The following is a 52,515-nucleotide window of genomic DNA, read 5'->3' on the forward strand; positions in this document are numbered from 1 at the left end:
CTCCCTCGGTAACTGTTGCCAGGCTTTAACGTGACCTAAAACAAGGCCGTGGGCCAAGATAACGCCGCGACGATTTGCCTCGGCTCGATTCTCGGTTGCCCACCGCCCCGTCAGGAGCGCACGGGAGTCGGACACTCCCCTGATCGCAGCCGCACGGTCAGGGATTGGGTCGGTAGCCCAGCAGGTCGAGTAGGGCGTCGAGTTGAAGTTCGAAGAGCTCGGCGCGGTCGGCGAAGGTTTCGGCGCCGTACATGTCGAAGACGTCGGCGCTTACCGCGCCGAAGAGGCTGGCCCAGAACGTGACTCCGCGGATGATGAGCCAGTCGGGGATGTCGAGGTGCAGGTCGTTGCGGATTTGGGCGAAATCCGTTGTGAGAGGCGATGTTAGGCTCGGGATCGACGCGGGGACGTGCAGCAGGTTTGACCGGTAGGCGCGGGCGAAGAGGGATTGCAGGGCGATGATCACTCGGGTGCCGGGGGCCATGGTTTGGTCGGCGGGGGCGTCGTAGCCGGGGACCGGGGTGCCGAAAAGCAGGCCGTAGCGGGCGGGTTCGGCGAGGGCCCAGCGGCGGATGGTGCGGGCGAGGATGCGGATTTGTTCGATCGGGTCGTCGGGTGCTTCGGCGAGTGCGGCGTCGACCTCGTCGCCGAGGGCGTTGTAGCCGTCGACGACGAGCAGGGTGAGTAGTTCGTCGCGGCTGCTGACGTAGCGGTAAACGGCCGAGGAGACGACGCCGAGATCACGGGCGACCGCGCGCAGCGAGAGGGCCGCGGCACCGTCGGTGGCCAGATGCTCGCGGCCGATGCGGACAATGTCGGTCATGGTCTGGGCCCTTGCTCGGGCGCGCGGCGTCGTCGGCATGCGTTCACGGTGCAATATTCAGAGAGCGTTGTCAACAACAGAGAGCACTGCTCTTGAAGAAGGTTCTCGCCGCCGAATCAGAACGCTGCCGTCGGCGGGTGCGAACGGCAGTCCTGAGCACGGAAATTCGGGCGACACCGGCACAAGAACGCGTCACCTGCCCTGGTTCGGCGCACAACCTACTGAGTAGTAGTGTTACTCGAGTCACTGGCGACCTATCGAGGAGTTTCCTATGGACCAGAGAGCAACGGATTTCGACGTTCTCATCGTCGGTTCCGGGTTCGGTGGCAGCGTCACCGCGCTGCGTTTGGTCGAGAAGGGCTACAAGGTAGGCGTCCTCGAGGCGGGCCAGCGGTTCGCCGACGACGAACTGCCCAAGACCAGCTGGGAGCTGAAGAAGTTCCTCTGGGCCCCCAAGCTCGGCTGCTACGGCATCCAGCGCATCCACCTGCTGCGCGATGTCCTCATCCTCGGCGGCGCCGGTGTCGGCGGCGGATCGCTGAACTACGCGAACACGCTGTATGTGCCGCCGGAGCCGTTCTTCCGCGACGCGCAGTGGCGCGACATCACCGACTGGCAGACCGAGCTCGCGCCGTACTACGAGCGCGCCCAGAAGATGCTCGGCGTGGTGCGCAACCCGCACATGACCCCGGCCGACGAGGTGTTCAAGCAGGTCGCCGACGACCTCGGTGTCGGCGACACCTTCGTGCAGACCCCGGTCGGCGTGTTCTTCGGTGAACCGGGAAAGACGGTGGCGGACCCGTACTTCGGCGGCGTCGGGCCCGAGCGCACCGGCTGCGTCGAATGCGGTGACTGCATGGTCGGCTGCAAGTTCGGCGCCAAGAACACGCTCGTGAAGAACTACCTCTACCTCGCGGAAAAGGCCGGGGCGCAAGTCATTCCGATGACGACGGTCACCGATCTGCGTCCGCATCCGGACGGCACCTGGGATGTGTCCACCGCGCGCACCGGCGCCTGGGTGCGCAAGCAGCCCAAGACGTATACCGCAGCGAACGTCGTGCTCGCGGCGGGCACCCGGGGCACTCAGCAACTGCTGTTCGCCATGAAAGACAAGGGCGCGCTGCCGGAGCTCTCCGAGCGCCTCGGCCAGCTGACCCGCACCAACTCCGAGTCGATCGTCGGTGCCGCGACCAAAAAGGTCACGCCCGGTGTCGATTTCACCAAGGGCGTGGCGATCACCTCGTCCATCCACCCCACCCCGGACACCCACATCGAGCCGGTCCGCTACGGCAAGGGCTCCAACGCCATGGGCCTGTTGCAGACGCTGATGGTCGACGGCGGCGGTCGCATTCCGCGCTGGCTGCGTTTCCTCGGCCTCGTGCTGCGCCATCCGATGAACCTGTTCAGCTTCCTGAGCACCAAGGACTGGAGCGAGCGCACCATCATCTCGCTGGTCATGCAGCACCTGGACAATTCGATCACCACCTACACCAAGCGCGGACTGTTCGGCCGCAAGCTGACCAGCAAACAGGGCCACGGCGAACCGAATCCGACCTGGATCCCGGTCGGCAACGACGTCACCCGGCGGGTGGCCGCCAAGATCGGCGGCATCTCAGGCGGCAGTTGGGGCGAGATCTTCAACATCCCACTCACCGCCCACTTCCTCGGCGGCGCGGTCATCGGTTCCGATCCTGAGCACGGTGTAATCGACGGCTACCACCGGGTTTTCGGCTATCCGACGCTCAGCGTCGTCGACGGCGCGGCCGTCTCGGCCAACCTCGGCGTGAACCCGTCACTCACCATCACCGCCCAGGCCGAACGCGCCGCCGCCTACTGGCCGAACAAGGGCGAGGTCGACACCCGGCCCCCACTCGGCGCCGCGTACCAGCAGATCGCCCCGGTCGCACCGGTCACCCCCGTGGTGCCCGCAAATGCGCCTGCCGCACTGGTGCTTCCGATCGTGCAGATCACGAAGACGCCCGCCGCAGGCTGACCGTCGCCCATCGGTTCTGCACAGTTCACTGAAGCCCCGACGATCCGGCGGCTAGCATGCCGGGCAGCGGGACGGTCCCGTGCGGGTGACGGAGGGCGAGGCATGGCGGAGGTCGACCTGAGGTGGCAAGTCGCCGAACGGTTTCGCGAGGTCAACGGTGCTCATTCGATGACGGATGCCGACGATGCCTATGTCAGCGCGCAGTTCGTGACGCTCGATGAACTGTGTGCGGCCAAGGGCATCGACGCCGACGAGACCCGCCGGCTGATGCTGGCCCGGCGCTTGCCGCTGCCGGGCTACCTGCGCTCTGATGGTGCCGAGATGGTGCCGCGTGACCTGTTCGCCTTGGTCGACGCGGCGGGCGGCATCGACAGGCTCGAAGCGTGGTTCACCGCCCGCTGGGAAGATCCGGATGCCGGTGCGCGGGAATGGGATTCGTACCTCAGCGGCCAGTACGTCTGCCTCCACGAGGTCAGGCCGACCACGATCCAACGCAAGGATTACCTGACCTCCGCGATCAGCGCGGCACCCAGCGAACCAGACGCCGGTTCGTCGCACTGGCACGAACGCCTGCACGCACTGATCGACGAACTCGACGTCCTGGAACCCGCCTTCACCGCCTACGACCGCCTGCGCTTCCACGGCCCCACATCCCGCGACACCTACATCGACGAGATGCGCACCCGCTTCCCACGCCTCGACCCCTAGGTCGGCTCAACTTGCGGCAGGCAAGATTTCGACCGCGCCCGACGTCATCCCTACCGCAAAGTCTGAACAATGCACGGCTGCGGGCACTTTCGACCCGCAACGCAGGATCCAGCGACCGCCGGCTAGGCGTCGGCCGGGTTGAGTACCCGGAACACCAGGCCTGCCGCGGCGGCGGCCAGTAGCTCGACGATCAGGTAGAGCAGGGTTGATGTGCCGAAGAGGCCCATTGCCATGCCGCCGAGGAGTACGGCCGGGTTGAACGCGCCGCCGGAGATGCCGCCGACCGCGATGGCTCCGGCAGCGACGGTGAAGCCGATGGCCAGGCCGTAGAACGAGTTGTTCGGGTGGTCGGCGCTCGTTGCCACGTTGAGGACGACGTAGGCGAGGGCGAAGGTGAAGACGAGTTCGGCCACGAGGGCGTCGGCCAGGAGGTGGCCCGACGGACTCAGTGCCGGGCCCGATGGCACGCCGACGACGATGCGGACGACCACTGCCGCTACCAGTCCGGCGGCTAGCTGGGTGAGCCAATAGCCAACGGCGGCAAGTGGTTTGATTCGACCACGGACCAGTGCCGCCAATGTCACCGCGGGGTTGTAGTGCGCGCCGGAGATGTGGCCACCCGCATAGACCATGACCATGAGCACCGCGCCGATCGCCAGTGGTGCGAGCGAACTTCCGCTGTGCACCGCCGCGCCGACGGTGAAGACGAGGAAGAACGTGCCGATACCTTCGACGATGAGGTTGCGTGCGATATTCCAACCGGGTGTGTCGAGGGCCTTGGGTGCAGCCGTCTTATCCGGGGTTGAGGTAGTCATACTTCTGTCTCCATTTCCCAACCAGCGATTGCTGTTGTTCAGCAACTACTTGCTCGTGTCGGCGGTGGCCGAGCGCAATTCCCGGGCGCGCACGCGCGCGGCGAACTGGTCGTGTCGGCGCAGCCGCGCATCGGGATCCAGGCAGATCTGCTCGCAGTAGTCCGAGAGGCCCTGCGTCACCATCGGCAATGGACGTCCGCACACCCAGAAGGCGCGGGCTTCGGCGTCGTAGGCGAGGGGAAAACGACAAACGCACTGGGTGTCCGATGCCATGGCTGATCCGATCATGGTCCGCACACGGTGTCGGCAGACACCGCCTAAAGGTTGAAACGTATTGCCCGCCAGGATGGTTCAGCCTGGAACGGTATTCGCGCAACAGTTGCCGACACCGCCGGAATCCGCGACAGCGAGGGCGTTCCGCTACCCGGAACAGCCCGCATCCGGCGGCGCGGACGCTTGTATCGTTGGTAGTAAGCTGTCCACCCTTGGGGAGGGTTTACGATGCGCAATCACTCCGTTTCCGACGACGGTTCGACCACTGGCGATCAGGCGTTCTTCGATCCGGTGGTGTACGGCAACGGCCCGGACGACAACGTCACCGACACCGCCGAAAGCGCGGCCGTCACCCATCACACGATCACCATCGACGGCAACGAGATCCCCTACACGGCGACGGCCGGTCACCTCGTCACGGTCGATCCGAGCAGCTCGCAGCCGAACGCGAAGATGTTCTATGTCGCGTTCACCAAAGACGCACAGCAAGAGGAGACGCGACCGGTCACGTTCTTCTACAACGGCGGTCCTGGTTCCTCGGCGGTGTTCGTGCTGCTCGGTTCGTTCGCGCCACGGCGGATCAAGACCAAGATGCCCGACTTCACCCCGCCCGCACCGTATTCCATGGAGGACAACCCCGACAGCCTCATCGACACCAGCGATTTGGTGTTCGTCAATCCGGTCGGCACGGGCTACTCGGCAGCCGTTGCGCCACACAAGAACCGGGAGTTCTGGGGCGTCGATCAGGACGCGGAGTCGCTGAAGCAGTTCATCAAGCGCTACTTGACGAAGAACAATCGCTGGAACTCGCCGAAATTCCTGTTCGGCGAATCGTATGGCACCGCACGCAGTTGCGTCCTCGCCTATCGGCTGCACGAGGACGGCGTCGATCTGAACGGCATCACCCTGCTGTCGTCGATCCTCGACTACCGGCAGTCGGGCAACCCGATCGGTCTATTGCCGACAGCCGCCGCCGACGCCTGGTACCACAAACGGCTCGGGATCACCCCACCACCGGCCGACCTGGCCGCCTTCCTGGCCGAGGTAGAGCAGTTCGCCACCGGCGACTATCTCACTGCGCTGCAAGCGTTTCCGAAATTCGATCCGGCCGCGCTCGACAAGCTCGCGGCATACACCGGCATCGACAAGATCGTGCTGACCTCGTGGAGCCTCTACATCGGCTGGCCCTTCTTGACGACCCTGCTGCAGGACCGCAACCGCGCGCTCGGCGCGTACGACGGCCGGGTCACCGGGATCGATTCCGGTATCGCGGGCAAGGTCGACCCGAACTCCGGCGGTAACGATCCGACCATGGCGGCCGTCTCCGGCGTCTACACCGCGATGTGGAATTGGTATCTGGAAGAACAGTTGAAGTTCACGTCGGACTCGGCCTTCACCGACCTGAATGATCAGGTGTTCCTCAGCTGGGATTTCAGCCACGTCGACCCGACCGGCGCGAAGCAGGGGCCCGACGCTTTCTACACGGCAGGCGATTTGGCCGCGTTGATGGCGATCAACGTCGACCTGAAGGTCCTGTCGGCCAACGGCTACTACGACTTCGTCACGCCGCAGTTTCAGACGGTCCTCGACTTGCAGCAGATGCCGCTCGACGATCCGACGGTCCGGCAGAACCTGTCCATCCGCTTCTACCAGTCAGGTCACATGGTGTACCTGGACGGAAATTCGCGCACCGCGCTCAAACAGGACCTCGTCAAGCTGTACGACATCGTGACCAGCGACCGTGCGGCGATGAGCCGCATCCTCACCCTGTGGAAGAGCAAGGGCTGAGCTCACACCGCGGCCGCCACCGAGTGATACAGCCGCCGGTGCTCCTCCCAGGGCTCGCGCTGCTCCTCGAGACTCATCGCGAGCAGCCGTCGTAGTTGTGCCCACTGGCTTTCGTCGGTCGGAGTGTAGATCTGCACCCAGGCGCCGGCGACAACAGGCAGGGACATGCTGGTGATGAACATTTCCAGCTCGCCGATGGCCAGGTGGCGGATCTGCTTGATCCGGTTCGACGGGACCGCAACGTCGTTGCGTGCCCACAGCGCGGCGAAGTCGGTGCTCTCGGAGCACATTTCCTCGATGAAATCCTGCCAGCTCGGGTCGTCGAGGTTCTTCGCGTACGCGCCGCGCAGGTAGGCGACCATGCGGCGCAGATCGTCCCAGCTGCTGCGGTAGGTGTTGCAGCAGGGCGGCGTGAGGAACACTCGCCGCGCCACATTGCGCTCGCCTGCCAGGAAGCCCGGGCACAGGGCCGCATAGGAGTCGTTGAACGCCAACACGTCATACCGCGCGCTCAACACCGCCGCGGGCAGTGGCGCCAAATGATCGAGGATGGTCTGCATCTCCTCGGGCAGGGCGCTGCTCGAATGCGGGCTCGGCACGGTCGGCACCTCGGCGAGCCGATAGAGATGACTGCGCTCGGCATCGTCGAGCGCGAGCGTCCTGGCCACCGCCTCGAGCACCTGCACGCTGACGTTGATCTGGCGGCCTTGCTCGAGCCAGGTGTACCAGGTGACCCCGATGCCGGACAGCTGCGCGACCTCCTCGCGTCGCAGCCCGGGCGTGCGGCGGCGCGGGCCGGGTGGCAGCCCGACGTCGTCCGGCGAGATCTTCGCCCGCCGCGACTTCAGGAAGGTTCCCAGCTCCGCGCGACGCGCTTTGCGCACCGCTCGGACGTCCAGCACATCGGTCATCCCCTGATCGTGCCCGAAATCACTAGCGGTATCCAGGTGCTGCTAGTACCCGTTTTACGGCGTCGATCCAGTATCCGAACGCGACCCGAACCTTCGGGGCGTGCCCCGGCTCGAGTTATTCGGTAAGTTGATCACTTGTGCCCAAGTCCCGGATGTTGGAGTTTCCACGCTCGGGCCCAACGCTTTTCATACTGGCCGCAAGTGCCGCTCTGGCGGTGATCCTGCTGTTCACCACGGTCGACCCGTGGCTGGACCGGGCAGGCATCCTGGACGGCGGGCTGGACGTGCACGTGTATCGGGACGGCGCCTGGCGCATCCTGCACGGACAGCCGCTCTATACCGAGCCGACCATCGCTGGGCTCCTGTATACCTACACCCCCTTCTCGACGATCGCCTTCATACCTATCGTGGCGATTCCGTGGCGGTGGGTCGCCGACATCTGGCTGGTGTTGAACCTGCTGGTGCTCTGCGGCTGTGTGTTGTTGAGCTGGCGCATCCTCGGGTACCGCATCAACGCCCAACTCACCGCGGTCAGCGCGTTGCTGGCGATCACCTGCGCGTTCATCGAGCCCGTCCGCACCACGCTGTTCTACGGGCAGATCAATCTGATGCTGATGTTCCTGGTGCTGTGGGACTTCTCCCGCTCCGATCGCAGCACTTTGCGCGGCATCGGCGTCGGACTGGCCGCTGGTATCAAACTCGTTCCGGCCTACTTTGTCGTGCAGTTCCTGGTGTTGCGCCAATGGCGGTCTGCTTGCACCGCGGTGGCGACCTTCGTGGCGTCGATTGTGCTCGCCTGGGTCGTGCTGCCCGCCGACTCCAAGCAGTACTGGACTTCGACGTTCTTCCAGTCCAATCGGATCGCCGACGACATGCATCCGTCCAACCAATCGATCCGCGGTGCGATCGCGCACCTCACCCACCATCCCGCGCCGGTGTGGCTGTGGTTGCTCATCGCGGGTTCGGTCACGCTGGTGAGCCTGGCGATCACCGCGGGTCTGTTCCGGCGCGGCGAACGGCTGCTTGCGGTGACGCTCGCAGGTCTGACCGCGTGCGCGGTGTCTCCGTTTTCCTGGGACCACCACTGGGTGTGGTTCGTTCCGCTGTTCGTTTACCTGGTGCACAAGGCGCAATCCCAGTGGGGTTGGTGGCTCGTCGCCGCAGCACTTTTCGCCTCGATCGGCGCGTGGACGTGGGAGTACGACCCGAACTATGTGGTCGTCGGACTGTTCCTGTTCCCGCCGTGGTGGCCGGGTGCGCAGATTCTGATCAACAGCTTCGTCATCGTGTACGCCATCGTGCTCATCAGCTCAGGCCTGGTCCTGCTTCGACTCCACCGCCACGATGCCGAGACCCGCGACGAGGTGTGCGCACCGGCATGACCATGCCGCCGGAAGCCATGCTCGAGACGGCAGCGGCGAAACGGGCAGATCGTGCCCGTCTCGCCGCTGCTGTTGTCCTGCTGAGGAAATCAGAGCAGGTGTAGCAGTTCCAGGTCGCTGACGTACTTGTCGATCAGCGCCTCCGTCAAATGCGGAATGTCCTTGTCCGCGCCGATGTTCGCGGCCTGCACGGCCGCCTGGAACCTCTTGGCGGGCAGGACGGAGCCGCGGATGGCGGGGCGTTGGCTGCGGTAGGCATCGAGTAGCGGCAAGACCGAGGCCTGGCGCTGTTTTTCGGGCAGGCCGCGGATGGCGGTCTCGAAACGGGTGAACCAGTCGTCGTAGTCGGCGACGCGCTGGATCGGCCTGCCGGATTCGATGAGCCAGTCGACGAACTCGTCCAGGGAGATGCCGTCGTCGTGCGGGTTGAGCACGTCGTAGGTTTGAAAGCCGCCGGTGGCCTGGGTGCCGAGGGTGGTGATCGCCTCGGCGGTGAAATCGGCGGGGAGACCGTCGTAGTGGGCCCGCTGGCGTTTTCCGTCGGCATCGGTTCGGTAGAACGAATACGGTGCGATGCCGGTGGCGACGAGGCTGAGGATCAGCCGGGTGAACACGTCGGGCACGTTGAGCTGGCCGGCGTAACGGCGGTCGGCGAGGATCATGTCCGAACGGAACACCGCGACCGGCAGGCCGCACAGATCGTGCGCTTCCCGCAGCAGGACCTCGCCCGCCCACTTGCTGTTGCCGTAGCCGTTGGCGTAACCCTCGCGCACGGCCCGCACCGCACTCATCTCGCGGATGTCGGCGTCCTCCTGGAACGCCGCGAGCTCGACCTGATCGGCCACCGCGACGGTGGACAGGTAGGTGACGGGCTTGCGCCGCGAGGTGATCGCCAGGCGGATGATTTCGGCGGTACCAACGACATTCGGGCCGAACATCTGACGGTACGGCAGCACGTGATTGACCAGCGCGGCCGGATGGATGATCAGGTCGACGGTGTCGGCCAGCCGCTGCCAGGTCGGTTCGTCCAGACCGAGATCCGGGTCGCCGATGTCGCCGGCGAGCACCTCGAGGTTCCGGGCGGCCAGTTCTTGATAGTGCGTGACGAGTTTCGGATCGCCGCTGTCGAAGGCCGCGTCGAGCCGTTTCCGGGCCGCCGCCGCGTCACTGCCGCGCACGATGCAGATCAGCTTGCCGCCCGACTTGTCCAGTCGCTCCAGCCATTCCAGGCACAGGAAGCGACCGAGGTAACCGTTCGCGCCGGTCAACAGGACCGTCTGGGCGGGAACCGGTGCATGCGGAAGCGTGTCGGCGGCCGCCAGGGTTCGGGCATCGATGAACTTGTCCAGCGTGAGATCGGCGGCCAGGATCTCCGGCCCACCACCGTGCACCGAGGCGAACGTGGGCCGCTTCGCGCCCGAATCACGTTCCGTCTCGATATATTTCGCGATCTCCCGGAGGTTGTTCGCCGGGCTGATGATGACACCGACCGGCACCTCGACGCCGAAGGTCTCGTTGAGCAGGTTCGAAAACGACAGCGCCGACAGCGAATCGCCGCCCAGATCGGTGAAGTGCGCGTCGGGGCGCAACTCGGTGGCGGCGATGCCGAGCAAGGCTCGGGCCGCATGGCCGACCGTCTCGAGCACCGGCCGTCGACCGGCTTCCCGGCGCAGCTCCAGCATCTCGTCGCTCTGCCGCGCCTCGTGATCGGTGTAGATCTGCTCGAGCCGCTCCCCGTAGCGTTCCTTCAGCTTGGGGCGCAACAGCTTCGCGATGCCGGAGAGCAGGCCGTTCTCCATCGTGAACTGCTCGGTCTCGATGAGGAATTCGCGGGGCACCTCGTAGGACTGCAGATCGGCGTCCTTGGCCAGCTGCTGAATCGACTCCGCCAGTGCCGATTTCAAGGCGTCGGCGGCGTAGTCGCGCAGCGCGGCGTCGGTGGGCACGATCACCGCGACCAGGTAGGCGCGTTCGCTGCTGCCGTAGATGTAGATCTGCCGAATCAACGGGCTGGTGGCGTACACCGCCTCGAGGTGGGCGACGGTCACGAACTCGCCCTGCGACAGTTTGAGCACGTTGTTGCGGCGATCGACGTACACCAGCTCATCGGGCCCGAGCTCGGCCACGATGTCGCCGGTCTTGTAGAAGCCGTCCTCGTCGAAGATCTCGGCGGTGACCTCGGGGCGCTTGTAATACCCCGGAATCTGGGTCGACGCCTTGACCAGCAGCTCACCCCGCGGATGCGGCTGATCGGTACCGAAGTAGCCGAGCTCGGGCACGTCGACGAGCTTGTAATCGGTGATCGGCGGCCGCTGGATCCGGTTGTCCATGATGATGCCCGCACCTGCCTCGGTCGAGCCGTACCCATCGTGCAGTTGCAGGTCGAGCACCGACTCCATGAAGGCCCGCATCTCCGCGGACAGCGGCGCGCTGCCGACGATCGCGCCGAACAGGCGTCCGCCCAGGAAGTCCTGCCGCAGTTCGGTTTTCACCTCGTCATCGAGCGCAGCGGTGTCCACCCCGGCCACCGAGCGCCGGTCCATCTCGCTGCGATAGCGCTGAAAGATCATGTCGCACAAGCGCGGCACGAAGAATATCTCGGTCGGCCGGACCAGCGCGATGTCCTCGAACAGCGTCGACATGTCGCTCTTCGCCGCGAAATACGCGGTGCCGCCGCGGGCGAGCACGCCGATCATCGACAGGCGGCCTGCGATGTGACTCATCGGCATGTAGTTGAGGTTGATCCCGACCCCGACGGCCAAGCCCTGCCACATCACCCGGGTCAGCCGCTCGGTGTACATCGCGCCTTTCGGCGTGCCCGTGCTGCCCGAGGTGTAGATGAGCAGTGCGAGCGGGTCGTCCTCGTCGGCGGGGACGAACAGCGGCGCTTGCGGCTGTGCGCTGCCGCGCTCGAGTAGGTCGTCGAGCGTTTCGACGATCACCGAACTGTCCGCGTCGGCCAGACGCCGCCGGGCATCGTCGAATGCGGCGCGCTGCGCGTGGTCTCCGGGGTGGTAGTCGAACACGAGTAGTCGCTCCGGCGAGGTGCCCGCGAGCAGACAGTCGACGGCCGTCGCGAGGTAGTCCGGTGTCGCGGCCAGCAGCCGGGGCGCGGTTTCGGTGAGGATCGCGGTCAGCTGGGATACCGCCGCGCTGGCCTGCAACGGCACGGTGACCGCGCCGAGGTGGACGGTGGCCAGATCGAGCGTCGTGTAGTCGATGCTGGTGAAGCCGAGCAGGGCGATGAAATCACCAGGTTGCAAAGGCTTTTCGGGATCGCGCTGCCACGCCGTGGAGACCGCGCCGACCCGCTGCCACAGTTCGCCGTAGGTGATGGTCTCGAGTCTGGGCAGCAGCCGCACCACCCTGGCGCCGGTCGCGTCATCGGTAGCCAGTTCGAAGGCCCGCTGACCGAGGGCGGGACGGTCGGCATAGCCCCGCATCACCGTGTCGACGACCTGCGCCACCCGCAACCCGGGTTCGCGCGCCGCCGCGGAGACCGCGTCCAGCGGCCGCGCCGCCTTGACCTGTTCATCGTCGGCGAACAACTGCGCGATTCGGCTCTTCAGCCGCTCGTCCCGTGTACCTACCGCCATGGCAAATCTCCCTCGCTGAGAAAGTTAGAAACGCCCTGCAACATTTCAAACAGGTTAGCCTGTCTAAGTATTTCGAGAAAGGGCGTGCTCTAGCGACGAAAATGGTGGTATCCGCCACACCTGACAGGAATAATATGCCGTATAGCGGACATTCCTCGCGTTCCGCGCTCGCTTATCCAGGTGTTGCCGGTACCAGTTTTAATGGGCTCCTGTTACTGGTGTCGGACAGCCCGCAAGATCAGTGCATGACGCAGATCTTGTCGCCGGATTCGGCAGCCGCACAGCCGGTTACCGCGCCCCCGGCAGCTCCACCCGCCGCGTACGGCGCGCGGCGCACCCTTGCCATCCTCGCAGTGATTCTCACCGGTCAGTTCATGGCCGTGCTCGACGCCTCCATCGTCAATGTCGCGATTCCCTCGATTCGCAGTTCCCTGCACACCTCCGGCGCGGCTTTGCAGCTGATCGTGGCCGGTTATGTCATCGCCTACGCCGTTTTGCTGGTGACCGGCGCCCGGCTCGGCGACCGATTCAGTCAGCGCCGGATGTTCATCGCCGGCCTGGCGCTGTTCACGCTCGCCTCGCTGGTCTGCGGGCTGGCCTGGAACGAAATATCGCTCATCGTGTTCCGCTTCGCCCAGGGTGTCGGCGCGGCGGCGATGGTGCCGCAGATCATGACGCTCATCCAGCGCAACTTCACCGGCAACGCGCGGGCGAAGGCGCTCAGCGTGTACTCCGCGATCATCTCCGGCGGCATGGTCGCCGGGCAGGTGCTCGGCGGGCTCATCGTCAGCGCCGACATCGGCGGCAGCAGCTGGCGCGGGGTGTTCCTGGTCAATGTGCGGATCGGTCTCGCGCTGCTCGTGATCGCGCCGCGGGTGCTGCCCAAGGTGACCCAGCGTTTCGATCGCAAGCTCGACCTCGCCGGGCTCACCATGCTCACCGCGGCGGTACTGGCCCTGGTGCTTCCGCTGGTGCTCGGCCGGGAGCTGAACTGGCCGGTGTGGTCCTGGATTTCGCTGGGCGCCTGCGTGATCGCCTTCGCGGCGTTCCTCGGAATCGAGCGGGCGGTCGCGGCGCGCGACGGTGAGCCGTTGTTCTCGCACCGGGTGCTCGCCGCGCCGGGACTGCTGCTCACCGCGGCGACCCTGTTCGTGGTGATGGCGACGTTCGGTGGCTGGATGTTCGTGATGGCCATCCATCTGCAGAGCACGCTCGGTTACAGCGCACTGCACGCCGGGCTGATGTTCATCCCGTTGGGCGTGACGTTCGCGATCGCGGGCATGAACTGGGAGCGCATTCCACATCGGTTCCACGCCACGATGATTCCGCTCGGACTGGTGCTGGCCGCCGCGAGCATGGTCACGATCGGTGCGCTGCTGCGCGACGGTGCCGACGTGGGCCCGCTCGCACTGGTGCTGCTCGCGCTCTGCGGTGTCGGCAACGGGCTCGCGTTCAGCCCGCTGATGACGCGGACGCTGGCCAAGGTGCCGATGAGTCTGGCGGCGGATGCCAGCGGAATCCTGGTGACGAATGTGCAGCTCGGCATCGTGGTCGGTATCGCCTCGTTCGGCACGTTGTTCCTCGGTCTGGCGGGTAGTACGGCGCTGTCCGCGTCGCACGCGCTGGGCGGCACCGCCATCGCGGAAGGGGTGACGGTGCTGGTCGCGGCGGGTCTGTCGGCCCGCGCGGCGCGATAGCGGCACCACACTGATCCCGGGTCACCTGGTGGCCCGGGATCAGCGCTGTGTGGGTGGCTTCGAATCAGCGCGACGCAAACCGTCGCGCCCGGCCGCAATGGATCGCATGCTGAAGAGGGCTGCTTCGCCAGTCGGACAGAAAGGTGTCGAGATGCCAGTCGGGCGAACCGGTCTCGTTGCCGCGCCGCAAGTATTCGAGTCCGTGGTCGACGCGATCGGGCACACGCCGCTGGTTCGATTGAATCGGGTGACGGCCGTCGGCGGTGCCGCGGTGTACGCGAAGCTCGAATCCACCAATCCCGGTGGCAGCGTGAAGGATCGGATCGCGTTGTCGATGGTGCGGGCGGCCGAGGCGAGCGGTGCGCTGCGGCCCGGCGGCACGATTGTCGAAGGGACGTCGGGCAATACCGGGATCGGGCTCGCGTTGGTCGCGGCGGGGCTGGGGTATCGGACCGTGGTTGTGGTGCCGGACAAGACGAGTCGGGAGAAGATCGCGATTCTGCGGGCCTTGGGGGCGGAGGTTCGGGTGACGCCGGGTGGTCGGCCCACTCATCACCCTGAGCACGTGCGCAACCTCGCCGCGCGGATCGCGGCGGAGACGCCCGGTGGGTGGCTGGCCGGGCAGTACGACAATCCGGCGAATCCTGAGGCGCACTATCGCACGACCGGTCCGGAGATCTGGGAGCAGACCGGTGGGCGCGTCACGCATTTCGTGGCGGGTATCGGTACCGGCGGGACGGTGAGCGGCACGGGCCGCTTCCTCAGTGAGGTGTCGGAAGGTCGCGTTCAGGTTGTCGGCGCGGACCCGGAGCATTCGGTGTACGGCGGTGGGGACGGGCGGGCGTATTACGTCGAGGCGGTCGGCCACTTCCGGCATCCGGAGACCGTCGAGGACGACTGGCCGCAGTCGTATGACCCGGAGGTGGTGTCGCGGATCGAAAGGGTCGGCGATGCAGAGGCTTTCGCGGTGATCGCGCGGCTGGCGCGGGAGGAAGGACTGCTGGTCGGTGGGTCGGCCGGGGTTTCCGTGGCGGCGGCGCTGCGAGTGGCCGCCGAGCTGTCGCCGGACGACGTAGTGGTGGTGATCGTGCCGGATTCCGGGCGTTCCTATCTGAGTAAGTATTTCGATGAGGACTGGGTCGGCAGGCTCGGCTTCGATATCGGGGCAGCGGCTGACGAGACAGTTGGCGCCGAGAGCTATTCCGGCACTGTCGGATTCGTTCCGTCAACGGCATCTGTCGCGGAGGCACTCGAAATACTCCATGACGCAACCACTCTGCCTGTCGTGCTCGCCCGGCCCGGCTCGACCGAGGTAGTCGTCGCCGAGATCCTCGGTGCCGCAGCGTTGTCCACGTTGACCACGGCACCGCGGGACGATGCCGTCACCGCACACCTCGATCCCCCACTCCCCGTCGTCGGCGTCCGCGAAACCCGCACGGCCGCCGCCGCTCGGCTGGCCGACGACCCGCGGCCCGCTCTCCTCGCCGACAACGGCGTCATCACCGCAATTCTCGATCGCAGCATGGAAGAAGGTGTCGAATGGGCGTTTTCGCGCTCGGCATAGAACTCGACGGCGAAGGCTTCCATCCGGAGGCCTGGCGCCGCGCCACCCACACGCCGGACCGCCTGCTCACCGGCGATACCCTGCGCACCCGGGTCGCCACGGCCGAGAACGCGGGCTTCACGCTCGTCACCTTCGCCGACTCGATCCTGCCGCCGGAGTCGGTGGCCGGTCGCATCGACGCGGTCACCCGCGCCTCGTTCGTCGCGGCGACCACCAGCACCATCGGCCTGGTCCCGACGGTCGCCACCACCTACGCCGAGCCGTTCCACACCTCCTCGCAGATCGCGACGCTCGACTACGCGTCCCGCGGCAGGGCCGGGTGGATCGCCGAACGGATCGACGACCCGCGGGCCGCGGCGACCTGGGGACGCGCGCAGGTCACCGGCGACCGACTCGACCGGGAGCAAGACGATTCCATCGAGGTCGCCAGCCGCCTCTGGGACTCGTGGGAGGACGACGCGGTGATCCGCGACTACCCCAACGGCCGGTTCCTGGACCGGAACAAGTTGCACTACATCGACTTTCGTGGCGCCTCGTTCTCGGTGAAGGGCCCGTCGATCGTGCCGCGCCCACCGCAGGGACAGCCGGTGGTGTTCGGTGCCGACGGGGAGGTCGATGTCCGGCTGGTCGCGGCGGACTCGGTCGCGGCCGCTATCGAATCGGCCGAACACGCGCGGGCTTGCCTCACCTTCGCCGAAATCGACGTCACGCTGGACACACCCGGCGCGACGGCCGTCGAACGGCTCGGTGCGGCACCCTCGAACTCCCCTGCCCGCCTTGCCTTTTCCGGTTCCGCGGCAGAGCTCGTCGACCTACTGACTCATCTCAGCACTCACCTGGACGGCGTGCGCCTGCATCCCGCCGTCATCGACGAGGACCTGCCGGTGCTCGCCCGCGAGGTGCTGCCCGCGCTGCTGCGCACCGGCGTCGCCCACCGCCCGGTGCCGGGTTCGACGTTGCGCGCCAACCTCGGCCTGCCCCGCCCCGCCAATCGCTATGCCGCGTCGAACCGGCCGATAGGAGCCTGACATGACAGACGATCCACGTCCGGACGCCCAGGTCCATTTCGGTGTGTTCTTCCAGGGCGTCAACCACACCACCATCTGGTCCGATCCGAGCAGCGGCTCACAGATCGATTTCGAGACCTTCCGCCACGTCGCGCAGACCGCCGAGCGCGGGCTGTTCGACGCGTTCTTCCTCGGCGAGGGCCTGCGGTTGCGCGAGCAGGACGGCAAGATCCTCGAACTCGACATCGCGGGCCGACCCGATGCGATCGCCCAACTCGCCGCGCTGGCGGGCGTCACCCGGCACATCGGCCTGGTCGCCACTCAGAACACCACCTACAACGAGCCCGCCGACCTGGCCCGCCGCCTCAGCGGCCTGGACCTGATCTCCGGCGGCCGGGCCGGCTGGAACGCCGTCACCACCGACAACGCCTGGACCGGTGAAAACTTCCGTCGCGGTGGCTATTTGGATCATGCCCTGCGCTATGAGCGGGCCGGTGAGTTCCTCGCCATCGCCCGCGCGATCTGGGATTCCTGGCGGGACGGCGCCATCGCCACCTCCCAGCAGAGCCCGTCCTGGGCCAGCGAGGACGCGATCCGTCCGGTCGAAAGATCCAACGACCACTTCCAGGTGCGGATCACCCCGACGCTGCCCCGCAGCGCCCAGGGCCATCCCGTCATCTTCCAGGCCGGTGACTCGCCCACCGGCCGCGATTTCGCCGCGGCCAACGCCGACGTCATCTTCTCCAGGCACGGAACACATTTCGACGACGCCCTCGCCTTCGCCACCGACATCCGCGCCCGCCTGCGCGCCGCGGGCCGACCCGAGGACGACATCAAGATCCTGCCCGGCACCCAGATCGTGTTGGCGGAGAAGGAATCCGAGGTCGAGGAGAAGGTCCGCTGGGTCAAGAACGGCCAATACACCGGCCAGACCGCGCTTTCCCTGGCCGGTCAGGTGTGGGGCCGCGACCTGTCCCACCTCGACCCCGACGGCCCCCTCCCGAAGGAAGACCCCGAACACCGCCCCATCTCCGAAACCCGCGGCGCACCCCGCCACGGCCAGGACCCGCAGTCCATCGCCCGCGAATGGCGCGCCCGCGCCGAGGCCGAAAACCTCTCGCTCCGTGAAACAGTCATCGCCACCACCGAACGCTCCGGCTTCGCAGGCACCCCCGCCCAGGTGGCCGACGAACTGGCCCGCTGGGTCCGCCAGGGCGCAGTAGACGGCTTCAACATCTCCCCCTACCTGATCCCCACCGGCCTCGACGAAATCGTCGACTGGCTCGTCCCCGAACTCCAAGAACGAGGCGTCTACCGCACCGAATACACCGGCACCACCCTCCGCCACCACCTAGGCCTCCGCGCCCCCCTCACCCACCGCAGGGAGTGAGCGAAAATCCGCACCCTATCTCGGGATCGGCACTAGGAATAGGGCCCTAGAGTCAGTGCAGATCCCGAGTTAAGGTGCGGATTCTGTTTGTGGTCAGAGTAGGGATTCGATGGCTGTGACGAGGGCTGCCGCGTCGGGGGTGACGGTGGGGCGGAAGCGCCCGGCCACCTTGCCGTCGCGGTCGATCAGGAACTTTTCGAAGTTCCATTGGACGTCGCCTGCGGTGCCGTCGGCATCCGCAGTTTCGGTGAGGGATTCATACAGTGGGTGTTGGTTTTCGCCGTTGACGTCGGTCTTCTCCAGGAGGGGGAAGTCGACGCCGTAGGTGGTCGAGCAGAATTCCTGGATTTCCTCGGCGGTGCCGGGCTCCTGGCCCATGAACTGGTTGCTCGGGACGCCGACCACGCTGAAACCGCGGGGGCCGTAGGACTTCTGCAATTCGACGAGCCCGGTGTACTGCGGTGTCAGGCCGCATTTGGAGGCCACGTTGACCAGCAGCACTACCTTGTCGCCAACCAGCTCGGACAGCGTCGCGGATTCGCCGCTCAGTGTCTGCAGCGGTACGTCTCGAAGATTCATTCGTATCGGACCTGCCAATTCTTGATTCCGTTGATCCACCCCGATCGCAACCGTACCGGATCGGCCACCTGAGTGATCTTGGGCATGGCGTCGGCGATGGCGTTGAACATGAGGTCGATTTCCAGGCGGGCCAGGTTCGCGCCGACACAGTAGTGTGCGCCGGTGCCGCCGAAACCGACATGGGGATTGGGGTCGCGCAGGATGTCGAAGGTGAACGGATCGGCGAACGCGTCCTCGTCGAAGTTGGCCGAACCGTAGAACAGGCCGACCCGCTCGCCCTGCCGGATCGGCGTGCCACCGATCTCGGTATCGGCGGTGGCGGTGCGCTGGAAGGCCGTCACCGGCGTGGCCCACCGGACGATCTCGTCGGGCGCGGTGCGCGGGCGCCGCTGCTGATACAGCTCCCACTGCTCCGGATTGTCCACGAATGCCTTCATGCCGTGCGTGATGGCATTGCGTGTTGTTTCGTTGCCCGCCACCGAAAGCAGGATGACGAAGAACCCGAATTCGTCCGACCCGAGCGACTCGCCGTCGACGTCGGCATGCACGAGTTCGGACACGATGTCTCCCGCCGGGGCACCGCGCCGCTGCTCGGCCATGTTCCAGGCATAACCGAGGATTTCGGCGGAGGCGAGCGCGGGATCACCGTAATCCGGGTCGTCGTAGCTGAGCATCTGATTCGACCAGTCGAACAGCTTGCGCCGGTCGGCCTGCGGCACGCCGATCAGTTCGGCGATCGCCTGCAACGGCAACTCACACGCGACCTGTTCGACGAAATTTCCGCCACCCGATTTTTTCGCTTCGTGCACAATGGCATGCGCGCGTTCGGTCAATGCCACGCGCAGTCCCTCGACCGCGCGCGGCGTGAAGCCCTTCGTGATGATCTTGCGGAATTTGGAGTGCTTCGGCGGGTCCATGTTCACCAGCAGCACGCTCGCCGCCGCCGACTGCTCCGGCGTGGTGGCGTCGGACGGCCGGATGATCGAGCCTTTCCGCTCGGACGAGAACAGTTCCGAGTTGCGCGAGATCTCCTTGACGTCATCGAGTGTGCTCACCACCCAGTAGCCGCCGTCGCGGAACCCGCCGGAGTGGTCATCGGCCTGCGGGTTCCACCAGACCGGCGCGGTCCGGCGCAGCATCGCGAATTCCTCGATGGGCCTTCGCGTTTCCCAGAGCGCCGGATCGGTGAAGTCGAATCCGGCCGGCAACGACGGTGTCGCCACGGCTACCTCCTCAGGTGGGTACTGCGAACCGCGCCTCAGCGCAGTCTTGTTCGACGCATCAGCCGCAAGGACATCAGCGTGATCTTCAATTGCTTCTCATACGGCTGCCCCGAGCGGGCCGACATCACCTGGCGCTTGAGCACGCCGACGTTCACCGTGTCGGTGTACTTGAGCAGTCCCTGATCGCCGTGCCGCGTCCCGACGCCGGACTGCTTCACCCCGCCGGACGGCGTGCCCTTGGCCGCGTAGGTCGCCACGAACCCGTCGTTGATGTTGATGTTGCCCGCTTGCAGCTGGGCGGCGATGCGGTTGGCGTGGGCCAGGTCCCGGCTCCACACGCTGGCGTTCAGGCCGTAGTCGGTGTCGTTGGCGAGCCGGATGGCTGCTTGCTCGTCGTCGAACGGGTAGACGCTCACCACCGGTCCGAAGGTCTCCAGGGTCGCGTGCGTCATCTCGGGAGTGACGCCGGTCAGCACGGTCGCCTCGTAGAACGCGGGACCGATGTCGGGGCGCACCTTGCCGCCGGTCAGCACGGTGGCACCCTTGGCGCGGGCGTCATCGACGTGCGCGGCGACCCGATCCCGGTGCTGGACCGACACCAGTGAACCGAATTCCGGCGCGTAGTCGTAGGCCGCGCCGATCTTGGTGTTCAATTCGTCAGCGGCAGCGACCAATCCACGCGTGAACTCGTCGAAGTGGCTGCGATGTACGTAGATCCGCTCGATGTGCATGCACGCCTGCCCCGAGTTGGCGAACACCGCGAACGCCGCGCCGGCGATCGCGTCGTCCAGGTTCGCGTCCGCCAGCACGAGCATCGGGTTCTTGCCGCCGAGTTCCAGACTGCAGCTGATCAGGTTGCGCCCGGCCTGTTCGCCGACCACGCGGCCGGTGGCGGTCGAGCCGGTGAACATGACGAACTCCACGTTGTCGATCAGGCTCGGCCCGATATCGGGGCCCTCCCCGCACACGACCTGCACCAGCCCGCGCGGCAACTCTGCCCGGTGCAGCAGTTCGACCCCGTAGAGGACACACAGCGCGGTCTTGTTGTCCGGCTTGAGGATTACGCCGTTGCCCGCCATCAGTGCGGGCATCGCGTCGGACAGCGCGATCGCGAACGGGAAGTTCCACGGCGCGATCACCGCGACCAGGCCCTTGGGCCGGTGTTCCTCGGTCGAGGTGGTCACGATCGGCATCGGACCGCCGCGGCGCTTCGAACGCAGCACGCGGCGCGCGGTTTTCAGGTAGTGGCTGATGACCATCGGCACGTCGCACGATTCCTCCACGGCCATCCGGCGGGTCTTGCCGCAGCCGATCTGGATGAGATCGGCGATGGTCTCGACCTCGGTGAGGATCAATTCGTGCATCCGCTCGAAAACTCGCAACCGCTGCCGCAGCGGCAGCGCGGCCCACTCCTGTTGTGCCGCACGGGCAGTCGCGGCAGCGGCGACGACGTCGTCCGGCGTGGACTGCGGGAGGGCACCGACCGGAGCGCCGGTGTAGACCTCCGTCATCGAGTACGGTGCGGCGGTACCGTCGGCGGCGATCAGACCGGTCAGCCGGTCGATCAGCGCTCCGGTGATCCGGGCAGGCAGCGCGGCCGTTGGACTCTTCGTGGTCTCTGTACTCATCAGGAATTCTCCATGACGTGCGGAATCGCCGCAGGTATCGGGCCGGGTGCTCGATTCGAATTAGAACACGTTCCTATTGCGTGGCGTGGGCGTTCGCGCAGTCTCATGGATCAGCCCGCCTGATAGTCCGGCGCGCGCCGCGTCGTGTAGTCCTTGGCCCAGCGATAGTCCGGCTTGCCGCTGGGGGCTCGGGCGATCACATCGGCCAGCCAGATCTGTTTGGGCACCTTGTAACCCGCGAGATGCTTGCGCACGTGGCTGTCCAACGCCGCGAAATCGACGGGTTCGGCGACCGAGACCACGGCGGCGACCTGCCAGCCCCACCGCTCGTGCGGGACACCGACCACCACGGCGTCGTAGATCCCATCGTGCGCCTTCACCACGCCCTCGACCTCTTCGACGAACACCTTCTCGCCACCGGTATTGACGACCATGTTGCCGCGACCGAGCAGGGTGACCGACCCGTCCTGCTCGATCCGTGCCCGATCGTCGGTGACCACGATGCGGACACCATCGACGGTCTTGAACAGCTTGTCGGTCTTGACCGGGTCCTTGTAGTAGCCGAGCGGGACCGACCCGCTCTTCGCCAGCCACCCTTCCTCGCCCGGCTGGACCGGCCGCCCATCGTCGTCCACCACGATCGAACCCCGCCCGATCCGAACTCGCGGCCCCTGAGCGGGATTGTCGTCCTTCTGCGCGAAACCTATTCCGCCGAAACCGGTTTCCGACGAGCCGATCGAGTCGGTGACGACCACCGACGGAAACAGCTCCAGCAGTTCGTTCTTCACCGGCTGCGACAGCAGCGCGGCACCCGAGCCGATGGCGAGCAGCCCCGATGCGTCGACCGGTGCGGCACGGTAGGCATCGAGTAGCGGCCGCGCCATAGCGTCACCGGTGATGACCATGACCTGCGGGCGGTGCCGAACGACCCGCTGCCACACTCGATTCGCATCGAATCGGGGCTCGAACAGCACGGCGTTGCCCGACCACAGCGCGGCGAAGGTCGGCATCATCGCGGCGGCGTGGATCAGCGGCGGCAGCACGAACCACATGCTCTGCTCCCGTTGCGCGCCGACGCGGGACTGCTCGTATTCGTCGGCCACCGGCACCCCGGTATAGAAGTCGATGCCGCCGCCGAGCACCCGCCACATGTCTTCCTGACGCCACATCACGCCCTTGGGCAGTCCCGTTGTGCCGCCGGTGTACATCATGAACAGGTCGTCGGCGCTGCGCTGCGGGAAATCGCGCTCGGTGGAACCGGCGGCGAGCGCGTCCTCGTAGTGCACGGCGTCGACCGGCGGGTCCGTGTCGGCGGTGTCGTCGGGCACCACGATCCGGTGATGCAGCGACCACACCTCTGCCGCGGCCTCGTGCACCGCCGGCGCGTAGGAGGCGTGGTAGATCAGCGCCCGCAGGTCCGCATTGCGATAGACGTAGCGCAGTTCCTCGACGCCGTAGCGATAGTTGATGTTGATGGGAACGGCTCGAACCTTGAAGCAGGCGAGCAGCGTCTCCATCGTCTCGATGCCGTTGTGCATCTGAAACCCGATATGGGTGCCCTGGCGGATCCCCGCGGCCATCAGGTGCGCGGCCAGCCGATTCGCGCGCGCGTCGAGCTGCGCGAAGGTCAGGCGGCGGTCGCCTTCGAGCAGGGCCACGCGGTCGGGCATCGCGTCGGCCGAATGCTCGAACAGGTCGGCGAAGTTACGTGCCACGGCAATTCACTCTCTCGATACTTCGCACACCACCGTCAGCGGCAGCGGGATGCCGCGGTCGGTGAAGGCAAAAGCTGCCCCGGTGCTGAATCGGGTCAGCGCGACCTCGGTCGACTCGCGGAAGGGTTGATCCGCGCGCGCGATCTCGATGGTCAGCGCACGGTCGGTGGAATCGACTGTCCGCGCGACGAATCGGGGGTTCACCGCGCGGGCCATCGCGTCGATGGGCGCGAGGTGATCGGCATCGACCATCGCGGGCCAGGAACCGTCCGCATCGGCACCGGTGTCGCGTGGAATCGTCAGGCGGACGGTTTCATCGGCGCTGACAACACTGATGCTCGTGTACGCCAAGGGATTCCACGCCGGATGCAGGCGCAGCACTGTGGCCAGCGCGGCCGTGTCATCGCCGAGCATCAGTGCCCGGCGCAGTCGTTCGGCGGTGAGCCCGGCGATGCCCGCGAATTGCTTGCGGCCCAGCTCGATCGCCGCGGTCGGGTCGAGCCTGGAGCGCACCGCGATCAGAAACCCGAGCGTCAGTAGATGATGTTGCAGGCACACCTCGTCCGCCATCCGCACCAGCGCCGACTTCGAGAAGTCCGCGAAGCGAAGGTCACTCAGCAACGGGCCCGAATAGTCGGACTGGCCTTCATCCGCGGGATCGACGTCGGCGAGCGCCAACCGTGCCGCCGCCGTAGTCGTGATCTGGTCGGCGTGCTGCGGAACGGGCGGCGGTACGTGCGCCGCGTCGATGGTGACCGTCCACGCGCACATCGGCTTCCGGTCCGCCGGACGCCGCGGCGGGCGATGAATCGGGCGAACCCGCGCGTGCGGGTTGGTGGCCAGCGCGGTGGCGTCGAAGGTCGGATCCTCGATGTCGTGGCACATCGCCAGCACGAACTCGTCCCCCATCGGCTCCACGTCGAGTAGCGCGCCGCAATGGTCGAGCCAGAACTCGCCGTGGTCTCGATCGTCGACGCGGAACCGGAAATCCATGAATTGCGGTGGGGCACCGATATCCAGCTGCAAACCCTTGAAGATGGTGACCACATCGTCGCCGGTGAACCCGAACGCCCGTTGCATGCGCCGGGTGTAGACCGGACTGGCCAGCTGCCACTCCTCGATCGCGACGGCGGTCATCCCGGTCCGGCCGAACGCCGCGATGGTGTGTGCCATGCCGGACCGGTCGATCAGATGCCCACAGAGCAGCAGTTCGGGCAACAGGGTGGCGAGCTGTGCCCGCGACAGCTGCTCGAAGTTGCTCCCCGACATCGCATTCACCACAGCGAGGCCGGTGACTCACCGATCGGGTACCACCCCGGCAGTGGTCCGGCGACCGAGCGTTCGATGCGCTGCTGCATGCCGGCGGGCAGCACCTTGCCGGTGATCATCTCCATGAACATGTGCGAGACGTTGCCGAAGTCGAAAAAGTCACGCTGCCAGGACCATTGGAAGTCGCCGCCGTAGCGGAACCAACTGCCGCCGATGCCCTCGGGTGAATAGTGCCGTCCGTCGGGCCGTTTCACCTCCGACACCTGCTTCCAGAAGCCGATGACGGTGCCGGTGCGGTCGTCGATGACGAATTCCTGGTACGGGTAGGTCCAGCCGTCCAGTCCCTGCATCTCCTGGCCGAGGGCGAGGTCCCGGATCTCGCCGCGGCCGACGGCCATGAATTGTTGCGCCGGGCCGTAGTTCCAGCCGTAGGTGGCGTCCTCGGTGTACATCTCCGCCAAGGGTTTCCAGTCGCCCTTCTCCTCGCAGCGCTGGTTCTCGATCAGCCACCGCCGGACCATCTCGTCCAGCTCGTCACGCGGGAAACCTGTCATCACCGGGCACCTTCCGTGGGAGCGATCGACAGTGCTTGCGTCGGGCAGTAGTGGACGGCCCGTTCGATGTCGGCCCGATCGGCCGGGTCGGGCACGTCCACCAGGATTTCCACCTGGCCGCGCTTGGGCACCCGGAAGGCGTTCGGCGCCTCGTCCTGACACACGGCATGCCCCTGACACAGGTCCAGATCGGCGATGATTCTCACTTCTGGCTCACCTGGGCTTCCGGCTGGACTTCGACGAGCACGAGATGCGCCCCGCGCGGCGTGGACACCACCGCGACCACGGCGGCGGCCAGAGCGGACGGGCGCAGCATGTTCGGATGCCGGGCGAAGCCCCAGTCCTTCCACGACGCCAGCAGCGGCCCGACGACCTCCGGGGTGGAGTTCATCCCCATTCCGGTCAGCGTCGGGCCGGGTCGCACCAATGAGGCTCGAATCCCGCTGCCTTCCAATTCCATCCGCATCTGCGAGGCCATGGCCTCCAATGCGGCCTTGGCCGCGCTGTAGGCACCGGTGCGCGGCCGCGGCTCGGGAGCGCAGTCGGAGCTGATCAGCACGACGTCACCGCGCTGCCGATCGAGCATGCCGGGCAGCACCCGGTGCACCAGCCGATGCGCACCGACCAGATGCACCTGAACCTGACTCAGAAACCGCTCCGGATCCATCTCGTGCACCGGCGAGAATTCGATGTCCCCGGCGCTGGAGACCAGAATCTCGATGGGGCCCAACGCATTTTCGGCTGCGGTCACGAATTCATCGATCGACGCGGCCTCGGTGACGTCCAACCGCTGTGCGAAGGCTTCGCCGCCGTTGGCGCGAATCTTGTCCGCCAGTTCCACGCACTGGTCGACCCGGCGCGCGCCGAGCGCGACCGGATACCCGAGTTCGGCCAGCGCCGCCGCGGTGGCGGCACCGATGCCCGACGACGCTCCGGCGATCAGGACCGGGCGGCGGGCCGGGTGGGGTTCGAAACGCGGCACTATCTCGCCTCCACAACGATCGGCAGCTTCGCGAAGCCGCGCACATTCGAGGAGTGCACGCGCACGATGCCCGCCTCGACCACGTCGTAAGTCCGCACCCGGCAGGCAAATTCGCGCAACGCAACCGCAGCCTCCAACCGAGCCAGATGCGCGCCGAGGCAGTAGTGCACGCCCGCACCGAAACTCGCCAGCCCGGCCTTGTCGGCCCGGTCGATCCGGTAGGCGTCGCCGTCGTCGAACACGGCGGGATCGCGGTTGGCCGAACCGATCAGCAGCAGCACTTTGGCACCGGCGGGGATGGTGCCGCCGTAATAGTCGAGTTCCGCGGTGGCGGAGCGGGCGATCACCTGACTAGAGGTGTCGTAACGCAGCGTCTCCTCCACCCAGTCCGACACGTGCGCGGGCTCCGCCGCGACCTTGGCGTACTCCCCCGGATTCCGTGCGCCCCAGTACAGCGCGTTGCCCAGCAGCTTCGTGGTGGTCTCGTTGCCAGCGACCACCATCAGGAACAGGAAGCCGATGATCTCCTCGTCCGACAGTGTGTCGCCGTCGACTTCGGCATCCAGCAGCGCCGAGGTGAGGTCGGCGCTAGGCGTGCGCCTGCGCTCGGCCACCATCTCGGTGTAGTAGGTGAGCAGCTTGATCGACGCCTCGATGGACGCCTGCGGAATGTCGAGCACGCCGTCGTCCCGATGCACGACAAGGTCGGCGAGCCTGCGGATTTCGACGCGGTCGCTTGCGGGCACGCCCATCAGCTCGGAGATGACGTCCATCGGCAGCTTGCCCGCGACCTCATCGATCCAGTCGAAAGATCCGGTGGCAAGCGCGGGTTCGAGGTAGGACAGCGTCAATTCCTTGATGCGGCCCTGCATTTCGGCCACCCGCTTCGGCGTGAACCCCTTGTACACCAGCCTGCGCATGCGCAGATGCCGCGGATCGTCCATGGCGAGGAACGACATCACCCGATGCGCATGCGGGCCCCAGGCGGCCGGATCGAGGGAAACACCGTTGGCGCTGGACAGCCTTGTGCTGTCCCGGAATCCGTTGGTCACGTCGGCGTGCCTCGACAGCGCCCAGAAATCCAGCTCGGCGTTGTAGTACAACGGCGCTTCGGTGCGTAGCCGGTGATACGTCGGATACGGGTCCTCATGGAACCGGTAGTCGTACGGATCGAACGTCACGGGTTCCACCGCGGCCGTCACCACACCCACCCCGCATTCGAGAACAAGTTCCCCCGAGCGCGAACTCGCATCGAACCGGGCGGCGACAGATAGCTGGACATGTGTCTGGACAGTACCACCGGCACCTACCTCCGACAACGTTTCCACCGGCTTACCAACACCATTGCGCACAATCCAGTCGACCCGCCCGGGAACCGCAGAGAATCCACCACGGGTCGTGGGACGCTTAGCCCAGAATGACAGAGTTAGAACCTGTTCTTGCGCGAAATCGCGGGTCGTGACTATATTCCGTACACGTGTCCAGACAGCATCGGAGAACCGCATGACCAGCCTGCTGCCCGCCGATGGTGCGCGACTGCTGATCGGCGGCAAGCTGGTCGAGGGTGGCGACGGCCGGTTCGCCACCGTGAATCCGGCGACCGAGGAGGTGCTCGGGCACGCCGCGAACGCGAACGCCGCCGACATGGATGCGGCAATCACCGCCGCCCGCAACGCATTCGACGACACCGACTGGTCCCGCAATCACGCATTCCGCGCGCACTGCCTCGAACAACTGCGCACCGCGCTGCAATCGCACATCGAGGACCTGCGCGCGCTCACCATCGCCGAGGCGGGCGCGCCCGCCATGTTCACCCGGGGCCCGCAACTGGAGGGGCCGGTAGCCGACCTCGCCTACTCGGCCGCACTCGCCGAAACCTACAGCTGGGAAACCGATCTCGGTGTCGCGGAGCCGATGGGCATCAAGACCCGCCGGGTTTTACGCCGCGAACCCGTCGGCGTGGTCGGCGCGATCACCCCGTGGAACTTCCCGCACCAGATCACCTTCGCCAAGCTCGGTCCCGCGCTCGCCGCCGGAAACACCGTGGTGCTCAAGCCCGCTCCCGACACACCCTGGTGTGCGGCGGCCGTCGGCGCGATCGTCGCCGAGCAGACCGACATCCCGGCCGGTGTGCTGAATATCGTGACCTCCGCCGACCACGGGCTCGGTGCCCAACTCGCCGAGCACCCCCTGGTCGACCTGATCAGCTTCACCGGCTCGACGCAGACCGGGCGCGCGGTGATGCGCGGCGCCGCAACGACACTCAAGAAGGCGTTCCTGGAACTGGGTGGCAAGTCCGCGTTCATCGTGCTCGACGACGCGAATATCGCAGGAGCCTGTGCGGTGGCTGCGTTTTCGGTCTGCGTGCACGCCGGACAGGGCTGCGCGATCACCACCAGGCTGCTCGTTCCGCGCGCGGCCTACGACGAGGCGGTGCAGGCCGCCGCCGCGACCATCGCCGGGATCAAGCCGGGCGATCCCGCCAGCTCGCGGACCGTCTGCGGGCCCCTCATCTCCGAACGGCAGCGCGCCCGAGTGGAGCGCTATCTGGACATCGCGCGATCGGAGGGTGGCCGCATCGTGGTCGGCGGCGGCCGGCCGAAGCACCTGGACCGCGGCTTCTTCCTCGAGCCGACGCTGATCGCCGACGTGCCCAACACCGCGACCGTCGCCCGCGAGGAAATCTTCGGCCCCGTGCTGGTCGTCATTCCGCACGACGGCGACGACGACGCCATCCGCCTCGCCAACGACTCCCCCTACGGCCTGTCCGGCTCGGTCTGGGGCACCGACCCCGAGCGAATCCGCCACGTCACCAACGGCGTACGCACCGGGACGCTGAGCGTCAACGGTGGCGTCTGGTACTCCGCCGACGCCCCCTTCGGCGGCTACAAGCAGTCCGGCATCGGCCGGGAGATGGGCCTCGCAGGGTTCGAGGAATACCTGGAAACCAAGCTGATCGCGACCGCCGGATAAGAGGAGCACATCGTCATGGCCCGTTTCGCGGGAAGATCCGTCATCGTCACCGGTGCCGCACAGGGCATCGGTGCCGCGTACGCCGCCGCGCTGGCCGCCGAGGGCGCGAAAGTCGTTGTCGCCGACAAGAATGCCGAGGGCGGCCAGGCCACGGTGGAGAAGATCACCGCCGACGGCGGTACCGCACTGTTCGGTCAGGTCGACGTGGCCGATCCCGAATCCGCCGCCGCGCTGGCCGCATTGACGGTCGCCGAGTTCGGCGGCATCGATCACCTCGTCAACAACGCCGCCATCTACGGCGAGATGAAGCTCAACCTGCTGCTCACCGTGCCGTGGGACTACTACAAGAAATTCATGAGCGTGAACATGGACGGCGCGCTGAACATGACCCGGGCCGTCTGGCCGCACATGCGCAAGGCAGGCGGCTCGATCGTCAACCAATCGTCCACCGCCGCTTGGACTTACTCCAGCTTCTACGGCCTGGCCAAGGTCGGCATCAACGGCCTGACCCAGCAGTTGGCGTTCGAGCTGGGCGGCTCGAACATCCGAATCAACGCCATCGCACCGGGTCCCATCGACACCGACGCCACCAAGGCGGTGACGCCGCCGGCGATCGTCGAAGACATGGTGAATCGTCTACCGCTCAAGCGGATGGGCACACCCGCGGACCTGGTCGGCGCGTGCCTGTACCTGCTGTCCGACGAGGCGAGCTGGGTCACCGGTCAGATCTTCAATGTCGATGGCGGACAGGTGTTCCGGTCATGAACGAGCCCAGAATCGGCTTCATCGGCCTCGGTGCCATGGGCGCGCCGATGGCGAAGCGCCTGCTCGACTGGCCGGGTGGACTCACCGTGTGCGACGTTCGCCCCGAGGCCATGAAGCCCTACACCGAGGAAGGCGCCGAGGCCGCCCCCTCTCCGGCCGAGGTCGCCGAACACGCCACGGTCGTCTCGGTGGCAGTGGTGGACGACGCCCAGGTGCGCGACGTCATCACCGGCCGCGAAGGTGTATTGCGCAGTGCCGCACCGGGAACCGTGGTCGCTGTGCATTCGACGATCAGCGACCGGACCGCCGAGGAACTGGCCGCCGAATGCACCACGCACGGTGTCGAACTCATCGACGCACCGGTAAGCGGCGGCAGACCGGGCGCCACGAAAGGCACGCTGGCTGTGATGGTCGGCGGCAGCGACGCGGCCTTCGAGCGAGTCCGGGCACCGTTCGGCTGCTTCGCCGATCTGATCGTGCACGCCGGACCGGTCGGTGCGGGCACCCGAATGAAGCTGGCGCGCAACCTGGTCCACTTCATCGCCTTCGCCGCGACAACCGAGGCACAACGACTGGCCGAGGCCGCCGGACTCGATATCACCCTGCTCGGCAAGGTCGTTCGCCATTCGGACGCCGTCACCGGCGGACCCGGCGCCATCATGCTCCGCGACCGCACCGCGCCGATCGCGGAGGGCGACTTCTGGCTGCCGATCCTCCAGCACGTGCGCGACCTCGGCGAGAAGGACCTCAACCTCGCCCTCGACCTCGGCGCCCGGCTCGACGTCCCACTCCCCCTGGCCGAACTCGCGCTCGAACGCCTCGGGCCGGGGCTCGGCGTCGGCGCCTCCGAAAGGCAATCATGACTGACAACGGTTCCGCCGATTCCGTGCGCGAGCGCGGCCTGGCCAAGATGGCCGAGGTGTACGGTACGGAATTCCAGGACTATCCCGGGTCCCACTTCGCCGTCACCGCCGACCACCTGTTCGCCGACATCTGGTCGCGTCCCGCACTGTCCATCCGGGACCGGCGACTGATCCTGCTCGGCGCACTCACCGCACAGGGCGCCATCGATACCGCGGGTATCCAGATCGGCGCCGCACTGCGCAACGAGGAACTCACCGAGGAGCAGCTGCACGAGATCGCGGTGTTCCTCTGCCACTACGTAGGTTGGCCGAACGGCACCAAACTCGACCTCCTGGTGGGCACCATTGTGGCGCAGCAGAAGAAGGCCGCCCGCAAGCAAGAATCCGATCGCACCGAGTGAAGGACCCGAAACATGTCTGATGCCAACACCCTTCGCCCGCTGCGTGCGAGCAGCGTCACCGAGTGGGACCATCGGGCCGACGTCGTCGTCGCCGGTTACGGCATCGCCGGGGTGTGCGCCGCGATCGAGGCGGCCCGCGCGGGCGCCGACGTGCTGATCCTGGAACGCACCGGCGGCTGGGGCGGTGCGGCCGCGATGGCGGGCGGCTTCATCTACCTCGGCGGCGGTACACCGCTGCAGCAGGCGCTCGGCTTCGAGGACACGCCGGAGAACATGGAGACCTTCCTGCTGGCCGCCCTCGGTCCCGGCGTGGACAAGGCCAAGATCGCCGACTACGCGCGCGGCAGCGTCGAGCACTACAACTGGCTCGTCGCCAACGGTGTGCCGTTCCGCGAAGCCTTCTGGGGCGAGCCGGGCTGGGAGCCGCCGCACGACGAGGGGCTGATGTACTCCGGCGGCGAGAACGCCGCACCGTTCAACACCATCGCGAAACCGGCACCGCGCGGCCATGTTCCGCAGATGGCGGACAAGAAGATCGGCCGCAAGAGCGGCGGCTACATGCTGATGAAGCCCTTGGCGGAGACCGCCGAATCCCTTGGTGTCCGAGTCGAATACGACCTGCGGCTCGGCCGGCTGGTGGTGGACGACGACGATCGCGTCGTCGGTGTGATCGCCAAACGCTACGGCAAGAAGGTGGCGATCCGCGCCGAGCGCGGAATCGTCTTGGCCACCGGCAGTTTCGCCTACCACCAGCAGATGATCGAAGGCTACGCGCCGCGCCTGATCGGCAGGCCCGCCGCCGCGATCGAGGAACACGACGGCATCGGTATCCGGGTCGCGCAAGCCCTCGGCGCGGAACTGGCACACATGGACGCGACCGAGGTGGCGTTCTTCGGCGACCCGCAGCTGATGGCGCGCGGCATCCTGGTCAACGGGCGCGGCCAGCGGTTCATCGCCGAGGACACCTACCCGGGCCGCATCGGCCAGGCAACGCTCATCCAACAGGAGAACCAGGCCTTCCTCGTCATCGACGAGGCCTCCTACGAGGCCGGACTCGCTACCGAAACGTCCACCCCGTTCTTCCGGCAGCCGCCCACCTGGGCCGCCGAAACGGTGGCGGAACTCGAGCGCGACATGGGGCTGCCCACTCTCGCACTGCAGGCCACCGTCGACTGCTACAACCTGCACGCCGCCGACCGCACGGACCCGCTGCTCGGCAAGAAGACGGAGTGGGTTCGGCCGCTGCAAGGTTCACTGGCCGCGTTCGATATGCGCGGATTCACCGCGGGTTTCACGCTCGGCGGACTGCGCACCGACCTGGATTCCCGGGTGCTGCACGTCTCCGGCGAGCCGATCCCCGGCCTGTTCGCCGCCGGGCGCTGCACCTCGGGACTGTGCGCGGGCGGGTACGTGAGCGGAGCTTCCCTGGGCGACGGCAGTTTCTATGGCCGGCGAGCGGGCATCGCCGCCGCGAAGAACTGAACAGTCACCGGTAGTAGTATCCAGACACATGTCCGAACCCGATTCCGTCATTCTCGAGGCGACCCGCCGCAGGCTGTCCGGGAAGCAGGCCGACACCGTCGACAAGCTCACCAGGTCGGCGGTGGAAGTGCTTGCGCGCGAAGGGTTCGCGGGGCTGACCATCCGGATGGTCGCCGCCACGGCGGGCGTCGGCGCGGCCACCGCGTACACCTATTTCTCCTCGAAGGAGCACCTGGTCGCCGAGATCTTCTGGCGGCGTTTGATTTCCGCGCCGTCACCGGTCAGCTCGGACGCGGACCCGACCGTCCGGGTGGTCGCCGAACTGCGGAACATCGCGATGCTCGTCGCCGACGAACAGGAACTGTCCGGCGCGGTGACCAGCGCGCTGCTCGGCCGCGACCCCGACGTGGTGCACCTGCGCGGCCGCATCGGCGGCGAGATCCGCAAGCGGCTCATCCGAGCGCTCGGCGAGAACCCGGATCCGGATGTCGTCGAGTCGCTGGAGTTGCTCTACGCAGGCGCCCTCGTGCGAGCGGGCATGGGTTACGCGTCCTATTCGGAAATCGCCGACCGCATCGAGAAATCCGCGCTGCTCATCCTGAAATAGCGATACCCATTCGCTTCGCGTACCCGCTCAGATCGATCAACGGCGCACCCGATAGCGCAAGTGAAGCACCCGGTTGCCCTGAATCACCGTGTCAGGATCCGCCAACAGGTGCTGCGCTTGGACCGACCCGAAGTAGCGCTTGCCGGACCCGAACACGACGGGTACGACGTCCATGCGTACCTCGTCGACCAGACCCGCGGCAAGCACCTGGCCACCGACGTCGCCGGCGGCGACCTCGACTATGCGGTCACCCGCGAGCTCCTGCGCCTTTGCCACGGCTGCCTCGACGCCGTCGACGAAGTGAAACGGCGCCTCGGAGTCCCAGCCCTCGGGGGCCGGCCGGTGCGTCACGACGACCACGTGTTCGATCCCGCTCGGCGGCTTCCCCTCCCAGCCGTCGGTCATGTCGAAGACGTGGCGACCGACGAGTGTCACCCCGATCTGGTCCCAGTACCGCCGGGTGTAGTCGTAGGACGTCTGCGACACCTTGACCGCGCCGCTCTCGTCCAATGGCACGTCACCGCTGGATAACCAGTCGAACAGCGGTCCGGGCTGGTCGTTCTCGTCCGCGACGAAGCCGTCCACCGACACCGAGCTGTACATGACCACCTTGCCCACGGGCTCTCCTTTGCTTTGAGGTGCCCTCAAATTAGCGTGTCGTGTGCTGGCGGTCTTGTAAGAAATCAATCGGCAGGCAGCGGCCAGCTGTCCAGCACGTGGCCGGGATGTTCGCGCAGGAACCGCCGCCGGACTTCGACGTACCGGGTCGGCGTGAGCCCGGTGAACGCCCGGAACTCGTGACCGAAGTGGGCCTGGTCGAAGTAGCCTGCGCCACCGGCGAGTTCGCCCCAGTCGATCGGTCCGGCCGGGTCGATCGAGAATACGGTGCCGGCGAAGCGGTATGTGCGGGCCAGCCGCTTCGGCGTGACGCCGATGAGCTCCTTGAACCGCTGTGCCAGATGAGTGGTGCTGACACCGGCTGCCACGCTCAGGTCGCCGATCGCCACCGCCCCGCTGGTTGCCGCGATGACGCTGCTCGTTTGACGGACCAGGCCCAGACCGGTGGTCTCGCAAAGCCGTTGCCTCAGCTCTTCCTCGAGCAGCGTCAGCATCTCGTGCGGTCCGTCCGCCGTGGCCAGCCGGTCTCGCAGCTCAGCCGTGGCGGCCCGGCCCCAAACCTGCTCGACCGTCACCGGCCGGTCACACAGCTCGGCCGCGGGCATCGGCAGGAACGGTGCCGCCCCCCACGGCTTGAAATGCACACCGACAGAACGGGTTCGGAGTGGGTAGCTGAACTCCAACGCGCGAGTGGGCATGGTGACCACGCAGCCGTCGGCGTACTCGGCCGTCTCGATGTCAGTGCCGGCGCGAATGCGGAATGGCGAACCGAGGTTGACGATGAGCAGCGCCGCCGGCATCGGCGGCAGCGTCAGCCGGGCGTACGGCGGCACACCCTCCAGGTAGTAAAGGTCGTCGATCAGCCCGTCCAGCGGCGGTCGCGGCACTCTGGACACGTACTCCACGCGCACAGCATCGCCGATGCCCCGCCGCCATCGCGCGCCGGGATGGTCCAGCCGCGATGCCGCCGACATCGAGCCGACCCGATCCCGGACGAGCACCCCCGGCTCAGCCACCGGAGTGTCTGCGACACAACACACCACGCCACAGGTCTGGGATCCCCCAGAGAACGTACGCTTGACGGGTGCAAGCGCGCGAGGTGGTCATCGTGGAAGACCTCGTCCGCCGCGCGGTGACCTACATCGACAGCCATCTCGACCAGGACCTGTCCGCGAGCGCGCTGGCGGCCGAAATCAGGGTCAGCGAACGGCATCTGACCCGCCTGTTCGTCACTGAACTCGGCCACACACCGGGCCGCTTCGTCCGCCGCGCCCGCACCGAGGCGGCGGCCCAACTACTGGCGAGCACCCGGCTGCCGATCGCGAGCATCGCTACCCGTTGCGGATTCGGTTCGGCCGAAACACTGCGGCAGGCTTTCGTCGACCGCTACGGCACCTCGCCGTCGCGCTTCCGGCTCGCGTACGCCGATCAGGACTCGACGGGTAATGGCAATTCGGTGAAGCCGAATGCGACGAGCTGACGCACCGGGTCGTGGTAGCTGACCCACTCGGCGACCTTGCCGTCGCGAAACCGGAAGATATTGAGATAGTCGTTGCGGTACGGCCTGCCGGTGTCCCGAACGACCATGTCGCCCTTGACCTCGACCAGAAAACTGTCCGGGTTCAGCATGGGCTCGACCTTGACCACCGATTGTTCGGTGGAGCTGTACCGATCCATCGCCCCACTCAATTGGCGCAGATTCTCCTTGCCCTCGCCATGATTCGGAAATCCGGGAAGCTGAAACGGGATCGACATCCGAACATCGTCGGTACACAACTCGTACAGCTTCTCGAACTCGCGCGCCGAGATGAATTCGTAGAACTGTTCGATCATCGCGACTTTGCGCTCGCGGTCCTCGTTCGACATCGTCATCACAGCCTCTCGATCAAAGGGAACCGAATGGTCTCAACCGAGACTACCAATTAAATACGACCGATCGATCGTTTTGTGACCGCGCTCACCCATTCCGCCACACTATCGGCCGCGAGCAAGATCAGTAAAGGACGCCATACCCACCACAGTCGACGACTTGTGTCCGGTTGCGCCGAAATCGAACCCCGGTCCGCCCCGGCCTCGTATCTTTGCCATAGGCGTCATAGATCGGAGTGGGACAGTGCAACCAGGTGGCCTTACCGCGGACTACGTGATCGTCGGCGCCGGATCCGCGGGGGCGGTGCTGGCCAATCGACTCAGTGCCGATCCGAATACCTCGGTGGTGTTGCTGGAGGCCGGGCCCGCGGACAAGAACAAATTCGCGCACATCCCCGCCGGTTTCGCGAAACTCTTTCGCACCGAAGTGGATTGGGACTACCTGACCGAACCACAGCCGGAGCTGAAGAACCGGCAGATCTACTGGCCGCGCGGCAAGATGTTCGGCGGCTCGTCCTCGATGAACGCGATGATGTGGGTGCGTGGTTTCCGCGCCGACTACGACGAGTGGGCGCTGCTGGCCGGCGAGGAGTGGGGGTTCGCGGCCGCCGTCGAGCAGTTCCGGCGGATCGAAAGTGTCGAGGACGCACAGTATCCGGACGAGGGCGCCAACGGGCCGTTGCACATCTCGCGCCAACGCAGCCCGCGCGCGCTGACCGCCGCGTACCTGGCCGCGGTGCGGGAGGCCGGTTTTCAGGTCGAACCGCCGAATCGGCCGGAGCCGGACGGCTTCAGCGAAACCATGGTCACCCAGCACGGCGGCCGGCGCTGGAGCACCGCGGACGGATACCTGCGCCCCGCGCTGAATCGACCGAACCTGACGGTCCGCAGCGAGGCGCTGGCCACCCGGGTGTTGTTCGAGGGAACCCAGGCGGTCGGCGTCGAATACCACCAGGGCGGCGGCCCGCACACGGTCACCGCGCGCCGCGAGGTGGTGCTGTGCGGTGGCGCGATCAACAGCCCGCAGTTGCTGATGCTTTCGGGCATCGGCGACCGAGACGAGTTGGCACGTCAGGGTATTCGTGCCCTGCGGCACGCGCCCGAGGTGGGCGCGAACCTGCAGGATCATCTCGTCACCGGCGTCGGCTACGGCGTGGCGGGCGATTCGCTGTTCGCCGCCGAGAAGCCGCGCCAACTGCTCGACTACCTGGTCCGGCATCGCGGCATGCTCACCTCCAATGTCGGTGAGGCCTACGGATTCGTCCGCAGCAGGCCCGATCTGGACCTGCCCGACCTCGAGATGATCTTCGCCCCGGCCCCGTTCTACTACGAGGCCCTGGTCGATCCGACCGAGCACGGCGTCATCCTGGCGACCGTGCTGCTGCGCCCGCACAGCCGCGGCCGGATCACGCTGGCCTCCGCGGATCCGGCCGCCAAGCCGCTGATCGACCCGCGCTACCTGTCCGACAGCGCGGGGATGGACCGCGCCGCGCTGATGTCGGGCCTGCGTACCTGCACCGACATCGCCGCCGCACCGGCCATGAAAGCCGTACTCGGCCCGATCATCTACCCGCCGCAGGCACCGTCCCAGCTGGAAGCCACCCTCGAACTCGCACTGAACGGCTACTCCCACACCCTGTATCACCCGGTCGGCACCTGCCGGATGGGCACCGACGTGGCCAGCGTCGTCACACCGAAGCTGGAAGTCCGTGGCGTACAGGGTCTTCGAGTGGCCGACGCCTCGGTGATGCCGCTGCTCATCCGCGGCCACACCCACGCACCCGCCGTTTTCATCGGCGAGCAGGCGGCCCGGTTCATCCAGAACGGCTAACGGTCAGGACGCGACGAACAAGGCCAGCGATGCGGCGGCCAGTCCCAGATAGGGCATGGGATAACCGAGATCGCGGTAGCCGCGAGCTCGGATGATGGTGATGATCGCGCCCAGGAAATAGAGGACGAGGCAGATCGCGGCGGCCAGGCCCAGTGGCGGAATGGCCAAGCCGACCAGTAGGCCGAGCGCGCCGGCCGCCTTGATGACGGCCAGCGGGTACAGCGTCCAGTCCGGGATGCCGTAGCTCCGCATGTTGTCGCGCACCCACTGGGCACGGAAGACATCGACTCCGGACGCGATCAGTGCCGCGGCCGCGGCGGCGATGGTCACGATGACGTAAGCGGTGGACATGGGTAACACCCTCCTGTTTGGTTCTGCGGCCGGTCTGCGATCGTGAGCGTGCCCTCGGTCGTCCGGCGCTGTGGTAATCCGTCGACCGTGTGACGGATGACGGAACGGAAAGGTGACCGATGCGGGCCGAGGACATGCTGGCGCGGCGATTCGAGGCGCATCGCGGCCACCTGCGGGCGGTCGCGTACCGGATGCTCGGGTCGCTGACCGAGGCCGATGACGCCGTGCAGGAGGCCTGGCTGCGGCTGGCCCGGCACGACGTCGACGAGGTCGAGAACCTGGCCGGCTGGTTGACCACGGTGGTGTCGCGGATCTGCCTGGACATGCTGCGGACTCGGGCGACGCGACGCGAGGAGCCCCTCGATCTACTGGCCGAACTCGGCGACTCCGCCTACGACAGCGACCCGGAACACGAAGCGGTGCTGATCGATTCGGTCGGCCGGGCGCTGCTGGTCGTGCTGGATACACTCGGGCCCGACGAGCGGGTGACGTTCGTGCTGCATGATCTGTTCGCGGTGCCGTTCGAGCAGATCGCGCCGATCGTCGGGCGAACACCGGCCACCACGAAGAAGCTCGCCAGTCGCGCACGACAGCGCACGCAGGGTGAAACAACCTCGACGGCAACCGAACTCGCCGCGCAACGACATGTCGTCGAGGCCTTCCTGGCGGCAGCCCGTGGCGGCGACCTCGACGCCCTGCTGGCCGTGCTCGCCCCCGACGTGATCCGGGTCGCCGACCCGGCTGCGTTGCCCGCCGGAATGTCGGCGGTGGTGCGCGGCGCTCAGTCGGTGGCGAAGGAAACCGTACTGCTGCAACGTCGTTCACGAGTGGCGGCACTGGCGCTGGTGAACGGCACGGTCGGCATCCTGGTCGCGCCGCGCGGCAAGCTGCTACTCGCCCTTACGGTTACGGTGCGCGACGATCAGGTCGCGGGCTACGAGGTGATCGCCGATCCGGCCCGCCTGCGCGAACTCGACCTCGCGGTGCTGCCGCACTAGGTCGAAACGGGCTACCGCGCGGGCACCCGGGCAAACCCGACCGGCGGCGTCGGATTGGGCCCGGTCCGCACGACCGGGCGGAAGTCGGGCAACGCGGGCAGCACGTCGACGTTGCGCGCGGCGTAGCAGCGGACCTTGGGCAGCGCGCGCAACACCTCGCCGCGTTCGACCGGTTCGTCATCGATGAAGCCGATGGTGTCCAGCGTCAGGCCCAGCGTGCTGCCGATCCGGCTGATCGCCGAAGACTTCGGGCCCCAGCCGATTTCGAGGGCGGAGAACATCTCGTAGACGCCGTGCCGGTACAGCTTGTCCATGGTCCACTCGCGGTCGCCGCGACTGGCCACGGCGTGCCAGATGCCGCGCTCGCTGAGCAGCCGTAGCGTGCGCACCGCGGCGGGGCGGAGCGCACCGCTGGTCCGGTCGCTCACCGCGCCGTCCCACAATGTGTTGTCCAGTTCCCAGACAAGACATCTCAGAGCCGGTCTCATGTGTCCTAGCCCCCTATCGCGTCATCTCTGCCTTCCCTGGCGTGCGTGCGCGGCAGATGGGTACAGCACACCCTCTCCGGCACGGCACGTGCCCGGCAAGCCCATGGTTCCTGGGACAAGCCCGGCGCGAGCGATCCTACCGCCAGCGCCGGCCGCGATCCCATCAACTGTCAGAACCGGCGGTACCGCATTCGGCGGCATAACTCGCTGTGACGCAACACAACCACCAACCGACCAGTCTCTGATGCCCGCTATAGAACCTCGCGAATCGATCCGCAAGAGATATCGAACGATTAGTGTGAATGCGCTGTACAGCTATCCTCGGGGGCGGAAGGAAGTCGTCAATGTCGATCGACAACTCTGCACGGCAAAGCCTGACACTGGCAGGCAAACCGATGTCGTCCCCGCTCAAGGACGTTCGCGCGCTATCACGCCAGATGGTCGGGCACTTCGTCGAAAACGTCATCCCGTGCGGCACCCTGCCCGCGGACGCGATCTCCGGCGACGTCACCACCATCACCAGGGTCTGCCTCGAATTCGCGGTCAGCATGCTGGACGGGCAGGACATCCCCGGCAAATTGCAGCGCCTGCAGGACGCCGCGTCGAGCTGGGCCCGCGAGGGCGTGCCGATCGACACCATTCACCACTCCATCCACGAAGGCTTCAAGATGGGGCTGGATCTGGTGGTGTCGGACGCGTCCATCAAGGATTACGACAGCCTGGTCGACGGCGCCAAGATGGTGCTGGAGATGCTGGACATGATCAGTTCGGCCGTCTCGGTGGCCTACATCAGGGAACTGCGCTCGGTGGTCAGCGAGCACCACACCGCCGTGCACACGCTGACCTCGGCGCTGCTCGGCGGGCACAGCACCTCCACCATGGCCCGCGAGTGCGGCATCGCCATCGCGACCTCGTATGCCGTGCTCGCCGTGGCGATTCCGCCGCATCGGGAGGAGCACAATCCGATGCTGGACAGTCAGGTCGTCGCGCGCCGCAAGCTCAGACGGGTGCAGGCCGAACTCGCCACCCGCTGCGGCGAGAGCGCGCTGTCGCTGCTCAGCGTCGACGGCGGCACCGTCCTGATCCCGGCGGCCGCCTTCGACAACGCGGGCTATGACGCCATGGTGGCCCAGCTGTCGCACGCCGCGCAGGTCGGCATCACCGCGACCATGGTCGAGGCCACCCCCGAACAGATCCCCAACGCCGCCGACCAGGCGCACGAGTTGCTCGACATGGTGCAGCGACTGGAGGCGGTGGCCGGGCTGTATCGCTTCGACGAACTCGCCCTCGAATACCAGCTCACCCGCCCCGGTCCCGGCCGCGAGTTTCTCGGGCAACTGCTCGACCCGCTCGACGAACACCCCGAACTCCTGGAGACGCTGCAGCGCCACATCGCCAACAACCTCAATCGTCAACGCACCGCGCGGGTCCTGCACGTGCACACCAACACCGTGGACTACCGGCTCAAGCGCATCGGTCAACTCACCGGCTTCGACCCGTCCCAACCGTCCGGGCTGTGGTATCTGCGATCGGCCTTGGTCGCGCGCAGCTATCGCACGATATGAGCTCACTGCCGAATTCCGCTGCGGCGTAACGCTGAATGCCGAGCACGGAGCCGGCGGCAACCTCCCGATTGGCCACCCCGCGCAGCGCGAGATCGCGCCCGTCCGCCGCTACGACATGCTCGGTGACCAGCGCGTCCACCGCGAGCCGCAGCCAAGGCAGCTGCGCGTCCAGCGCGGCGGCCGATCGCCCCGAGTAGAGCAGGATGTCGGCCGGGCGAGTCAGGCTCGCGCGCCATCCGCCGAGGCCGTCGAGCAGGGCGCGCAGTGCCGCGGGATGGTCGGTCGGCTCGCCGCCGTAGATGGTGACACCGTCGAGCCGGTCGGCCGGCAACTCGCGCAGCCAGCCGAGGATCGCCTCGACGCCGCAGCGCGTGGATTCGTCGAATACCCAGGCGTTTTCGGCGAGGCAGTCGCGGCAGAAGACCCGGCAGCCGGGCAGCCAAATACCCGCCCGAATTCCGTAACCGATGTTCGCCGCCGGAAAATGTAAGCGCGACAACAACATCGTGGCGCTGTCCGGGTGCCGACTCGAGTGTATGTCCATCTCTCCTGAGTCCTGCCGCTGCGCGGGGAGGTGCGCCCCCGTGTCCTCACCTAGTGAGCTTCGTGGCGCCGAAGCCTGCTGTCTGTCCGCCGAACACACGACACCAGTCCATGATCGGGGATTTCGGTGGCTACCATTCCTTCGTCGGTGAAGTCAAAATGGGTAATTCGAAGAACTTCTGCGAAATAACGTCGGCCGGTTCGGCCGATAACATATTTCGCATAGAAATACCTGATTAGACTCAGTGTAGTTTCAGATACTGCACACGGCTACGCGGTGCCGTCGGATCACGCCGCTGATCACCACTGCCGCAGGCAGTTTCGAGCACTCGACCATAGAACCGACCGGTCGATATCAACTTACGCCGTACGAGATGCAATCCGGGACCACCATTCGATCATCATTCCATCGGTCCGGACCGGTGCGAAATCCGAATAACCGAACGGGCCGACTTGGCACGTTCGTTACCGAGTGATTTAATTCCATTCATGGTGATCCGACGACTGCTCACTATGGCGGGGGTGGCCGTCACCGACCTGCCGGGCCCGTACGCGAAGCCGGGCACGGTGCGCCGGATCGGCATCGTCGAGGACCACCAGGCGGTTGCCGTCGGCCTGGCCGCGATCCTGTCCGACCAGCCGGACCTGACCGTCGTCGCCATCGCACCGACGGTTCCCGAACTGCTGAAGCAGGCAACGAATCTCGACTTGGCGATCCTGGACCTGCGCCTGCCCGACGGCTCCAGCCCGCGCGAGAACGTCGAGGCGCTGCACAACCTGGACATTCCCTGCCTCGTCTACACCACCGGCGACTGGCGCGACCTCATCCGGTCGGCCGCCCGGGCGGGTGTGCTCGGCGTCGCGCTGAAAAGCGACCCGGCCGAACGCACCACCGCGATGGTCCGCGCGGCCGCCTCCGGCAGGCAGGTCGCGACGATGGCCTGGGCCTCGGCCATCGACAGCGACCCGGCGCTGACCAATATCGATCTGCCGCCCCGGCAGCGAGACGTGTTGGAGCACTACGCGAACGGCGAGACCGCGGCGTCGGTGGCGCACAAGCTCGGGCTCTCCGAGCACACGGTCAACGACTACCTGAGCCGGATCCGCCGCAGGTACGCCGAGGCGGGCCGGCCGGTCCGGTCCCGGGTCGACCTCTACCGCGAGGCGAAGCGGGACGGCTTCATCGGCGGCGATCCACGGCCCCGATGATCGAAACGGCCGCGCCGCCGCGCAGCGCCGAAGCCCGGCTCGTCCGCGGCGCAGGCCTGTTCGTCGGATCGGGCGGCCTGTTCTACGCGGCCCTCACCGTGCCGACCGCGCTGTCCCAGTCGTCGTTGGCGGCGCCGTGGTGGACTCCGTTGGCGCTCACCGTGATCTACGGGCCCACCGTGCTCATCGCCGCCGCCGCGCTGCGCTGGCGCTTCGACCTGACCCGTTACGCGGTCCTGGCTTTCGCGTTCGGCTACGTGTTCGCCGCGGCCAGTTGGCTGGTCGTGCGGGCCGATGCGGTGGTGCCGCCCGAACAATCGTTGTGGATCACCTGGATTCCCGGACTGCCCGCGGTAGCGCTCTGTATCTTCTGGCGGCGCATACCATTCGGCTATCTCGTCCTCGCCGCCGCGCTCGCGCAGATCGACGCGGCGTACGCCCGCGGACCGGACGCGGACAACCCGGTGGTGCCGGATTTCCTGTTCGCCGTTGCCTATTCGGCGCTGCCCTGCGCGGCGTGCGTCGTGCTGGTGCGGGTCGGGCGGGTGCTGGATCAGACCTCGCACGAGGTCCGCGCGAAGGCCACCACCACCGCCGCCGCCGAGGCACGCCGGTTCGAGCGCCGGCGCTTCGACGCGCTCGCGCACGACTGGGTCATCGCGACGCTGCTCGAGGCCTCGCGCGCACCCAACTCCCCCGTGCTCACCCACCACGCGGACGTGACGCTGCGCGACCTCGAACGGCTGAGTTCCGGTCTGCCCCTGCGGGACAACCTCGACCTGGGTCAGGTGGTCGCGAGCATTCGTGCGACGGCGGCCGAGGTCGACGACTCGGTGCGGCTGCGCACCGACCAGGTCGCCGACAGCGCCCTCGCGGTGCCGAGCGAGGTGGCGACCGCGCTGGCCGCCGCGGTCGGCGAGGCGCTGCGGAACTGGCAGCGGCACGCCGGTTCGCCCACGCACGAGGCGGCCTGCGAGGTCCAGGTGCGCGCCGACGCGGACTCGGTACAGATCGATGTCGTCGACGACGGCGTCGGATTCGATCCCGCGAGTGTCCCGCCGGACCGGATCGGCTTGCGCGCCAGCATCACCGACCGGCTCGCCGAGTTGCCGGGCGGGTGGTCGGCGATCGAGACCGCGCCGGGCCGCGGCTGCCGGATCAGCACCGGATGGGTGGCGCGATGACGGCGAATCGGATCGTGCGCGACGACGTGCGCGACATTCTCGGGATGCGGACCCCGGCAGCGTGGCTGGTGTCCGGGCTGTTCGCCGTCGCGATCTCGTCGATGGCGTTCGCCGCCGGCGACGGGATCCGCGATATCCGGTTCACCGCGCTGGCCGTGTTGCTCATCCTCGGCGCCGGAGCCACGATGCTGCTCGCGCCGGGCGATCCGCTGCCCGCCCGGTTCGCCGTGCCCGCCGCGGTGGCGGCCCCGCTCGCGGCCGCGCTGGCCATCTGGCAGCTGCCGGTGCCGATGGCCAATTCCACCCAGATCTGGTTCCTCGGTGCGGGATCGGCGTTTCTGAACTTCCTGTGCGTGCGCGGCGCACCGCTGCTGGCGTGGGCGGGCGTGCTCGGGCAGATCGTCGTCAGCGCCTCGTGGACGACGCAGACCGGCCAGGGCTGGCTCACCGGGGTCGGTTTCTCCTTCATCAACCTGACCCCGCTGCTGATGGCGACGTTCTTCGCCAGGGTGGTCCGTCCGCTGGCCCATTCGATTCTCGCGCTGCGCCAACAAGATACCGAGCGAGCCGCGGCCGAAGCCGCCGCGCAGGCCGCGCAGCAGGAACGCGACGAACGCGTCGCCCGGCTCGACGGCGCCGCGCGGCCGCTGCTCGAGATCATCGCCTCCGGCCGGCCGCTCACCGTGCAGAAGCAGGCCGAGTGCCGGCTCGTCGAGGCCGAGTTGCGCGACGACATTCTGGGCGGTTTGATGATCGATGCGTCGGTCGGCGCCGCGGCACGCTGTGCGCGCCAGCGCGGGGTATCCGTGGTGCTCGACGACGGCGGCGGCCTCGACGAGGTCGACGCCGAGTTGCGGCAGCAGGTGCGCACCGTCTTGCGCGACGCGCTCGACTACGCCGACGGCGGCACGGTGACCGCCCGGATCCTGCCGCCGGGACGCAGCACCCTCGCGTCGATCCTGTTGCGCGACAACGGCGAACTGCGGATCGAGGTCGAGGCGACCGGCGCGGTGCGATCCGACCTGGACAGTCGACAACTTGTTCGCGAAGCGAAGCAAGACCCCAGACCTGCGGGCTGAAAGCTGGGGAATATCCAGGAACGGAAACGGATCATATATTCAGTGGGCACATCGGTTATTGGTCTGCAACCTTCGGGGAGGTGCGGCACCGGAGCCGACTGACACTGCACGAAGCGGGAAAAACTGATGACTGCGATCGATCCGGATCCCCGACCACAACCACAACCGACCCCGTTGTGGCGCGACCCGCACCTGTCGGCGCGCGAGCTCGAAGTACTGGTCGCCTGGGTCAAATGCGATTCGAAAACCCAGGTCGGCATGCAGCTCTACCTGTCGATCGGCACCGTGAACACCCACATCACCCGCATTCGCGCCAAATACGCGGCGGTCGATCGAGCCGCCAACACCAAGGCCGCCCTGGTGGCCCGCGCCCTGCAGGACGGCGTGATCACGCTGGACGAGTTGTAATCGCATTCCGCCACTGTCTTTCTCTCGCTTCGACGCTAACATCGCGGTACTGGACGCGACATCATTCGAACGACCGATGTGAATCGAGCGTGACCCACTGCCGGCGGCGGTGGTGTCGGACATTTGACCGACAGACAACGATACGAAATCGTGACATCGTCAGGTTTCGCGGACGAAACAGACCACGGCACTAGGCAAGCACCCTGCCGTCGTGCGGATCGGTTGCGCCCACGAGTTTCTCGGGCATTGCTTGTTCTGAACTCGGTCGCCGGTACGCCAACGTCGCGACCGCACGCGGAAGGTGTGGGCACCGATCGTGAACCGTCGATATGCCTATGAGGTGACCGTTCCGAATCCGGCGCTGGACGACCTCATCCTGGCGGTACACGAGGCCGCGGGCCAGTCGGGCGGGCGCGTGCCGCGCCGGTGGCGGTTCGGCAACGTGGTCGGCATCAGCGCGCCACGGGTGCGCGATCTGGCACTGGCCACCGTGCAGACCAAGCACGTCGTCGAGCGCCGCGCCATCGCGGCGATCACCGTCACGTTGCATCACAGCGTGGCCGTCGACGTGATCTTCGCACTGGATGCCGCCGTGGCCTGCGCCCAGTTTCATTGCGCGACAACGAACTCCGATACCGCCCTGGCCCAGGAGACGTCCTGGGCCGAGTACCTCGTCACGAAGACGTCGGAGGCGCTCGCCGCCACCGGCATCACGACCAGTGTGTCGTGCGGTTGCGCGAGCACCTCCGACTGAACCGCTGGCTACAGGTGCCCGCCGCCGCCGATCAGCCACGGGTTGAAGGTGCAGGCGAGGTTCGGATGGCCTGCGGGGTCGAGCGCGCGCAGCGCGATGGAGAGGGCGCGCGGTGAGTACATCAGGGTCTGATGGTCGGAGAGGTCCATTTCGCAGCCGTCTTGGAGGGTGATGTTCTGGACCGACGCGCCTCGGCCCTGCCGCAGGAAGGTCAGGTTGTAGGGGGTCATGATCTCGTCGTAGCGGGTGCCGACGACCGTGTAGTCGATGCCGGGGATGGTGTCGCCGTTGGCATTCAGCTGGTTGACGAAGTCCGAACCGATGGTCTGTTCGGCCACGGCGTGCCCGACGACGATCGAGCTGGCGCCGACTATGTCGACGCCGATGTTGTTGATGGCCCGGCCCAGCGCGGCGATGCCGTCGATGGTGGAACCGTGGTGCGTCGCGCCGAAGGTGATCAGGTGCTGCACCTTGTCCGCGCCGCCCTCGAACTTGGTGTACCAGTTCGCCATCGCGCCACCCTGCGAATAGCCGATGATGTCCACGGCCGGTGCGCCGGTGGCCGCGAGCACCCGGTCGACGAAGGTGCCGAGTTGCTTGGCCGAGTCCTCGATATTGCCGGTGCCCATCACGCCGGGCAGCACCGGCGGGAGTCCGCCACCCTGCGCCGGGTTGGATCGGCCGTAGTTGAAGGCGAAGGTGCAGAAACCGGCGTCCTTGATCGGCTGACTCATGAACGCGAAGCTGTTGTAGGCGTTCATCCAAGTGCCGTGCAGCAGTACCACCGGGCGCCGATGTTCGGCGGTCGGCTTGCAGTTCCAGTCGTTGGCGCCGGGCGGCGCGGCATCCGGGTTCAGCAGGCCGTAGCCGAAGGCGGCCAGCCACGCGGGCAGCACCGGACCGGAACCCGCTGTGTCACTGGCGAATCCACCGGACAATCCCGCGCTGAAACCGTAGTCGGCGACCGCGGCACCCCGCCCGATGCGGTCGGCGATGAGCTGTTCGATCGACTTGTCCGGCGGCGCGGCGCTCGCGCCGGTACCGGCGACGCCGAGAACGAGCGCGGTGACACCGACCAGCACCGCCGCGATCGATGATCGGCTCGAGGTCTTTCGTTTCATGGGAACGCCTTCCTGCGTCGCGCGCAGCACTCGGGAGGTGGAGCTTTTCCGCTGCACGAACTCGTGCCGGACGGTGCGACCTACAGGCAAACAGCGAATCATGGAGCGGATATAACCACGTCACCAATGACTCGTAAATTTCATCCAGATTCGGTAAACCTCGTACAGATTCGATGAAAAGCACAGTGCCCACCGGGCGGCGCGTGCGGTCGCCGCCCGGTGGGCACATTCGCCACGGCTCGGGTGCTGTGCGGCAGAACAAGGGGCAGGGTTGAGGTTCCCGTTCTGGGCACGCCGGTCGTGGCGGTGGTGCATCTGCCAAAACAGGCTTGGAGAGTTAGGGTTTCGCCTGCTTGCTGAGATGCACGTTCTCTTCGGGCGCTACAGCCCTCCGCCGCCGCCGATCACCCATGGGTTGAAGGTGCAGTCCAGGTTGGGGTGGCCTGCCGGATCCAGGGCGCGCAGCGCGATGGACAAGGCTCGGGGCGAGTACATCATGGTCAAATGGTCCGAAACGTCTTGTTCGCACCCATCTTGCAGGGTGATGTTCTGCACCGACGCGCCCGGTCCCGGCTTCAGGAAAGTCAGGTCGTAGGGATTGGTGACCTCGTCGTAGCGGGTGCCGACAATCGTGTAATCGACGCCGGGAATGGTGTCGCCGTTGGCATTCAGCTTGTTGACGAAATCGGAGCCGATGGTCTGCTGAATTCCGGCGTGGCCGACGAATATCTCGATGAAGCCGAGGATGTCGATGCCGAAGTTGTTGATCGCCCGGCCCAGCGCGCCGATGCCGTCCAGTGACGTGCCGTGATTCGTGGCACCGAAGGTGATCAGGTTCTTCACCTTGTCCGCGCCGCCGTTGAACTTGGTGTACCAGTTCGCCATGGCGCCGCCCTGCGAGTGCGCCACGATGTCTACCTCCGGGGCACCGGTGGCGGCGAGCACCCGGTCGACGAAGGTGGCCAGCTGCGCGGCGGAATCCTGGATGTAGCCGGTGCCCATCACGCCGGGCAGCACCGAGCCGAGGCCGCCGCCCTGGATCAGGTTGGACCGGCCGTAGTTGAAGGTGAAGGTACAGAAACCGGCGTCCTTGATCGGCTGGCCCATGAACGCGTAGCCGTTGTAGGCGTTCATCCAGGTGCCGTGCAGCAGCACCACCGGGCGCGGGTGCGCGGCGGTCGGCTTGCAGTTCCAATCGTTGGCGCCGGGCGGCGCGGCATCGGGATTCAGCAGGCCGTAGCCGAAGGCGGCCAGCCAGGAGGTCATCGGCGGGCCGTAACCGACTGTGTCGCTGGCGTATCCGCCGGACAGCCCGGAGCTGCTGCCGGAACCGCCGTAGCAGTTGCCGGAACCGTTGCCCGAGCCGGCGCCGCTGCCCGAATTGCAGGCCGAGCCGGACGCGCTGCCGGAATCGGCGACCGGTGCCGCCGTGCGGCCCGCGGCGATGTAGTCGGCCAGTGACTGCTCGGTCGGCGCGGGGTCGGCGTTCGCGCCGGGCCCGGCGATGCCCATGACCAGCACCGAGACGCCCAGCAGCACCGCCACCGCGAGCGACGATCGGCCGGAGGTACTTCGTTTCATTGCATGCCTTTCCTACGTCGAGCACAGAATTCGAGTGACAGTGCCGAGGTATGCCGGTAATCGGCACTGAAACTGCGCCAACGCTAAAACCGGGCGACTCGATAACCGGTCGGTCGACGCGGTTACTGGACAGCTCACCAAAGCCGCTGCGACGGTTAGTTAAACGGCACAGTCCAGGCCCGGGAAACAACTCGGTGAGGAATAGTCACAATGCGATCGCCGGATTTTCGGGCGGTGCACAACGGCACGTGTCTTCCACTAGACAACGACCGTGCCGGACGGTGAGGTCTACAGATACGTGGCGGAATTATGGAGTGGATAAGCAAAGTGACCGAGCATGGGTGAATCTATTCCAGCCATCGACACGATGGCTAATCATCGGAGATCGCCATGGTCGCCACTCCATTCTCGAACTGCCGCGGTGCGGCGTGCACGGTAAGGCGCACTGCCCGCAGCATTTTCGGCGCTGCCGCCGTCGCAGTAGCCCTCGGTCACCTGCCCGCCGCGCTCGCCGACAGCACCGGCTCCGCCGACAGCGCCTTACCGGGCGTGCTACGCGCCCTGGTCCGCCCGCGCCGGAACCGCTTCCGGCGCTGCACGGTCCGGCGACCGCAATTGTGGTGCTCGGTTACGGCCTGTTGCCCGACGGGACGATGCGACCAGAGCTGATCGACCGCCTGCACGCCGGATTCGTGCAAGCCCTGCTCGCGCCGGCCTCGCCGATCATCGTCACCGGCGGCAATCCACACAATGGCGTCACCGAGGCGCGTGCGATGGCGGATTGGCTTGTCCGGCACGGCATTCCGGTCGAGCGGATCCATCTGGAGCCGGACGCCGGCTCAACCGTGCAGAACGCCGAACGCTCCGCGCGGATCATGCGGGCGATCGGCGCGCGGGACGCGGTAGTGGTTACCTCGGCCGACCATATCGATCGGGCCGTCGGCACGTTCATCGATGCCGGGGTCGATGTGGTCGGTGCGGTCACGCCCGATCAGGTACCTCGGCTTGCTTGGCAATTCGGTTTATGAAAGGAGCAATTATGCGCGACATTTCGGTGGATCCTGCCGATCAGGTCAGGGCACTGGTCGACGGTCGATATCGTTCTACGTCGCCCTATGTGGTAGCTCGGGAGAAGATTCGCGAATTCGCCCGCGCCGTCCAGGATTATCACCCGGCGCATTGGAGTGAGGGCGCGGCCGCCGATCTCGGTTTCACCGGGCTGCTCGCACCGGCCACCTTCTCCTCCATCATCCTGAACCAGGTGCAGCGCGAAATTCTGGACACCGTGCTCACCGGCTATCGGTCCACCCGGATTCTGCACGCCGATCAAGTGCTCGACATCGGTCGGCCGTTGCTCGCGGGCGACCGGCTGACCTGCGATATCTATTTCGAATCCGTCCACCATTACGCCGATTACGACGTGCTGGCGATCAAGAGCGTGCTGATCGATCAGCACGGCGAGACGATCCAGACCGGTTCGACAGCACTACTCGCCAGGACCGGCGCCGACCCGCGGCTGACGGAGACCGTCCGCACCGTCACACTCGAGGGCTACTCCCCCACCCGGCGGCACCCGATGCTCGCCGACGCGGACTCGGCTTCCCCGCCCAGCGGGAGCCGGATACCGCGCACCACAGTCGATTTCGACTCGTTAGCGGTCGGTACCGCCTTGCCGATTCGCACCGTGCGGCTGTCGCACGGTGACCTGGTGAACTACGCCGCAGTGGTGGGCGACACAGATTCGGTGGAGCGCAAAGACGATCGAGCACTGCGCGAATTGCCGTCGTCGGTCGCGCCCGGAATGCTGAAACTCGGTCTGGCTGCCGCGTTTCTGAGTTCCTGGCTGGGTGATCCATCGGCAGTCACCAGGTTTCGCGCGCAGTTCGCGCATTGCACCAACTATCTACGGATCCCGCTACACGCGACGAGCACAATCGAGTTCAACGGCCGGGTCACCTCACTCGATCCGCGCCGCCACCGCGCAACCATCGCGATCGACGCCCGCTCGGACGGCCGCAAGCTTTTCGGCTACGCCGCCGCGGAAGTCCGCTTCCCTCTTGCCGATTGACCTATCGCCGCGATCTTCGCGACGTCGACCGAGGTGACCGCGTCGACAAGCTTGCCGTCGGCGCTACTCCAGGCGCCGACGAAGGACTCCGACCGTACCCACGGCAGAACGACTCACACCCGAGATATCGAACAACCCCGTCATCCACACCAGCCGACGACGCAACTCCAACCGCCTCGCCGATACACCTATCACCAGCCCACAACCGAACGACTCACACCCGCCGCACCGAACAACCCCGTCAACCGTGCCAGCCGACGATGCGACTTAACCGTCTCGCTGATACACCTATCACCGGCCCACAACCGAACGACTCACACCCGCCGCACCGAACAACCCCGTCAACCGTGCCAGCCGACGATGCGACTTAACCGTCTCGCTGATACACCTATCACCGGCCCACAACCGAACGACTCACACCCGCCGCACCGAGCAGCCCGGTCAACCGGGCCAGGCGACGATGCGACTCCAGCCGTGCCGCGCGATCGTAAGTGCTTGTGTGCACCAGGATTTCGTCGGCACCGGTGCTGGTCACCAATCGCTCCAACTGATCGGCGACCTCGTCCTCGGTTCCGTGCACGTGACCGAGCAACGACTCCTCGAAGATCCGCCGCTCCCGATCGGTCATGCTCAGCGCCTCGATCTCCGCGGGCGGGATCAATGTCGGAAATTCGCCGCGAGTCCGCGAATACGCGTTCGACCAAGCCTCCGGCAACAGCAGCCGGTGCGCCTCCTCGGTGCTGTCGGCGATCACCACCGACCCGGACACCATGACATACGGCTCGACACCCCACGCCGTGGCGGTGAACTCGGCGCGATAGCGCTCGATCGCCGCGACCATCCGATCCTGCCCGCCCACCGCGGCAATGACCAGCGGCAGCCCGAACCGCGCGGCCCGCTCCGCACCCGACCCGGTGGCCAGCAGAAGCGCCGGAACCCGCAACCCCTCGGCGGGCCACCCGTGCACGCCGTTGCGACCGTGCTCGAAGTAGTCGAGCACCTCGGTCAGCTGCGCATCGAAGTCCTCGGCATCGCGCTTGTCATGCCCGAGCGCGCGCCGCACCCCATCGGTGAACCCAACCGACCGCCCCAGCCCCATATCGATCCGCCCCGAATACAGCGACTCCAACACCCCGAACTGCTCAGCGACAATCAACGGCTGATGATTGGGCAACATCACCCCACCGGTCCCGATCCGAATACGCTCGGTCGCCGCCGCAGCAGCCGCAGCAAGCACCGTCGGCGCCGACCCCGCCACACCCGGCACGCTGTGATGCTCCGACACCCAGAACCGGTGATAACCCCACTCCTCGGCCATCCGCGCAAACTCGACCGTCTCCCGCAACGCCGCAGAATGACTCTGCCCACGCCGAACACGCGAACGATCCAAGATGGAGAACCGGACAGAAGCAAGCGCCGACGTCATACCTCTGTCAACGCAACACCCCCGCCGAGATTCCACAATGCGGCCCCAATCACTCCCCGGATCAACGGAAGACGCCGTCCGGACCAGTCACGCTGTCCCGCCACACGCCCGTTGATCATGAACCCCACCACCACTACGTATCCGCGCCCCATCCCCAGCCGACCCCATCGAGCAGAGTCATATGGTCGCTGAAAAATCTTCAACACCAACCATATGACTCTGCTCGATCACGCCCAATGACCATATGACTCTGCTCGATCACGCCAACAACCATTCGACTCGACTCGACTCGACTCGACTCGATGACGCCAGCACCCACCTGACTCGCCTCGTTTCCCCAGCATCTTTCAACCGGACCACAGCCAGTCCTCACGCTGGAACACAAGCGTTGCCCATCACAAGCCGCGGAAGAGCAGGTCGGGTACCCCACCTGA

48 protein-coding genes are annotated in these 52,515 nt (G+C 66.6%); 25 read left to right on the top strand and 23 right to left on the bottom strand.

Annotation, left to right across the window (positions count from 1 at the left end):
- Positions 1-157: 157 nt before the first annotated feature.
- Positions 158-862, bottom strand: a complete 705-nt coding sequence (locus ACFWF1_RS36345; RefSeq protein ID WP_379288608.1) for a TetR/AcrR family transcriptional regulator — start codon at positions 860-862, stop codon at positions 158-160.
- Positions 863-1,094: 232 nt separating this feature from the next.
- Between ACFWF1_RS36345 and ACFWF1_RS36350 the strand changes: the two genes are divergently transcribed.
- Together ACFWF1_RS36350 and ACFWF1_RS36355 are read left to right on the top strand one after the other, a co-directional pair.
- On the top strand, positions 1,095-2,816 hold the full coding sequence (locus ACFWF1_RS36350; RefSeq protein ID WP_379288606.1) for a GMC oxidoreductase: 1,722 nt from the start codon (positions 1,095-1,097) through the stop codon (positions 2,814-2,816).
- 168 nt (positions 2,817-2,984) lie between these two features.
- Positions 2,985-3,524: a DUF6058 family natural product biosynthesis protein gene (locus ACFWF1_RS36355; RefSeq protein WP_379288604.1), complete on the top strand. Its 540-nt coding sequence runs from the start codon at positions 2,985-2,987 to the stop codon at positions 3,522-3,524.
- 122 nt (positions 3,525-3,646) lie between these two features.
- Here ACFWF1_RS36355 and ACFWF1_RS36360 read toward each other — a convergent pair whose 3' ends face one another.
- Both ACFWF1_RS36360 and ACFWF1_RS36365 read right to left on the bottom strand, forming a co-directional pair.
- Entirely contained in the window at positions 3,647-4,339 is a 693-nt protein-coding gene (locus ACFWF1_RS36360; RefSeq protein WP_379288602.1) for an aquaporin, read from the bottom strand.
- A 45-nt stretch (positions 4,340-4,384) separates the two neighbouring features.
- Complete coding sequence (locus ACFWF1_RS36365) at positions 4,385-4,612, bottom strand: hypothetical protein (RefSeq protein WP_379288600.1); 228 nt, start codon at positions 4,610-4,612, stop codon at positions 4,385-4,387.
- A 228-nt stretch (positions 4,613-4,840) separates the two neighbouring features.
- Between ACFWF1_RS36365 and ACFWF1_RS36370 the strand changes: the two genes are divergently transcribed.
- On the top strand, positions 4,841-6,400 hold the full coding sequence (locus ACFWF1_RS36370; protein ID WP_379288599.1) for a S10 family peptidase: 1,560 nt from the start codon (positions 4,841-4,843) through the stop codon (positions 6,398-6,400).
- 2 nt (positions 6,401-6,402) lie between these two features.
- Here the strand turns inward: ACFWF1_RS36370 and ACFWF1_RS36375 are convergent, their stop codons facing one another.
- Positions 6,403-7,311, bottom strand: a complete 909-nt coding sequence (locus ACFWF1_RS36375) for a helix-turn-helix transcriptional regulator (RefSeq protein WP_379288597.1) — start codon at positions 7,309-7,311, stop codon at positions 6,403-6,405.
- A 215-nt stretch (positions 7,312-7,526) separates the two neighbouring features.
- On the opposite strand from ACFWF1_RS36375, the gene ACFWF1_RS36380 reads away from it, so the two are divergent.
- A complete protein-coding gene (locus tag ACFWF1_RS36380) occupies positions 7,527-8,693 on the top strand; it encodes a glycosyltransferase 87 family protein (protein ID WP_379288595.1) in 1,167 nt (388 codons plus the stop codon).
- Positions 8,694-8,782: 89 nt separating this feature from the next.
- Here ACFWF1_RS36380 and car read toward each other — a convergent pair whose 3' ends face one another.
- Positions 8,783-12,289: a carboxylic acid reductase gene (car, locus tag ACFWF1_RS36385; protein ID WP_379288593.1), complete on the bottom strand. Its 3,507-nt coding sequence runs from the start codon at positions 12,287-12,289 to the stop codon at positions 8,783-8,785.
- A 245-nt stretch (positions 12,290-12,534) separates the two neighbouring features.
- Here car and ACFWF1_RS36390 point away from each other — a divergent pair, with 245 nt between their 5' ends.
- The 4 genes from ACFWF1_RS36390 to ACFWF1_RS36405 all read left to right on the top strand — a co-directional run bounded on the left by ACFWF1_RS36390 (position 12,535) and on the right by ACFWF1_RS36405 (position 17,947).
- On the top strand, positions 12,535-13,986 hold the full coding sequence (locus ACFWF1_RS36390; RefSeq protein WP_379288591.1) for an MFS transporter: 1,452 nt from the start codon (positions 12,535-12,537) through the stop codon (positions 13,984-13,986).
- 151 nt (positions 13,987-14,137) lie between these two features.
- Complete coding sequence (locus ACFWF1_RS36395) at positions 14,138-15,550, top strand: PLP-dependent cysteine synthase family protein (RefSeq protein WP_379288590.1); 1,413 nt, start codon at positions 14,138-14,140, stop codon at positions 15,548-15,550.
- Positions 15,526-16,578 carry an LLM class flavin-dependent oxidoreductase gene (locus ACFWF1_RS36400; RefSeq protein ID WP_379288588.1) on the top strand — a complete coding sequence of 351 codons (1,053 nt, stop codon included), beginning with the start codon at positions 15,526-15,528 and terminating at the stop codon, positions 16,576-16,578. The genes ACFWF1_RS36395 and ACFWF1_RS36400 overlap by 25 nt, the downstream gene beginning before the upstream one ends.
- Position 16,579: 1 nt before the next feature.
- Positions 16,580-17,947 (top strand): NtaA/DmoA family FMN-dependent monooxygenase, encoded by a 1,368-nt coding sequence (locus ACFWF1_RS36405; RefSeq protein ID WP_379288586.1) that lies wholly within the window; start codon positions 16,580-16,582, stop codon positions 17,945-17,947.
- A gap of 93 nt (positions 17,948-18,040) precedes the next feature.
- Here the strand turns inward: ACFWF1_RS36405 and ACFWF1_RS36410 are convergent, their stop codons facing one another.
- From ACFWF1_RS36410 to ACFWF1_RS36450, 9 genes are all read right to left on the bottom strand, one after another.
- Complete coding sequence (locus ACFWF1_RS36410; protein WP_379288585.1) at positions 18,041-18,526, bottom strand: glutathione peroxidase; 486 nt, start codon at positions 18,524-18,526, stop codon at positions 18,041-18,043.
- A complete protein-coding gene (locus ACFWF1_RS36415; RefSeq protein ID WP_379288583.1) occupies positions 18,523-19,749 on the bottom strand; it encodes a cytochrome P450 in 1,227 nt (408 codons plus the stop codon). The genes ACFWF1_RS36410 and ACFWF1_RS36415 overlap by 4 nt, the downstream gene beginning before the upstream one ends.
- Before the next feature lie 35 nt (positions 19,750-19,784).
- The gene (locus ACFWF1_RS36420; protein WP_379288581.1) at positions 19,785-21,377 is read right to left on the bottom strand and encodes a succinic semialdehyde dehydrogenase; all 1,593 of its coding nucleotides are present in this window, start codon (positions 21,375-21,377) and stop codon (positions 19,785-19,787) included.
- A gap of 110 nt (positions 21,378-21,487) precedes the next feature.
- Entirely contained in the window at positions 21,488-23,092 is a 1,605-nt protein-coding gene (locus ACFWF1_RS36425) for an acyl-CoA synthetase (protein ID WP_379288579.1), read from the bottom strand.
- Between the two features lie 6 nt (positions 23,093-23,098).
- Complete coding sequence (locus tag ACFWF1_RS36430; RefSeq protein ID WP_379288577.1) at positions 23,099-24,361, bottom strand: hypothetical protein; 1,263 nt, start codon at positions 24,359-24,361, stop codon at positions 23,099-23,101.
- Between the two features lie 5 nt (positions 24,362-24,366).
- Positions 24,367-24,915, bottom strand: a complete 549-nt coding sequence (locus tag ACFWF1_RS36435; protein WP_379288575.1) for a nuclear transport factor 2 family protein — start codon at positions 24,913-24,915, stop codon at positions 24,367-24,369.
- Positions 24,915-25,121, bottom strand: coding sequence for a ferredoxin (locus ACFWF1_RS36440; protein WP_379288573.1), 207 nt, complete (start codon positions 25,119-25,121; stop codon positions 24,915-24,917). The genes ACFWF1_RS36435 and ACFWF1_RS36440 overlap by 1 nt, the downstream gene beginning before the upstream one ends.
- Entirely contained in the window at positions 25,118-25,897 is a 780-nt protein-coding gene (locus ACFWF1_RS36445) for an SDR family oxidoreductase (protein WP_379288572.1), read from the bottom strand. The genes ACFWF1_RS36440 and ACFWF1_RS36445 overlap by 4 nt, the downstream gene beginning before the upstream one ends.
- The gene (locus ACFWF1_RS36450) at positions 25,897-27,102 is read right to left on the bottom strand and encodes a cytochrome P450 (RefSeq protein ID WP_379288777.1); all 1,206 of its coding nucleotides are present in this window, start codon (positions 27,100-27,102) and stop codon (positions 25,897-25,899) included. Before ACFWF1_RS36450 ends, ACFWF1_RS36445 begins: the two co-directional genes overlap by 1 nt.
- 298 nt (positions 27,103-27,400) lie before the next feature.
- Between ACFWF1_RS36450 and ACFWF1_RS36455 the strand changes: the two genes are divergently transcribed.
- Genes ACFWF1_RS36455 through ACFWF1_RS36480 form a run of 6 tightly spaced genes read left to right on the top strand, consistent with a single transcriptional unit; the run spans position 27,401 to position 32,988 of the window.
- Positions 27,401-28,870 carry an aldehyde dehydrogenase gene (locus ACFWF1_RS36455; RefSeq protein ID WP_379288570.1) on the top strand — a complete coding sequence of 490 codons (1,470 nt, stop codon included), beginning with the start codon at positions 27,401-27,403 and terminating at the stop codon, positions 28,868-28,870.
- Between the two features lie 15 nt (positions 28,871-28,885).
- Positions 28,886-29,635 carry an SDR family oxidoreductase gene (locus ACFWF1_RS36460; protein ID WP_379288568.1) on the top strand — a complete coding sequence of 250 codons (750 nt, stop codon included), beginning with the start codon at positions 28,886-28,888 and terminating at the stop codon, positions 29,633-29,635.
- Positions 29,632-30,498, top strand: a complete 867-nt coding sequence (locus ACFWF1_RS36465; protein ID WP_379288566.1) for an NAD(P)-dependent oxidoreductase — start codon at positions 29,632-29,634, stop codon at positions 30,496-30,498. Before ACFWF1_RS36460 ends, ACFWF1_RS36465 begins: the two co-directional genes overlap by 4 nt.
- Positions 30,495-30,899, top strand: coding sequence for a carboxymuconolactone decarboxylase family protein (locus ACFWF1_RS36470; RefSeq protein WP_379288564.1), 405 nt, complete (start codon positions 30,495-30,497; stop codon positions 30,897-30,899). Before ACFWF1_RS36465 ends, ACFWF1_RS36470 begins: the two co-directional genes overlap by 4 nt.
- Before the next feature lie 12 nt (positions 30,900-30,911).
- Positions 30,912-32,381 (top strand): FAD-dependent oxidoreductase, encoded by a 1,470-nt coding sequence (locus ACFWF1_RS36475; protein ID WP_379288562.1) that lies wholly within the window; start codon positions 30,912-30,914, stop codon positions 32,379-32,381.
- Positions 32,382-32,409: 28 nt separating this feature from the next.
- Positions 32,410-32,988 carry a TetR/AcrR family transcriptional regulator gene (locus tag ACFWF1_RS36480; protein WP_379288560.1) on the top strand — a complete coding sequence of 193 codons (579 nt, stop codon included), beginning with the start codon at positions 32,410-32,412 and terminating at the stop codon, positions 32,986-32,988.
- 36 nt (positions 32,989-33,024) lie between these two features.
- On the opposite strand, the gene ACFWF1_RS36485 is transcribed toward ACFWF1_RS36480, so the two are convergent.
- On the bottom strand, positions 33,025-33,606 hold the full coding sequence (locus ACFWF1_RS36485; RefSeq protein WP_379288558.1) for a dihydrofolate reductase family protein: 582 nt from the start codon (positions 33,604-33,606) through the stop codon (positions 33,025-33,027).
- Positions 33,607-33,671: 65 nt separating this feature from the next.
- A complete protein-coding gene (locus ACFWF1_RS36490; RefSeq protein WP_379288556.1) occupies positions 33,672-34,622 on the bottom strand; it encodes a helix-turn-helix domain-containing protein in 951 nt (316 codons plus the stop codon).
- Positions 34,623-34,690: 68 nt separating this feature from the next.
- Here ACFWF1_RS36490 and ACFWF1_RS36495 point away from each other — a divergent pair, with 68 nt between their 5' ends.
- Positions 34,691-35,086 carry a helix-turn-helix domain-containing protein gene (locus ACFWF1_RS36495; RefSeq protein ID WP_379288554.1) on the top strand — a complete coding sequence of 132 codons (396 nt, stop codon included), beginning with the start codon at positions 34,691-34,693 and terminating at the stop codon, positions 35,084-35,086.
- On the opposite strand, the gene ACFWF1_RS36500 is transcribed toward ACFWF1_RS36495, so the two are convergent.
- The gene (locus ACFWF1_RS36500) at positions 35,035-35,478 is read right to left on the bottom strand and encodes a nuclear transport factor 2 family protein (RefSeq protein ID WP_379288552.1); all 444 of its coding nucleotides are present in this window, start codon (positions 35,476-35,478) and stop codon (positions 35,035-35,037) included. The genes ACFWF1_RS36495 and ACFWF1_RS36500 overlap by 52 nt on opposite strands.
- A 241-nt stretch (positions 35,479-35,719) precedes the next feature.
- Here ACFWF1_RS36500 and ACFWF1_RS36505 point away from each other — a divergent pair, with 241 nt between their 5' ends.
- On the top strand, positions 35,720-37,306 hold the full coding sequence (locus ACFWF1_RS36505; protein WP_379322260.1) for a GMC family oxidoreductase: 1,587 nt from the start codon (positions 35,720-35,722) through the stop codon (positions 37,304-37,306).
- A gap of 3 nt (positions 37,307-37,309) precedes the next feature.
- Here ACFWF1_RS36505 and ACFWF1_RS36510 read toward each other — a convergent pair whose 3' ends face one another.
- A complete protein-coding gene (locus ACFWF1_RS36510; protein ID WP_379288550.1) occupies positions 37,310-37,657 on the bottom strand; it encodes a DoxX family protein in 348 nt (115 codons plus the stop codon).
- A 119-nt stretch (positions 37,658-37,776) separates the two neighbouring features.
- Here ACFWF1_RS36510 and ACFWF1_RS36515 point away from each other — a divergent pair, with 119 nt between their 5' ends.
- On the top strand, positions 37,777-38,655 hold the full coding sequence (locus ACFWF1_RS36515) for a sigma-70 family RNA polymerase sigma factor (RefSeq protein ID WP_379288548.1): 879 nt from the start codon (positions 37,777-37,779) through the stop codon (positions 38,653-38,655).
- An 11-nt stretch (positions 38,656-38,666) separates the two neighbouring features.
- Here the strand turns inward: ACFWF1_RS36515 and ACFWF1_RS36520 are convergent, their stop codons facing one another.
- Positions 38,667-39,143, bottom strand: a complete 477-nt coding sequence (locus ACFWF1_RS36520; RefSeq protein ID WP_379288546.1) for an HAD-IIIC family phosphatase — start codon at positions 39,141-39,143, stop codon at positions 38,667-38,669.
- Positions 39,144-39,487: 344 nt separating this feature from the next.
- On the opposite strand from ACFWF1_RS36520, the gene ACFWF1_RS36525 reads away from it, so the two are divergent.
- Entirely contained in the window at positions 39,488-40,708 is a 1,221-nt protein-coding gene (locus ACFWF1_RS36525; RefSeq protein WP_379288544.1) for a PucR family transcriptional regulator, read from the top strand.
- Here the strand turns inward: ACFWF1_RS36525 and ACFWF1_RS36530 are convergent.
- Entirely contained in the window at positions 40,626-41,252 is a 627-nt protein-coding gene (locus ACFWF1_RS36530) for a 4Fe-4S cluster-binding domain-containing protein (protein WP_379288542.1), read from the bottom strand. The genes ACFWF1_RS36525 and ACFWF1_RS36530 overlap by 83 nt on opposite strands.
- 512 nt (positions 41,253-41,764) lie before the next feature.
- Here ACFWF1_RS36530 and ACFWF1_RS36535 point away from each other — a divergent pair.
- The 5 genes from ACFWF1_RS36535 (at position 41,765) to ACFWF1_RS36555 (ending at position 45,885) form a co-directional block, all read left to right on the top strand.
- Entirely contained in the window at positions 41,765-42,460 is a 696-nt protein-coding gene (locus ACFWF1_RS36535; RefSeq protein WP_379288775.1) for a response regulator transcription factor, read from the top strand.
- Complete coding sequence (locus ACFWF1_RS36540) at positions 42,457-43,644, top strand: sensor histidine kinase (RefSeq protein ID WP_379288540.1); 1,188 nt, start codon at positions 42,457-42,459, stop codon at positions 43,642-43,644. The genes ACFWF1_RS36535 and ACFWF1_RS36540 overlap by 4 nt, the downstream gene beginning before the upstream one ends.
- Entirely contained in the window at positions 43,641-44,723 is a 1,083-nt protein-coding gene (locus ACFWF1_RS36545) for a hypothetical protein (protein ID WP_379288538.1), read from the top strand. The genes ACFWF1_RS36540 and ACFWF1_RS36545 overlap by 4 nt, the downstream gene beginning before the upstream one ends.
- A gap of 126 nt (positions 44,724-44,849) precedes the next feature.
- Positions 44,850-45,131: a LuxR C-terminal-related transcriptional regulator gene (locus ACFWF1_RS36550; protein ID WP_379288536.1), complete on the top strand. Its 282-nt coding sequence runs from the start codon at positions 44,850-44,852 to the stop codon at positions 45,129-45,131.
- 316 nt (positions 45,132-45,447) lie between these two features.
- Positions 45,448-45,885: a hypothetical protein gene (locus tag ACFWF1_RS36555; RefSeq protein ID WP_379288534.1), complete on the top strand. Its 438-nt coding sequence runs from the start codon at positions 45,448-45,450 to the stop codon at positions 45,883-45,885.
- Between the two features lie 8 nt (positions 45,886-45,893).
- On the opposite strand, the gene ACFWF1_RS36560 is transcribed toward ACFWF1_RS36555, so the two are convergent.
- Both ACFWF1_RS36560 and ACFWF1_RS36565 read right to left on the bottom strand, forming a co-directional pair.
- Positions 45,894-47,006, bottom strand: a complete 1,113-nt coding sequence (locus ACFWF1_RS36560; protein WP_379288532.1) for an alpha/beta fold hydrolase — start codon at positions 47,004-47,006, stop codon at positions 45,894-45,896.
- A 381-nt stretch (positions 47,007-47,387) separates the two neighbouring features.
- On the bottom strand, positions 47,388-48,587 hold the full coding sequence (locus ACFWF1_RS36565; RefSeq protein WP_379288530.1) for an esterase/lipase family protein: 1,200 nt from the start codon (positions 48,585-48,587) through the stop codon (positions 47,388-47,390).
- Positions 48,588-49,207: 620 nt separating this feature from the next.
- Here ACFWF1_RS36565 and ACFWF1_RS36570 point away from each other — a divergent pair.
- Both ACFWF1_RS36570 and ACFWF1_RS36575 read left to right on the top strand, forming a co-directional pair.
- A complete protein-coding gene (locus ACFWF1_RS36570) occupies positions 49,208-49,615 on the top strand; it encodes a YdcF family protein (RefSeq protein WP_379288529.1) in 408 nt (135 codons plus the stop codon).
- 11 nt (positions 49,616-49,626) lie between these two features.
- The gene (locus ACFWF1_RS36575) at positions 49,627-50,655 is read left to right on the top strand and encodes a fused (3R)-hydroxyacyl-ACP dehydratase subunits HadA/HadB (protein ID WP_379288527.1); all 1,029 of its coding nucleotides are present in this window, start codon (positions 49,627-49,629) and stop codon (positions 50,653-50,655) included.
- 391 nt (positions 50,656-51,046) lie between these two features.
- On the opposite strand, the gene ACFWF1_RS36580 is transcribed toward ACFWF1_RS36575, so the two are convergent.
- The gene (locus ACFWF1_RS36580; protein WP_379288525.1) at positions 51,047-52,081 is read right to left on the bottom strand and encodes an LLM class flavin-dependent oxidoreductase; all 1,035 of its coding nucleotides are present in this window, start codon (positions 52,079-52,081) and stop codon (positions 51,047-51,049) included.
- Positions 52,082-52,515 lie beyond the last annotated feature (434 nt).

Origin of the sequence: Nocardia sp. NPDC060255 (genome assembly GCF_042727395.1) — a bacterium.
In the GTDB taxonomy this organism is placed as follows: domain Bacteria; phylum Actinomycetota; class Actinomycetes; order Mycobacteriales; family Mycobacteriaceae; genus Nocardia.

Coding starts and splice junctions, on each gene's coding strand:
- ACFWF1_RS36405 (WP_379288586.1), top strand. CDS start 16,580: ATGACAGACGATCCACGTCCGGACGCCCAGGTCCATTTCGGTGTGTTC.
- ACFWF1_RS36390 (WP_379288591.1), top strand. CDS start 12,535: ATGACGCAGATCTTGTCGCCGGATTCGGCAGCCGCACAGCCGGTTACC.
- ACFWF1_RS36455 (WP_379288570.1), top strand. CDS start 27,401: ATGACCAGCCTGCTGCCCGCCGATGGTGCGCGACTGCTGATCGGCGGC.
- ACFWF1_RS36430 (WP_379288577.1), bottom strand. CDS start 24,361: ATGTCGGGGAGCAACTTCGAGCAGCTGTCGCGGGCACAGCTCGCCACC.
- ACFWF1_RS36530 (WP_379288542.1), bottom strand. CDS start 41,252: ATGGACATACACTCGAGTCGGCACCCGGACAGCGCCACGATGTTGTTG.
- ACFWF1_RS36435 (WP_379288575.1), bottom strand. CDS start 24,915: ATGACAGGTTTCCCGCGTGACGAGCTGGACGAGATGGTCCGGCGGTGG.
- ACFWF1_RS36565 (WP_379288530.1), bottom strand. CDS start 48,587: ATGAAACGAAGTACCTCCGGCCGATCGTCGCTCGCGGTGGCGGTGCTG.
- ACFWF1_RS36580 (WP_379288525.1), bottom strand. CDS start 52,081: ATGACGTCGGCGCTTGCTTCTGTCCGGTTCTCCATCTTGGATCGTTCG.
- ACFWF1_RS36515 (WP_379288548.1), top strand. CDS start 37,777: ATGCGGGCCGAGGACATGCTGGCGCGGCGATTCGAGGCGCATCGCGGC.
- ACFWF1_RS36525 (WP_379288544.1), top strand. CDS start 39,488: ATGTCGATCGACAACTCTGCACGGCAAAGCCTGACACTGGCAGGCAAA.
- ACFWF1_RS36465 (WP_379288566.1), top strand. CDS start 29,632: ATGAACGAGCCCAGAATCGGCTTCATCGGCCTCGGTGCCATGGGCGCG.
- car (WP_379288593.1), bottom strand. CDS start 12,289: ATGGCGGTAGGTACACGGGACGAGCGGCTGAAGAGCCGAATCGCGCAG.
- ACFWF1_RS36350 (WP_379288606.1), top strand. CDS start 1,095: ATGGACCAGAGAGCAACGGATTTCGACGTTCTCATCGTCGGTTCCGGG.
- ACFWF1_RS36345 (WP_379288608.1), bottom strand. CDS start 862: ATGCCGACGACGCCGCGCGCCCGAGCAAGGGCCCAGACCATGACCGAC.
- ACFWF1_RS36510 (WP_379288550.1), bottom strand. CDS start 37,657: ATGTCCACCGCTTACGTCATCGTGACCATCGCCGCCGCGGCCGCGGCA.
- ACFWF1_RS36475 (WP_379288562.1), top strand. CDS start 30,912: ATGTCTGATGCCAACACCCTTCGCCCGCTGCGTGCGAGCAGCGTCACC.
- ACFWF1_RS36540 (WP_379288540.1), top strand. CDS start 42,457: ATGATCGAAACGGCCGCGCCGCCGCGCAGCGCCGAAGCCCGGCTCGTC.
- ACFWF1_RS36470 (WP_379288564.1), top strand. CDS start 30,495: ATGACTGACAACGGTTCCGCCGATTCCGTGCGCGAGCGCGGCCTGGCC.
- ACFWF1_RS36575 (WP_379288527.1), top strand. CDS start 49,627: ATGCGCGACATTTCGGTGGATCCTGCCGATCAGGTCAGGGCACTGGTC.
- ACFWF1_RS36535 (WP_379288775.1), top strand. CDS start 41,765: ATGGCGGGGGTGGCCGTCACCGACCTGCCGGGCCCGTACGCGAAGCCG.
- ACFWF1_RS36400 (WP_379288588.1), top strand. CDS start 15,526: ATGGGCGTTTTCGCGCTCGGCATAGAACTCGACGGCGAAGGCTTCCAT.
- ACFWF1_RS36460 (WP_379288568.1), top strand. CDS start 28,886: ATGGCCCGTTTCGCGGGAAGATCCGTCATCGTCACCGGTGCCGCACAG.
- ACFWF1_RS36500 (WP_379288552.1), bottom strand. CDS start 35,478: ATGACGATGTCGAACGAGGACCGCGAGCGCAAAGTCGCGATGATCGAA.
- ACFWF1_RS36355 (WP_379288604.1), top strand. CDS start 2,985: ATGACGGATGCCGACGATGCCTATGTCAGCGCGCAGTTCGTGACGCTC.
- ACFWF1_RS36520 (WP_379288546.1), bottom strand. CDS start 39,143: ATGAGACCGGCTCTGAGATGTCTTGTCTGGGAACTGGACAACACATTG.
- ACFWF1_RS36480 (WP_379288560.1), top strand. CDS start 32,410: ATGTCCGAACCCGATTCCGTCATTCTCGAGGCGACCCGCCGCAGGCTG.
- ACFWF1_RS36375 (WP_379288597.1), bottom strand. CDS start 7,311: ATGACCGATGTGCTGGACGTCCGAGCGGTGCGCAAAGCGCGTCGCGCG.
- ACFWF1_RS36410 (WP_379288585.1), bottom strand. CDS start 18,526: ATGAATCTTCGAGACGTACCGCTGCAGACACTGAGCGGCGAATCCGCG.
- ACFWF1_RS36360 (WP_379288602.1), bottom strand. CDS start 4,339: ATGACTACCTCAACCCCGGATAAGACGGCTGCACCCAAGGCCCTCGAC.
- ACFWF1_RS36395 (WP_379288590.1), top strand. CDS start 14,138: ATGCCAGTCGGGCGAACCGGTCTCGTTGCCGCGCCGCAAGTATTCGAG.
- ACFWF1_RS36365 (WP_379288600.1), bottom strand. CDS start 4,612: ATGGCATCGGACACCCAGTGCGTTTGTCGTTTTCCCCTCGCCTACGAC.
- ACFWF1_RS36420 (WP_379288581.1), bottom strand. CDS start 21,377: ATGAGTACAGAGACCACGAAGAGTCCAACGGCCGCGCTGCCTGCCCGG.
- ACFWF1_RS36370 (WP_379288599.1), top strand. CDS start 4,841: ATGCGCAATCACTCCGTTTCCGACGACGGTTCGACCACTGGCGATCAG.
- ACFWF1_RS36545 (WP_379288538.1), top strand. CDS start 43,641: ATGACGGCGAATCGGATCGTGCGCGACGACGTGCGCGACATTCTCGGG.
- ACFWF1_RS36550 (WP_379288536.1), top strand. CDS start 44,850: ATGACTGCGATCGATCCGGATCCCCGACCACAACCACAACCGACCCCG.
- ACFWF1_RS36560 (WP_379288532.1), bottom strand. CDS start 47,006: ATGAAACGAAAGACCTCGAGCCGATCATCGATCGCGGCGGTGCTGGTC.